This window comes from Streptomyces sp. NPDC059679 (assembly GCF_042734105.1).
Taxonomy (GTDB): domain Bacteria; phylum Actinomycetota; class Actinomycetes; order Streptomycetales; family Streptomycetaceae; genus Streptomyces.
Genome location: NZ_JBHWES010000018.1, coordinates 1 through 57,151, shown reverse-complemented (window position 1 = coordinate 57,151; position 57,151 = coordinate 1). Strand labels below are relative to the sequence as shown.

Here is a 57,151-nt window from a genome sequence, read left to right as displayed (position 1 = left end):
ACCGAGTACGACACGAGCGCGAGCCAGGTCGTCGTCAGGACCGGGACCGTGGACGCCGCCCGCAAGCTCGCCGCGGCCGCCGAGAAGAAGATCCAGAACTGCGCCTCCGACTGGGAGCGGGACCACCCGGAGGGCACCGCCTCCTGGCGGGACTATGGAGCGGTTCGGGCGGAGGACGGGGCCCACGTCTACGGCGTCCACACCTCGTACCCGGACTCAGAGCCGGGCATCCACCTCTTCGGGGTGGGCCGCGACGGACGGACCGTGACCATCGTCCAGTGGGGCGAGATGGGCGGCTACGACCAGGCCCCGGTGGCCGACTTCGAGCGCACTACGACGACCGCGGTCGTCAAGCTCTACCAGGAGTAGCGCTCAGAGGGAGCAGCCACCGGAAGCGTTGTTCGCCCGGAGGCACCGCGTATCAAGGGGACCATGTCCGGCCGTGTCGGCTACGCGCGCGCAAGGGGGGTGCGCGTCGTCGTCACGCCGGCGAGTGTGGTGACAGCAGTCACCACATCGGTTCTCGGGAGGCGGGCGTCTCCGGGCGAGCGGCGTGCGTGGGGCCGTCGTGAAGTGACACCTCGGGGGTACTGAGGAGATCGTGGTCAATGAGGCAGGTCGCAGATTTCAGGAGGCCCCCGTGCCCAACGGTTCCCTCTCACTCGCCGCCAAGCTCTATCTGCTGGCCTGGGATCCCCGTACCGGACGGCCCGCCGATGCCGATCATCTGCCGTATCTGGTGCGGGCCGGGGCCCTCACCGAACTCGCGCAGCGCGGGATGCTGGCCGACGAGGACGGCGTCGCGCGGCCGGTCGCCGACGCCAGGACCGGGGATTCGGCACTCGACTCGCTGCTCGAACTTATCTTCGAATCCCGGCCGCACACCTGGCATGCCTGGGTGAGGCACCACGTACGGCTGACCGAGCGCGCGGTGCGCGACCAGCTCGTGGCGGCCGGCTATGTGCGGGCCAAGGGCAGGCGGGCGCTGGGGCTGCTGCCTGTCAAGGAGTACGAGCTGGAGCGGCCGGATGTGGTGGCGGGGATGCGGGAGGACGTGGTGCGGCTGCTGCGCGGCGGGCAGAGCGTGTCGGAGGTGTCCGCCGGGGATGCGGCGCTCGTCGCCCTCGCCGCGGCGGGCGAGCTGCGGACCGTCGTGACGGCCGCGGACGCCAGGGCGCACAAGGCCCGGATCGCCGAGCTGGCGCGGCGCAGCGGCCAGGTGGGGCCCGCATTGGAGAAGGCGCTCGGTCAGGTGCGGTCGGCGGTGGCGGTCGCGGTCACCGGAGTGACGCTCTCGGGCGCGTTGGCGGCGGCCGGCTGAGGAGCGGTCGCGAGCGACGCCGGCGGAGCCGGGTGAGCAGGGGAGCAAAGGGGGGGAGCGGGGGATTACGGGGGATCAGGGGGCGCAGGCGAGACGGGGGAGTGGGCGGCAGGGGAGCAGGGTGCCCGGGAGAGGGGGCGGCCCGGCATCGGCGCCGGGCGCGGCGGGCACCGCCGGTCGCCCTGCCCCCTCAGGCCTCCCGCAGCAGCACGGCCAGGTCGTGGTCGAGGTCCAGCCGCTCGCTCTCGCTGCCCTCGGGCACCAGGGTGTACGACCGGTCGAGGAAGAGCTGGAGATCATCGGTGTCGAACTGGACCATGGCCATGCCCTCCGGGGCGTGGAACTCCAGAACGGTGCGGTGCGGGCCGCACGGCCACACCAGCACGTCGCCGCTGCCCGCCGGGCCCCGCAATCCGGCCGTCAGCAGCTCACGCCCGAAGGTCCACTCCACCGCCTCCCCGTCCAGGGACGCGGTGGGCGGGAAGGAGACGCGCACGGCGAACGGGTCCTCGCGTTCGTAGCGCAGGCATGCGGGGATGGCGCGTGCCTCGGGCGTCGACGCGATGAGGCGGGCCTGGACGGCTTGATCGATGATGGTGGTGGTCACAACGCCTGCTCCTTGCGGCTCGGTGCGGGTCCTTGCCTCTCTACGTCTGTAAGACGTACGGGCTATGACCCCAGTGCACCCGCGGCGGACGTGACGTGTGTCACGACCATATTTTCGGGTGGAGATGCGACATTTAGGCTTGCGGAATCCACGCAAAGTCTCAGGTGCCGTGCTGAGCTGTTACAAAACCGCGGCTCGGCGAGGCATCACTCCAGGGGTTGTTCCACCATGACCGAAGGTCCCGCATCGCTGGACGCGGATACCTACATCCGGCTCCACCAAGACCACCATCCACACCTCATCGCCTACGCCCGCACCCTCATCGGCACCCCATGGCCGGCCGAGGACGCGGTGGCCGAGGCGTACTTTCTCGTGTGGCGGCGGTTGCGGTCGGGCGAGGCCGTCGGTGATGTTCCGGCCGTTCTGAAGGCCACCGTGCGTGACCTTGCCATGTCCGCCGCAAGGCGCGACCGGGCGCAGCGCGTCTCTTACGTCGACCTGCTCGCGCGCGTCATCGAGGATCTGCCGCAGCGGTGGGTGAAGGCGCTGTGGCAGGCGGAAGCGGAGCGGCAGCCGCCGGTGGCGGAGGTGGGCCGCCGGGCGGCGGCGGGTACGAGCCCCGCCGCCGCGCTGGAGCGGGCCCGGGACGGGATGCGCCAGCACTTCCTGCGGGCCCAGCCGGGCGGCCCGGCCGACCCGGCCTGCGGGTGGTGCTGGGAGCGGCTGCCCGAGCATGTACGGGGCGCGGACTCGCCGACCCAGGCGGAGCAGGTCGCGATCCATGTGGCCGGCTGTGCGGACTGCCGGACGCGGGTGGAGCAGCTGATGGCGGCCGACGTGCGGCTGTCCGCGCTGGTGGGTCCTGCCCTGATGGTTCTCCTGTCCCGGGGGACGGCCGACTACCTGGTGCCGCTGGCCCGCGCGGGCGGCGCGGTGGCGGCCCTGTCTTCCCTGCCGTCGGGTGGCGCCCACGCGGGCCCGGCGGCCGACACGGTGAAGCTCCCGGCCCGGACGTCCGAGGACCGCCCCCCGCGCCACCGGGCGCGGCGACGGGCGGGCCGGGCCGGCCGGCCGGTCGCGGTCATGGCCGGGGCGGGCGCGCTGGCCCTCGCGGGGGCGGCGGTCGCGGCCGGGCTGGTGCTCACGGGCGGCGACTCGTCCGGACCTGAGCAGCGCACGGCGGGCTCTCAACCCTCGTCCGCATCGTCCCCGGGAGCGACCTCGTCGCCGTGGGGGCAGGAGTCGGCGCGGTCGGACACGGCGGGACACGGGGCCTCGGGCGATGCCGCCTCCGGGCGCTCCACCAAGGGCGCTCCCTCCGGCGACGCCGCCGATCAGTCGCCGGGGCGCTCGCCGTCCTCGTCCACGGCGCCCTCGTCGGCGTCGTCCGCCCCCGGCACGTCCGGCACGTCGAAGAGCACATCGGCGTCCGGGACGCCGTCCACGGCGAAGACCCCCACCCGGCCCCCGGCCACCCGGCAGCCGACCCCGACGCGGACGCAGAGCGCCACGCCCAAGCCGACCCAGAGCCAGGACCAGACCGCGACCGCGACTCCCGAGCCGACCACGACAACGACCGAGCCGCCCGCCGCGGAGCCGAGCAAGTCGACAAAGCCGGCCGAACCGGCCAAGCCGGCCAAGGCGACCGACGAGTCCCCGGCGCCCGGCCGTAGCGGGGGAGACGGCTGGGACAACGGCTAGGGCCGGCTGCCGCAGGGGCCGGATCCGTCGCAGTACGGGGCGTTCGCGCTCGTCCCGCAGCCGCACAACGCCGCGCGGGTCTCCTGGCGGGGCCCCGTCGCGGTCTCGACCCGGAGGTCGCCGCGGACGAGGATCTGGCCCGAGTCCGTACGGGTGACCGCCGTGGGGCGGACCGGGGTCTCGGTTTGGCCGTTGGCCATCCGGTAGCGGAGGGCGCCGGAGGTGCACCGCCGGACGATCTCGGCGACGACATCCGCGGGGGCGCCGTTCGGCTGGATCCACGGCTGCCGCTCGGGGTCGAAGACCTGAGGCAGCGCCCGGACGCATTCGCCCGCGTGGAGACATCGCGCCGCTTCGTAGTGGATGGTGACCATGGTTCCCACATACGGCTTCGAGCGTTCGACGTCCATGGCCGCCTCAGCCCCCGGCTCGGCTCTGGGGATTCGACAACTCGTCTGACGAACGGTGGAACACGGGGTTTGACATGCGGTACGCCTCCTCGCTCCCCCCGCCCCACCATAGGAAGGCCCAACCGGTCCCGCGATTCGGCGTCCGGCGTCACTCGTCCGTGGACGGCGTCCCTCCAATGGGCTAGCTTCCGGCGCCATGACGGAGAAGAAGACCACCAAGGGGCTCACAGGACTCAAGAGGCTTACGGGGACGCTGAGACGCGCGGCAGCGGCCGGGCTGTGCGGCGCGGCGCTCCTATCGGCCGTTGCCGCCGCGCCGGCGCAGGCCCGACAAGGGCGCGCGGAGGGCCTGTCGGGCGCGATGTGGCGGCTGAAGGACAGCGGCAGCGACGCCCGGTTCCGCGGGCTCGCCGCCGTCAGCCGTACGACGGCGTGGGTGGCGGGCTCGAAGGGGACCGTGCTGCGTACGCACGACGGTGGGCGCAGTTGGCGCAACGTGTCGCCCCCGGGTGCGGAGGGGCTGGAGTTCCGGGACATCGAGGCGTTCGACGCGCGGCGCGCGGTGGTGCTGGCGATCGGTGAGGGCGAGGCGTCCCGGGTGTTCCGTACGGACGATGCCGGCGCGACCTGGACGGAGAGCTTCCGCAACACCGATCCGCGCGCCTTCTACGACTGCCTGACCTTCTTCGACGCGCGCAACGGCATCGCGCTCAGCGACCCGGTCGACGGCAAGTACCGCGTCCTGGCGACGGGCGACGGCGGCCGCAGCTGGCGCGTGCTGCCCTCGGACGGGATGCCCGCCGCACAGCCGGGCGAGGCGGCGTTCGCGGCCGGCGGGCAGTGCCTGGTCAGCGCCGGGCGCCGGGACGCGTGGTTCGCCACCGGGGGCGCGGCCACCGCGCGCGTGTTCCACTCCACCGACCGCGGCCGCACCTGGACGGTGGTCGACGCACCGCTCCCGGCGGGCGACCCGGCGCGCGGCGTCTTCGCGCTCGCCTTCCGCGACGCCCGCACCGGCCTGGCCGTCGGCGGCGACTACCGCGCCGGGCAGCCGTCCCCGAAGGCGGCGGCCGTCACGGCGGACGGCGGGGCGGTCTGGACGGTGGCCGACGCGCCGCCGCCCGCGTACCGCTCGGGCGTCACCTGGCTGCCGCACAGCCGTCGCACCGCTCTCGCAGTCGGCCCGACGGGTACGGATGTGACGACCGACGGCGGCCGCACCTGGCGCACGGTGGACCAGGGTTCGTACGACACTGTCGACTGCGCCCCGGACCTGGGCTGCTGGGCGGCGGGCGAGCAGGGCCGCGTGGCCCGTCTGGAGCCGACTGGGAGGTAAGTCCGGTCAGAAGACAAGTCTGGTCGGGAGGTAGGTCCGGCCGGAGGCGGATCAGGACGGCGGCGGCTGTTGGCGGTGGGCCGCGAGCTCGGGAGAGGTCTTCGTGGCCAGGAATTCGGTGATCCGGTATTCGCACAGGCCCGCGACCGAGAACGGGTCGGTCGCCACCAGCCGTTCGATCCTGGTGCGGTCGTCGCCGACCGCCAGGATGATCCCGCCGTCCCGCGGGACCTTGCGGCCGGAGGCGATGAAGTCGCCGGACGCGTAGCGCCCCTGCAACCAGGTCACGTGGTCGGGGAGCGCGGCGTCGATGCGCTCGAGGGGCGCGGTGTAGGTCAGTTCCAATACGAACATGATCGCGAGGCTAGTAGCGTGGGGTGCATCATGACCAGCGCATTCGACCCCGGGCCCGCCGCCGAGCCCAGCTACGAGCTCCCGCCGGGCTGGCCGACGACCGAGGCCGAGGCGGCCGCTGTCCAGGAGCGGCTGCGCGGCTCCGTACTGGTGGGCGGCGACCTGCCCGCGCCGGGCAGCGGCGCGGGCGCCGTCGTGGGCGTGGACGTCGCCTACGACGACGAGCGGGGCGTGGTCGCGGCGGCCGCCGTCGCGCTCGACCCGCGCGGCCTCGCGGTCGTGGGGGAGGCCACGGCGGTCGGCCCGGTCACCTTCCCTTATGTGCCGGGCCTGTTGGCGTTCCGCGAGATCCCGGCCGTCCTCGACGCGCTGGGCACCCTGGACCGCCTCGGGCACCGCCCCGACGTCGTGGTCTGCGACGGCTACGGCCTCGCCCACCCGCGCCGCTTCGGGCTGGCCAGCCATCTGGGGGTGCTGACCGGGCTGCCCACCATCGGCGTGGCCAAGAACCCCTTCACCTTCACCCACGACGCCCCCGGTCGGCGCCGCGGGCAGTGGTCACCGCTCCTGGACGGGGCGGAGGAGGTGGGGCGCGCGCTGCGCACGCAGGACGGCGTGAAGCCGGCCTTCGTCTCCGTCGGCCACCGGGTGACCCTCGCGGACGCCTGCGCGTACGCGCTGCACCTGGCCCGCGACTACCGGCTGCCGGAGACCACGCGGCGGGCCGACGCGCTGTGCCGCCGGGCGCTGGCGGGGGCGTGAGGCGTACGCACCAGGCGCGTAAGCGTAAGCCGCGCCCACCAGGCACGTAAAACGCACTAGGCGCGTAAGACGCACCCAACAGGCGCGTGAACCGCGCCCGCCAAGCGCCCCGGGCGCAAGCGCCATCTGCGTGCGACCCCCGTACGCGCGCAGCGCCGCTCAGCCGGCCGTCCGCCGCGTCTCCGCGTGGAAGCAGCCGTACTCCACGGCGCGTACGTGCACCGCGGCCGCCTCCGGATTCCGCTGGTAGACCTCCGCCAGCCCCTCCTCGATTGTCAGGTCCCCGCCGTCCAGCAGCAGCCCGCCGATGATGGCGCCCTCGGCGGAGTACGCCCGCAGCACCCTGCGCTCGCCCCGCATGGCGTCCGGGTAGCCGCCGCCCGGCCAGCCGCCGCAGTCCTCGGTGTGGATGAAGACCGGGCCCACCTCGCTGTACGGGCCGGGCGTGGCGCCCGTCTCGAGTGCCCAGCGGCGCAGCGGGGCGTATGAGACGAGCGCGATCGTCTCGCCCGGCCGGCTGCGGCCCAGGCAGCAGCGCAGCGGGTTGCCGCCCTCCTCGTCGACCACCATGCGCGGCGGGTTGCCCGCGTCGTCACTGATCCGCAGCTGCTTCAGTACCTCGGGCGCGATGGCCCGGATCTCGTAGTTCTCGCTCATGCCGTCCATGCTGGTCGTCGGGGCCGCCCGGCGCTGGCGGGATTCGGACGGCGCGCTGGAGGGACGACGACGCGTCCGGGGGCTTGACACCGTGTTGGCGCTCCGTCAGATTCAGCGCGAACATGGGACGTCCGACGTCCTGAATGACTGAAATATTCGTACGATCGTCAGAAGGCCAGGTTCTCGATGAGTCTGCCGACCCCGCTCACCGGTGTCGTCCCACCCCTGTGCACCCCGCTCACCCCCTCCGGCGAGGTCGACACCCGCTCCCTCACCGCGCTCGCCGAGCGGCTGATCGGCGCCGGAGTCAGCGGTCTGTTCGTCCTCGGGTCCAGCGGCGAGGCCGCCTATCTGAGCGACCGCCGGCGGCGCGCCGTCCTGAAGACCGTGACCGAGGCCGCGGCCGGGCGGGTGCCGGTGCTCGCCGGGGTGATCGACATGACCACCGAGCGGGTGCTCGACCACGCCCGTACGGCGGTGGAGTCGGGCGTGGACGGGCTCGTCGCCACCGCCCCCTTCTACACCCGCACCCACCCCGTGGAGATCGCCGACCACTTCCGGCGCATCCGCGGCGGCGCCGGTCTGCCGCTCTTCGCGTACGACATCCCGGCCTCCGTCCACACCAAGCTCACGCCCGCCACCGTCCTCCCGCTCGCCGCCGAGGGCACGCTGGCCGGGCTCAAGGACAGCAGCGGGGACGACGGCGCGCTGCGCCGCCTCCTGGTCGAGGTGCGCCGGCGCGGGCTGCACACCTCCTTCTCGGTGCTCACCGGCTCCGAGCTGGCCGTCGACGGCGCGCTGCTGGCGGGGGTGCACGGGGTCGTCCCTGGCCTGGGGAACGTCGACCCGGAGGGCTATGTACGGCTGTACGAGCATGCGCGGGCGGGCCGCTGGGAGCGGGCGGCGGCCGAGCAGGACCGGCTGGCCGCGCTCTTCGCCATCACCGACGTCGGCGACCCGGCCGCCATGGGAGGCAGCTCCTCCGCGCTCGGTGCCTTCAAGGCCGCCCTGCATCTGCTGGGCCTGATCGACTGCCCGGCCACCGCCCCTCCCCAGGTGCCGCTGGGCGACGCCGCTGTGAAGTCAGTCCGTCAACTTCTGGAATATGGAGGGCTCTTGCCGTGACCGCACCCCTGCCCTGGTACCGGGAAGTCTCCCTCCGGCAGTGGAAAGCGATGTTCGCCGCCTGGATCGGCTATCTGCTCGACGGTTTCGACTTCGTCCTGATCACGCTGGTCCTGACGGAGATAGCCGACGAGTTCGACCTCAGCGACGCCTCGGCGGCCTCCCTGGTCTCCGGGGCGTTCATCACCCGCTGGCTCGGCGGTGCGCTGCTCGGTGCGCTGGGCGACCGCTACGGGCGCAAACCCGCCATGGTCGTCAGCATTCTGCTCTACTCGCTGGGCACCTTCGCCTGCGGCTTCGCATGGGACTACTTCAGCCTGTTCACCGCCCGGCTGCTGATCGGCATGGGGATGGCGGGGGAGTACAGCGCGAGCGCGACGTACGCCCTGGAGAGCTGGCCGGCCCGGCTGCGCAACCGCGCCTCCGGCTTTCTGATCTCCGGGTTCGCGGGCGGCTCGATCATCGCCGCCGAGCTCTACAAGTGGGTCGTGCCCCACTGGGGCTGGCGCTGGATGTTCTGGATCGGGGTGCTGCCCGTGTTCGTGGCCCTGTGGGTGCGGCGCGCGCTCCCGGAGAGCGGGGACTGGAGCGAGGCGACCGGCGGCGGGCCGCGCCCGAACCCGTTCCGGCCGCTGTTCGCCGGGCGTCGCCGGGCCTCGCTGAACACGGGGCTGGCGGTGGCCGCGAGCGTCGCGCTGTTCTGCGTCTTCACCCCGGTGGGCGAAGGGATGGTGTGGCCGCTGGCGCTGGTGGCGGCGGGGTGTCTGTTCGCCTTCGCCGCGCAGCTCGGCGGGCGGCGGCGCTGGGTGCTGTACATGGCGCTGATGTGCACCGTGTTCTGCGCGTTCCTCTACAGCTGGCCCATCCAGGCGCTGCTGCCCACCTATCTGAAGAAGGAGCTGGGCTACGACCCGGGCGAGGTCGCGGACATGATGTTCTACGCCGGGTTCGGGACCATGGCCGGCTGCTGGCTCGCCGGGTTCATGGGCGACTGGCTGGGCACCCGCCGCGCGTACGCCTTGACCCTCCTGGCCTCGCTGGCCTTCGTCTTCCCGGTGTTCGCGGTGCAGAACAGCCTGGCCGGGCTCGGGGTGCTGCTGTTCTTCCTGCTCGCCCTCAGCCAGGGGATCTCCGGGATCCTGCCCAAGTACATCGCGGGCCACTTCCCGACCGAGACCCGTGCCGCGTCGCTCGGCTTCGTGTACAACACCGGGGCGCTCGGCGGCGCGGTCGCGCCGGTGCTGGGCGCCCACCTGGCGGAGGGCATGTCCCTCGGACGGGCGCTGGCGGTGCTCACCTTCGGGCTCACCCTGGTGGTGATCGTGCTGGTCGGCGGCAATGTTCCCCAGCGTCTCGCCCGGCTCACCGACCCGGGCGCACCCGATGACCACCTCGTGCCCGAGCGGCCGTTGCCGGCGTCTGCCGCTAGCGTGGAGAGGGCCGGCTGAGGGACCGGCGGCCCGCGCTCCGTCCGGCTCGGGCGGTCAAATGCCTGGTGAGCGAGGTGTTTTGAGCGCCCGCCCGGTTATCCACAGGCTCGCCGTGGGGGCTTGTGGAATGCCGGGCGCGTTCTTAGCATCAGCGGTGTTACAGCAGTGGTGTCATACGGTTTGGGGACGGCATGGCGGCGACAGAGCACGGCCCGCTGGCGGGGGTGCGCGTGGTGGAGCTCGCGGGGATCGGGCCGGGGCCGTTCGCCGCCATGGTCCTCGCCGACCTCGGCGCCGATGTGGTCCGCGTCGACCGGCCCGGCGGCACGGGCGGGCTGAAGGTCGACCCGGCGTACGACCTGGCCAACCGCAACAAGCGCTCGGTGCTGCTCGACCTCAAGACCGAGCCGGGCCAGGCGGCCGTGCTCGATCTCGTGGAGCGTGCCGACATCCTCATCGAGGGATACCGCCCGGGCGTCGCCGAGCGCCTGGGCGTGGGCCCCGACGCCTGCCGGGCACGCAACCCCCGGTTGGTCTACGGCCGGATGACCGGCTGGGGCCAGCAGGGCCCGCTCGCCGAGACCGCAGGCCATGACATCGGCTATATCGCGGTCACCGGCGCGCTCGGCATGATCGGCGCGCCGGACGGCCCGCCCGCCGTCCCCGCCAATCTCCTCGGGGACTACGCGGGCGGCTCGCTCTATCTGGTGATCGGCGTCCTCGCCGCCCTCCAGCACGCCCGCACCTCGGGCGAGGGCCAGGTCGTGGACGCCGCGATCGTGGACGGCACGGCCCATCTGACCGCCGTCATCCACGGCATGATGGCGGCGGGCGGCTGGCAGGACCGGCGCGGCGCCAACCTCCTCGACGGCGGCTCCCCCTTCTACGGCACCTATGAGACCGCGGACGGCGGCTATATGGCCGTCGGAGCCCTCGAGCCCAAGTTCTACGCCGAGTTCATCGAGCTCCTCGGAATCGCGGACCAGGCGCCGGGCCGCCGCGACTTCGACCGCTGGGGTGAGCTGCGCGCCCTGATCGCCGACCGCTTCAAGCAGCGCACCCGCGAGGAGTGGACGGCCGTCTTCGCCTCGTCCGATGCCTGCGTCGCCCCTGTCCTCTCCCTCCGCGAGGCCCCCGGCCATCCGCATCTGGCCGCCCGCGCCACCTTCGTCGACCACGGCGGCATCACCCAGCCCGCCCCCGCCCCGCGGTTCTCCGCCACCCCGGGCGCGGTGCGCCGCCCGCCCGCCCGGCCCGGGGCGGACGCCGCCGAGGTGGCCCGCGACTGGGGCGTGCCGCCCTTTCCGCAGGAGAGCCCCATATGAAGCGCGCTCTCTCTGCCTGTCCGACACCCCCCGAAAGGCTGCTGACGTGAGCACCGAAGCGTACGTATACGAGGCCATCCGCACCCCGCGGGGGCGCGGCAAGGCCGACGGGGCCCTGCACGGCACCAAGCCGGTGGACCTCGTCGTGGGCCTCATCCATGAGATCCAGCGGCGGCTGCCAGGTCTTGACCCGGCGGCCATCGACGATGTCGTGCTCGGTGTGGTCAGCCCCCTCGGGGACCAGGGCTCCGACATCGCGAAGATCGCGGCCATCGCGGCCGGCCTGCCCGATACGGTCGCGGGCGTCCAGGAGAACCGCTTCTGTGCCTCGGGCCTCGAAGCCGTCAATCTGGCGGCGGCCAAGGTCCGCTCCGGCTGGGAGGACCTGGTGCTGGCGGGCGGCGTCGAGTCGATGTCACGGGTCAAGATGGGCTCCGACGGCGGGGCCTGGTTCGCCGACCCGATGACCAACTACGAGACCGGCTTCGTCCCCCAGGGCGTCGGCGCCGACCTCATCGCCACCGTCGAGGGCTTCTCCCGCCATGACGTCGACTCGTTCGCCTCGCTCTCGCAGGAGCGCGCCGCGCTCGCGTGGAAGGAGGGCCGCTTCGACCGCTCCGTCGTCCCGGTCCGCGACCGCTCGGGCATGACCGTCCTCGACCGCGATGAGCACATCCGCCCGGGGACGACGCCCGAATCCCTGGCGCGGCTGAAGCCGTCCTTCGCCACGATCGGCGCGGCGGGCGGGTTCGATGCCGTGGCGCTGCAGAAGTACCACTGGATCGAGGCCATCGACCATGTCCACCACGCCGGAAACTCCTCCGGCATCGTGGACGGCGCGGCCCTCGTCGCCATCGGCGGCGCCGAGGTCGGCGAGCGCTACGGCCTCACCCCCCGCGCCCGTATCGTCTCCGCCGCCGTCTGCGGCGCCGACCCGACCATCATGCTGACCGGACCCGCGCCCGCCACCCGCAAGGCGCTCGCCAAGGCCGGGCTGACGATCGACGATATCGACCTGGTCGAGATCAACGAGGCCTTCGCGGCCGTCGTGCTGCGCTTCGCCAAGGACATGGGGCTCGGCCTGGACAAGATCAACGTCAATGGCGGAGCGATCGCCATGGGGCATCCGCTCGGCGCCACCGGGGCGATGATTCTGGGCACGCTCGTCGATGAGCTGGAGCGGCGCGGGCAGCGCTATGGGCTGGCCACGCTGTGCGTCGGCGGCGGCATGGGCATCGCGACGGTTGTCGAGCGCGTCTGAGCGACCGGCCCGCACCCCACGACTTCCCAGGGAGACCGAAGAACCATGAGCAGCCCCACCGCCGCGTCCGCCATCCGCTGGGAGCGCAGTGACGACGGCATCGTGACCCTCGTCCTGGACGACCCCCACCAGTCGGCCAACACCATGAACGCCGCCTTCGTCTCCTCCCTCACCGCGGTCGCCGACCGTCTGGAGGCCGAGCGGGACTCGATCCGCGGCATCGTCGTCACCTCCACCAAGAAGACCTTCTTCGCGGGCGGCGACCTCAAGGACATGATCAAGCTCGGGCCGGACGACGCCCAGCGGGCGTACGACACGAGCATGGAGGTCAAGCGCGGACTGCGCCGCATCGAGACCCTTGGCAAGCCGGTCGTCGCCGCGATGAACGGTGCCGCGCTCGGCGGAGGCTTCGAGATCGCCCTCGCCTGCCACCACCGCATCGCCCTCGACGCCCCCGGCTCCAAGATCGGCTGCCCCGAGGTCACCTTGGGCCTCCTCCCGGCCGGTGGCGGCGTCGCCCGCACGGTCCGGCTGCTCGGCGTCGCCGACGCGCTGCTGACGGTCCTGCTCGAGGGCCGGCAGTACGCCCCGCGGCGGGCGCTCAAGGCGGGCCTGGTGCACGAGGTCGTGGACTCCCCGGAAGAGATGCTGGCCAAGGCCCGCGCCTTCATCGACGCAAACCCCGAATCGCAGCAGCCCTGGGACGTCAAGGGCTACAAGATCCCCGGCGGTACCCCCGCGCATCCGAAGTTCGCCGCCAACCTGCCCGCCTACCCCGCCAATCTGCGCAAGCAGCTCAACGGCGCCCCCTACCCGGCGCCCCGTAACATCCTGGCCGCCGCCGTCGAGGGGTCGCAGGTCGACTTCGAGACCGCGCAGATCATCGAGGCCCGGTACTTCGTGGAGCTGGTCACCGGCCAGACCGCCAAGAACATGATCCAGGCGTTCTTCTTCGATCTTCAGGCGGTCAACTCCGGCGCCAGCCGGCCCGACGGTGTCGCGCCGCGCCGGGTGAGCAGGGTGGGCGTGCTGGGCGCCGGAATGATGGGTGCGGGCATCGCCTACTCCTGCGCCAAGGCGGGCATCGACGTCGTCCTGAAGGACGTGTCGCAGGAGGCCGCCGCCAAGGGCAAGGCCTATTCCGAGGGGCTGCTCGACAAAGCCCTCGCCAAGGGCCGTACGACCGAGGCCGAGCGGGACGCGCTGCTCGCCCGTATCACCCCCACTGCCGACCCCGGCGATCTGGCCGACTGTGACGCGGTCATCGAGGCGGTCTTCGAGGACCCGGCGCTCAAGCACAAGGTCTTCCAGGAGATCGAGGGCATCGTCGCCCCCGACGCGTTGTTGTGCTCCAACACCTCCACCCTCCCCATCACCATGCTTGCGGAGGGCGTCCAGCGCCCCGGCGACTTCATCGGGCTGCACTTCTTCTCGCCCGTCGACAAGATGCCGCTGGTGGAGATCATCAAGGGCGAGCGGACCGGCGAGGAGGCCCTGGCCCGCGCCTTCGATCTGGTGCGGCAGATCCGCAAGACCCCGATCGTGGTCAATGACTCGCGCGGCTTCTTCACCTCGCGCGTCATCAGCCACTTCATGAACGAGGGCGTGGCGATGGTGGCGGAGGGCGTCGACCCGGCGTCCATCGAGCAGGCCGCCGCCCAGGCCGGCTACCCCGCCAAGGTGCTGGCGCTGCTGGACGAGCTGACCCTGACCCTGCCGCGCAAGATCCGCGAGGAGACGCGGCGGGCCGTGGAGGAAGCGGGCGGCACCTGGCGGCCGCACCCCGCCGACGCGGTCATCGACCGGATGGTCGAGGAGTTCGGGCGTCCGGGCCGCGCCGGGGGCGCCGGGTTCTACGCATACGACGAGGCGACCGGTGAGCGGACCGGTCTGTGGCCCGGTCTGCGCGAGCACTTCACCAAGCCGGATGCCGCGGTGCCGTTCGAGGACATGAAGGAGCGGATGCTCTTCTCCGAGGCGCTCGACACGGTCCGGCTCCTGGAGGAAGGCGTGCTGACCTCGGTCGCCGACGCGAACATCGGCTCGATCCTCGGTATCGGCTTCCCCGGCTGGACAGGCGGCGTGCTGCAGTACATCAACGGCTACGAGGGCGGGCTGCCCGGCTTCGTCGCGCGCGCCCGCGAGCTGCGGGACCGGTACGGGGACCGCTTCGCGCCCCCGCAGCTGCTGCTGGACAAGGCCGCCAAGGGAGAGACGTTCATGGACTGACGTCGGGGACCGACGGGGCCTGCGGCTCGTCCTGCCCGTACCAACCGCGCAGCTCGCTCTTCATCGACCGCTGGAAGGCGATCACCAGCGCCTGCACCACCAGCGGCTGCATATGGGCGGACAGCGACTTCTTGGCCTTCACCCGCTCGGCGCCGGACGGGCCGGACCCGCCCTCGTGGTCCGGCCCCCACACCTCGTCGCGGAAGAGCCGGCTCAGCTCACGGGCCGCGGACCGGGTGTGTTCGAGGACGACCGTATGGGCCGCCAGAATGGTCTCGAGCGCGATTGGCACCTCCAGCAGCCGCATGCCCAGGTGCAGCACACCGGGGTCGATCCGGAAGACGTCCGGGTCATCGGTGCGCTCGAGCACATTCAGCGCGGCCAGCCGGTCGATGTCCTCCTCCGACAGCGCGCGCCCGGCCCGCCGGGCCAGCTGCTCCCGGGACGCCTCCTGCGAAGCGTCGGGAGCCCAGGAGGCCACCAGGGCGCGGTGGATGGCCAGATCGTCCGCGCTGAGGTCGGGCGGCAGCTGCCGCAGATAGCGCTCGATGGCGGACAGGGTCAGGCCGTGGTGCTGGAGTTCTTCGATCAGCGCGAGGCGGGAGAGGTGTTCGGGCCCGTAGTGGCCGACGCGGCGCGGGCCGAGTACGGGCGGCGGCAGCAGCCCGCGGGTGCCGTAGAAGCGCACCGTACGGACCGTCACCCCGGCGCGGGCCGCCAACTCGTCGACGGTGAGCGTCGGTTCCTCGGTGTCGGTGGTGGCCGTGTCGGGGATCGCCATGCGCCGCGCCTCACTCTCCGCCCTGCTGCACGATCGGGTCTGTCGGTCGGGTCCGGTGGCCCGGTCCGTCGGTCGGGTTCTCCAGTATTGCTGTCTCACCATCGGTGTGAAGCCCCTCCCTGTCCACCCCCTGTACGACGCCCCTGTTGACGCCTCACACGTCACTTAATAGCGTGCGGTGCTGTTCAACTGTGTTGGTTTTCTTCCGAATCTGTGAGGTGGGGTCGGAGTGAGTACTGAGCACAGCAAACACAACAGCGACAGACACACCAGGCACACCAGACGGGGCCTCGGCAGGCTGCTCGGCGCGGTGCTGGCGATGGCCACGGCCGCCGGGCTGAGTCTGACCACGGCGGATACGGCCCTGGGCAGCGGACCGGACGAGGGCAAGTTCCCGGCCGATGTGCACACGTACCTCGAAGACCCGGAGATGACCGGCGAGGGGCAGGAACCCCCGCACACCCTGCTGCGGCCGGACGGTCCGGACCGGAAGAAGTGGCAGCGCAGCCTGGACGGCACCTGGCGGTTCGCCATCGCCGACCGGCCCGAGGACGTGCCCCAGGGCTTCTGGAAGCAGAGCTACCGCCCATCGGCCACGCACGCCGACTCCGTCTGGAAGAGCGTGCGGGTCCCGCACACCTGGCAGACCGACGACGTCGACCACCCCCTCTTCCGGAACGTCCAGAGCGAGATGGTTCCCGACGCCCCGCCCAAGGTTCCGCGCGACATCAACCCCACCGGCGCGTACCTCCGCGACATCCAGGTGCCCAAGAGCTGGGACGGCCGGCGGCAGGTGATCCGCTTCGACGGGGTGACCTCGGGCTGGTTCCTGTGGATCAACGGCCGGTACGTCGGCTATGACCAGGGCGGCTATGTGCCCGCCGAGTTCGATGTGACCGACTATCTGCACCCGGGCACCAACCGCGTCGCCGTCCAGGTGCACCGCTGGAGCGCCGGTTCGTATCTCGAGGACTACGACCAGTGGCGCTACGCGGGCATCTTCCGCTCCGTGACGCTGTACTCCACGCCCAGGACCCGCATGGAGGACGCGTACATCACCACCGACCTCGACGACGACCACCGGGACGCGACCCTGCAGACCAAGGTCGAAATCGCCCGCGCGGACGACGACAAGAGCGGCCTGCGGCAGGTCACCGGAGTGCTCTATGACCCCAAGGGCCGCGAGGTGCGGCGGCTGACCGCCGAGGAGACCGACGGCAGGGCCGAGCTGACCGCCCGCATAGCCGACCCCGCCAAGTGGTCGGACGAGGCGCCGAACCTCTACCGGCTGGAGCTGACCCTGCGCGACCCCGCCGGAAAGGCGGCGCAGACCGTCAGCCAGAACGTCGGATTCCGCGAGATCGAGGTCAAGGACAAGCAGCTCAGGCTGAACGGCAAGCGCATCCTGATCCGCGGCGTCAACCGGGCCGAGACCGACCCGGCCACCGGCCGGCACGCCACCCGCGCCCGTATGGAGCAGGACATCCGGCTGATGAAGCGGCTGAACGTCAACGCGATCCGCACCTCCCACTACCCATCGGACCCCTACCTCTACGAGCTCGCCGACCGCGAGGGCATCCTCATCGACGACGAGATGGAGGTGGAGACCCACAGCCACGAGAACTGCCCCGACAATTGCCTGGCCGAGCGGCCCGAGTGGCAGAAGGCGTTCCTCGACCGCCACCAGGGCATGGTCGAGCGCGACAAGAACCACCCCAGCATCATCATGTGGGACACCGGCAACGAGGCCGGGCTCGGCAAGGCCCACTACGCCATGGCCGAGTGGACCCGGCGGCATGAGCCCACCCGGCCGCTTTACCACCAGTCCAACCGCCCCGACGGCGACGCGCCCTTCGCCGATATCGCCGGGCCCCGCTATCCGACCCCGGCCTCCCTGGAGACCAAGGCCAAGACGTTCACCAAGCCCATCGTGATGGGCGAGTACGCCCACGCCATGGGCAACAGCCTGGGCAACTTCCGGGAGTTCTGGGAGGTCATACGCGCCTACCCGAACGTCCAGGGCGGCTTCATCTGGGACTGGGCCGAGCAGAACATCCGCCGCCCGCTGATCACCACCCCCGATTCCTCCGGCAACCGCATCGCCGCCAGCCTGTCCGGGAAGCCCCAGGTCGTCGCGGGCAAGAGCGGCAAGGCGCTGTACCTGTCCGGCCTCGACGACTTCGTCGAGGTCTACCGCGACCCCAAGCTCGACCTCACCGGCGCATCCGTCACCCTCGACGCCCAGGTCAAACCGGCCGACACCTGGACCGGTGACTTCACCATCGTGAGCAAGGGGGACCAGTACGTCCTGCGGATGAAGGATCAGGACACCCTCGAGTTCACCCTCACCAGCGAGGGCAAGCCACGTACCGTCACCGCGCCCGTCCCCGACGGCTGGACCGGCGCCTGGCACCGCGTCACCGGTACGTACGACGGCAGCCGGCTGACCCTGTACGTGGACGGCAAGCCGCTCGCCGACACCCCCTGGACCGGCCGCATCGACTACACCGGCTTCGACCTCGGCGTCGGCCGCAACACCGACACCATGGAGGACGGCTACGCCGGACGCACCGCCCAGGGCACCGTCGACCAGGTCCGCGTCTACGGCACGGCGCTCACCCCCGGGCAGCTCGCCGCGGACGAGGACCCCGAGCGCGAGGCGCTGATCGCCCTGGACTTCGACGACTTCACCCGCAAGGGAAGCTATCTCTCCTACGGCCTGTACGAGTCCGGCGTGGACGGGCTGATCACCGCCGACCGCGCCCCCGAGCCGGAGACGGCCCAGCTCGCCTGGGTGCAGGCGCCCATCCGGATCACCGCCCCCACCGGCACCGATCCGCGCTCCGGCCAGGTGAAGGTCACCAACGAGCGCGCCTTCACCGGCACCTGCGACCTCAGACTGCGCTGGCGGGTCACCCAGGGCGCGAACACCGTCGCGAGCGGAGACCGCGCGCTGGACGTCGGCCCCGGCGACAGCGCCGATGTCCAGCTGCCCGCCCTGCCCGCCAACCCCGGCGGATACGAGCGGTACCTCACCGTCCAGGCCGTCACCGCGCGGGACACCGACTGGGCGAAGGCCGGACACGTCGTATCGTTCGGCCAGTTCGCGGTGGGCGGCGACAAGGTGCCGGAACCGGTGGCGGCCGCCGATGCCGAAACCGACGCCAACGCCGACCGCCCTGCCTCGGCCGACGACAGCGCCGAGAGCGTGGAGGTGACCGGCGAGGGCTTCCGCTACACCTTCGGGAAGAAGGACGGCACGCTCACGTCCATGCGCGTCGGCGGACGCGAGCTGCTGCGCTCCGGCCCCGAGCTTGACGCCTGGCGCGCCCCGATCAGCAACGAACGCTCCGACTGGGGCACCGCCGAGGGCAAGCGGTGGCGCGCCCTCGGGCTCGACCGGCTGCGCACCACCGTGGACGGGGTGGACGTGACCCCCGCGGACGACGGCACGGTCACCGTCACCGTCCGCTCCACCGCCGCCGCGCCCGATGTGACCGGGGCGTCCTTCGAGCAGACCGTCGACTACCAGGTCGACGGCTCCGGCCGGATCGACGTACGGCACCGGGTCGAGGCGCGCGGCGCGTTCCGCACGCTGTCGTATCTGCCGCGCATCGGCCTGAAACTGCGGGTACCCGAACGGTACGACACCTTCCGGTGGTACGGCCGCGGCCCCGTGGAGAACTTCGACGACCGCAAGGACGGCACCCCCATGGGCGTGTGGTCCAGCTCCGTCCAGGACCAGTACGTCGAATATCTCAAGCCCCAGGACCACGGCAACCACGACGACGTCCGCTGGGCCTCGCTCACCGACACCGCCGGCCGCGGGCTGCTGGTCTCGGGCGACCTGGAGGCCGGCGCCACCGCGTACGACGAACTCGACCGCGCCGCCTATCCGCACTTCCTCAAGCGCAACGCGGGCTGGTACACCCTGCACGCCGACCACGCGGTCACCGGCGCCGGCGACACCCCCAACCCGGTCCGCGAGCAGTACCGGGTCAGGGCCGACCAACCGTACGACTACACCCTGACGCTGCGTCCGCTCACCGGGAAGGAGGATGCGTCGAACGGGTGAACGTCTTGTGTCCCCGTCGCATCGGCGTGTAGGAAGACGCACGAGGGAACTTGGCACCGGGGGGACGGGGGAGTGCCATGCGCCGCGAGTGGGCGGGGGAGTCCGAGCGGGACCGGGCCGTGGAGGCCTATGTCGAAGCACGGCTGAGACGTGAGGGTGACGGCGGGCGCGGGCCCGGCCTCGGCCGGGCCCGCGCATCCGGCGCCCAACTGGACGCCACCTTGCTGCTCGGCCCGCGCGGCAGCGGCAAGACCACCCTGCTGCGCCATCTGGAGCGATGGGCCGAGCGCGCGCCTGTCGCCCGGCTCGACCTGGCCGACCTCGGCCAGAAGGGCGGCAAGCCGATCGACGCGCTCACCGGTCTGGTCTTCCGGCTCAACGCGCGCAAGGCCGACTTCCCCAAGCTGGACTTCCCCTCGTTCGGCCTGCTGGTCATGGCCGTGGCCGCCGAGGTGGACGGGATCGACCGGGACACCGCCGTACGGGACATGGCGGACGCGCTGGCCGGCCCGGAGAGCCGCCGCCTGGAGGTGCTGGGGCGGCTCGCGGAGGCCGTGTCCAGCGCCGTCGGCGCGCCCGGGCTGGTCGGCGCCGCCCTGCCGCTGCTGCCCGACTGGCAGCGCGGCTGGGGTCGGCTGCGCACCCGCCGACGACTCCGCCGGATCCGCCGCACCGCGCCGCAGCAGTCCCACGACACATTCCTCCTCGAACTCAACCAGCGCTACGGCGCCGGCGAGGACGAGGAGCGCAAGCGGGCCGAGGCGGTGCTCTTCGCGGCCTTCCTGGACGATCTGCGCCGGGCCTACCGCACCCGCGGTGGCGACCGGCGGCGCACCTCGCGCTGTCTGGTGCTGCTCGACAACGTCGACTCCACCCTCGGCAGCGACTTCCTCGAACACCTGCTGGAGGCGCGCCGGGAGGCCGACGACCCGGACCCGCTGGTGGTCGTGGCCGCCGCGGGCAGCTACCCGAGGGTGTTCGAGGACCATGCGTGGGGCGGCGCGCCGCAGCCCGGCGCGTACCCGGGGCGCTGGGACAGCGGCGAGGAGTTCCGGCCGGCCCAGGTCGTCAGGGGGCTGCGCGTCGGCCAGCTGCGCGATCTGCGCCGGCTCGAAGTCGAGCGGCAGGCGAAGGAGGTGCTGCGGGCGGCCGGGCGCGACGTACGGGCGCCGCGGGTCGACAGCGGCGTCAAATGGCTCGGCTGGGCGGCGTACGAGCTGACCCGGGGGCAGCCCGCCGCCACCGCCGCGGTGCTGGAGGCGCTGCTCGGCGCCGGCCCCACCACGGACTGGGACGAGCGGCTGCGGCGGGTCCTCGATCCGTTCGGGGAGTTGGTGGACGGCCTTCTGGACCGACTGCTGCCCATCGACGCGAGCAGAGAGCTGGTCCGGGCGCTCACCCGCGCGGCCGCGTCGGTCGACCTGGCCCACGCGGGCGCCGCCGGACAGCTGTGGGGCGAGGCCAACGCGGCGGTGCAGAAGGAGTTCGACGACTTCTGCGCGGATGTGCTCTGCACGATGCACATCGACACCGGCGACCGGGCCGCCGACGGGCGGGCCGAGACCCTGCACCCGGTGCTGCGCCTGTTGCTGCTGCGCAAACTGGCCGCGCTGGACCCCACCCGGGGCGCGTCCGGCCCGGACGGCTGGGACGCCACCCACGCCGCGCTGCGCGCCCAGGCCCAGGAGGCGGGGAAGCCCGGTCTGGCCGCCTACCACGCGCTCGCCCTGGGCGATCTGCCCGCCGCGGCGGGCTACCTGAACGAGCGCTTCGGCCTGATCGCCGCCGAGGACTGGTGCGCCGAGCTGTGCCGGCTGCGCCGGGCACCGCTGCGCCCGCTCGGCCCCGACGCCCCCCACCGGCCGCCCTGGGAGCGCTACGAGGCGCTGGTCGACTTCCTCAACGAGGGCGAGATAGAGAGCCGGCTGCGTACCGTCACCCGGCTGCTGGCGGCGAGCTGGATCAGCCCCGAGCCCCGGCCGGCCCCGGCCACCGACCGGGTCGGGGACCCGTACCGCGATCCGCTCGGTGATCTGTACGCCGAGCTGTACGGGGAGATCGCCGCCCGCTTCAGGACGCTGGCGGCGCACACGGAGAGCGTGAGCTGGGACCGCACGCTGCTGGCGAAGGCGGCGCAGTACGAAGGGAAACCGTGGTGAGCGGCAGGATGTACGTGCCACCGAGACCCCCGTCCCGGCGGGGTCTGCGGGCCGTGGTGGCCCTGGCCGTCGTCATCTGCCTCGTGCTGGCGGGCGTGTGGTGGCTCCGCGACTCCGGGCCCGCGCGCTGTGCCGAGGGGGCCTGGCAGCGGGGGCCCGGCGGGGAGTGCGTCGGGGTGAGCGACGGCTCGTACGTCTTCAGCCCCGAGCTCAAGGAGGTCAGCGAGAAGATCCGCGCCGAGAACCGCAGGGTGGAGGAGTCGGGCGACCCCTGGGTCACGATCGCCTACACCGAGTCCATGACGAGCAGAAAGGGCGGTCCGCGCGCGAACGACCGCGGGCCCGAGGTGGTCCGGGAGGCCATCGAGGGCGCGTATCTGGCGCAGCGCGAGCTCAACGACCCCGAAAGCGGCCACGGCCGCACCCCGCAGCTCAAGCTGCTGCTCGCCAACAGCGGACAGGGCGGCGAACAGTGGCGGCCGCTCGTGGACCAGCTGATCGGAATGTCGAAGGACGAGAAACTGGTGGGGGTCGCGGGCTTCGGGCAGAGCCTGGAGACCACGAAGTCCGCCGTGGACGCGCTGCGCAAGGCGGAGATCCCCATGGTCGGCGCGACGGTCGCGGCCGACGGGCTGTCCACCGAGAAGCCGGTGTTCTTCCGGGTGTCCTCGCCCAACCGGGACCAGACCGCCATCGCCGCCAAATACCTGAAGGGCCGGCAGGACGACGACCCTCGCTTCCGGGTCGAGGTCGTCAAGGACATCAAGCATGACGACTCGTACAACGAGACCCTTGACCAGGACTTCAACCGGGCGCGGCGCGCCGAGGAGGTGAAGCTGGTGACCGGTGAGGGGCACTCCTTCGTCTCCGGCAGCACCTCGACCGAAACCGCCCTCGCCTCGATCGCCGAGACCATCTGCCTCCCGGAACGGTCGATCAAGGCCGTCTACTTCGCCGGTCGCGGACGGGAGTTGAAGTACTTCCTCCAGGCCCTGACGGCGCCCGGCAGGCGGTGCGATCTCACGGTGCTCTCCGGCTCCAGCGCGATAGGAGTCTTCTTCGACCCCACGGCGAAAGACGGGCTCGCGGTCGCCGGTGACGTGCTCACCCGCTGGAAGCACAGCCGCATCAAGGTCCTCTATACCGCCTACGCCCACCCTGACGCCGTGGCGAAGATCTATCCGCGCCGCGGCGAGAACCCCTACCCCGCCTTCCGGAAGGCGTACCACGACGCCGGATTCGGCGGCGACCGGGAGTTGCAGAACGGCCAGGCCATGATGGGGCACGACGCGGTGCTCTGCCTGGGCAAGGCCGCCCGCCTGGCGGAGGCCCCGCAGGGGAGGGAGGCGGTGGACGCGGCGGGCGTGCGGAACATGCTGCTGCAGATCGGGAAGCGGTCCGAGCTGCCCGGCCTCAGCGGGCTGATCGCCTTCGACGAGCGGGGGAACCCGAAGGGCAAACCCATGGCCCTGGTGGAGCTCAGCCCCGCCGAGGGAGCCCACTACGTGTACCGAGGCACCGTGTCCCCGTAGCCACAGCGCTGAGCGAAGGGGCGAGGCCCCGGCAGGGGCCTCGCCCGGCGGACGTCAGTGGCTTCCGTGGACGGTGTCCGTCGCGTGGATCGCCCGCCACGACTTCGGCCGCGCCGCCCCCGCGCCCGTCGCCGCATCCGCGCCCCCACCCGCCCCGATCCCGTTCGCCCGCGCGGCCGGCGCGCTCGGCTTGGACGCGGTGAACAGCCAGGTGTCGAAGAGGGTCCCGAGCGGCCGGCCCGAGACCTTCTCGGCGTATGTCTCGAAGTCGCGTACCGACCCGTTCCCGTAGCGCCGCTCCGTGGGCCACCCCTTGAGGATCGCGAAGAAGTCCTCGTCACCGACCTCGTTGCGCAGCGCCTGCAGCGCGATCGCCCCGCGGTCGTACACCGCCGCGTGGAACTGGTTGTCCGGCCCCGGGTCACCCGGCTTGACCGTCCAGAACGCGTCCTCGGCCGGATGCTGCGCGTACACATGGTCCGCGAGCTCCTGCGCCGTGCCCTCGCCCTCCTTCTCCGACCACAGCCACTGCGCGTAGCGCGCGAAGCCCTCGTTGACCCAGATGTCGCGCCAGTCCTTCACCGAGACGCTGTCGCCGTACCACTGGTGGGCCAGCTCATGGACCACCACCGAGACGTTCGAGCCGCTTGCGAACTGCCGGGGGCTGTAGAACGGGCGGGTCTGGGTCTCCAGCGCGTAGCTCGTCCCCACATTGGGCACATAGCCGCCCAGCGCGTTGAAGGGGTAGGGGCCGAAGACCCCGCTGAGCCAGTCCGCGACCTCGGCCGTCCGCTCGACGCTCGCGCGCGCCGCGCCCGCGTTGTCGCCCAGGTCCTTGCTGTACGCGTTGATGACCGGCAGGCCGTTCGCGGTGGTGTCGGTGGTGATGTCGAACTTGCCGACGGCGAGGGTGGCGAGATAGGTGGCCTGGGGCCGGTTGGAGCGCCAGCTGTAGCGCGTCCAGCCCAGCCGTGAAGTGGTCGACTGGAGCGTGCCGTTGCTGATCGCCTGGGTGCCGTCGGGCACCGCGACCGATACGTCGTAGGTGGCCTTGTCGAGCGGGTGGTCATTGCTCGGGAACCACCACCACGCCGCCTCCGGCTCGTTCGCCGCGACTCCGCCGTCCGGGGTGCGCAGCCAGGCCGTATACCCCTTGACCTGCACCTTGGAGGGTGTGCCGCGGTAGCGCACGACGACGGTGAAGGGGCGGCCGGAGTCGAGCGGGGCGGCCGGGGTGATCTCCAGTTCATGGTCGCCGCTCGTCGCGAACGCCGCCTTCTTGCCGCCCACCAGCACCTCGCGCACCTCGAGCGCGAAGTCGAGGTTGAAGCGGGACAGGTCCTGGGCGGCGGTGGCCACGACCGTCGCCGTGCCCTCCAGTCGGTCGGTGGCCGGCTGGTAGGCCAGCCGCAGGTCGTAGTGGGAGACGTCGTACCCGCCGTTGCCGTAGTCGGGGTAGTACGAGTCCCCGATGCCGGGCGCGCCCGGGGTGGCTTCGGCAGCCGAGGCCGGAACCGCCAGCAGCAGGCACGCGGCGGCCGCGCTCGGGACGGTGAGTCTGTGACGCACGGGTCCTCCAACTGGTCGACGCACGGGTCCTCCAACTCGTCGGGGAGAACGATCACTGCAGACCCTAGGTACTCGCCGAGGACCCCTCCTGTCCATCACCCCGGGCGACACACGATCGACATCCGGTCGACATCAGCGGCCACCTCGGCCCCACAGAGATCGGAGTGCCCTCTTCTGTACGGGAGTTGACTCGCGCTACGGTCCGCCCGTGCTGCTCTGTATGCGGAAGCCCCGCCACGCAAGGACACGGATCGTGCTCCGACCACTAGCGGCCGCCGCCCTGGCGGCCCTCGCAGCGACATTCATATCTCCCCTCGGCACACCGGCGGCCCAGGCCGCCGAGCGGGAAAGCAGACCGATCTACTCATACGACAAAGCGATCCGCGAATCCGTATGGGTGGACACCGGACTTGACGGCGACTCGGACGGCAGGACCGACCGGGTCGCCGTCGATATCGTGCGCCCCGGCGAACCCGCCCAGCAGGGCCGCCGGATCCCGGTGATCATGGATGCGAGTCCGTACTACTCCTGCTGCGGGCGCGGCAATGAGAGCCAGAAGAAAACCTATGACGCGGCCGGCAAGCCGGTCCTCTTCCCGCTCTTCTACGACAACTACTTCGTGCCGCGCGGCTACGCCACCGTCCTGGTCGACCTCGCCGGGACCAACCGCTCCGACGGCTGTGTGGACGTCGGCGGCCGCTCCGACATCCAGTCCGCCAAGGCCGTCGTCGACTGGCTGAACGGCCGCGCCACCGGCTACACCACCCGCACCGGCACCGCGACCGTCACGGCCGACTGGTCCAACGGCGCCACCGGCATGATCGGAAAGAGCTACGACGGGACCGTCGCCAACGGCGTCGCGGCCACCGGCGTCAAGGGCCTGAAGACCATCGTGCCGATCAGCGCCATCTCCTCCTGGTACGACTACTACTTCGCCAAGGGCGCCCCGCTCTTCGACAGTGGCCCCGACGGCCTCTCGGACGGCGTCGAGAGCGACGACGCGCACGCGCGCTGCGCCGCCGTACAGCGGGAGCTCGTCGACGGCGCCCCGCGCAACGGCGACTGGACCGATCTGTGGACCGGGCGCGACTACGTCCCCGGCGCCGACAAGGTGCGCGCCAGCGTCTTCGCCGTCCACGGGATGCAGGACCTCAACGTCCGTACCAAACACCTCGGTCAGTGGTGGAACGGGCTCGCCGACGCCGGCGTGGAGCGGAAGATCTGGCTCTCGCAGACCGGGCACGTCGACCCCTTCGACTTCCGCCGCGCGGAGTGGGTGAGCACCTTGCACCGCTGGTTCGACCACTATCTGCTCGGCATCGACAACGGCATCGAGCGCGAGCCCATGGCCGATGTCGAACGCGCCCCCGACCGCTGGGCCACCGACCGCTCCTGGCCACCCGTCGGCACCCGCCCGACCACGCTGCGGCCGCGCTCCGGACAGACCCCAGGCGTCGGCGTCCTGGGCACCGAACCGGCCGAACCCGGCGCCACCGAGACGTTCACCGACGACCCGAGGCTGAGCGAGGCCGACTGGGCCGCCCGGATCGACCAGCCGACGGCCGCCAAGGCCGGATTCGCCACCGCGCCGCTGACGAAGGACCTGCGGCTCGCGGGCTCCGGGACGGTCACGGTCACCGCGACCCCCTCCACCTCCTCCGCGCATCTGTCCGCGGTCGTGGTGGACCTCGGCCCGGACACCATCCGCAACTACACAGGCGACGCCGAAGGCATCCGCACCCTCGCCGACCGGACCTGTTGGGGCAGCGGCACGGCGGGCGACAGCGGCTGCTTCAAGCGGACCGAGGCGGATACGGCGAGCGTCGGCTACACCGTCCTCAGCCGCGGCTGGGCCGACCTCGGCCACTGGGGGGACGACGGGAAGGGCCGCCCGCTGACCCCCGGCAAGCCCTACACCATCACCCTCGACCTCGCCGCCACGGACCACATCGTCCGCGCGGGCCACCGACTGGCCCTCATCGTCGCCGGTACGGACGCGGGCCTGATCGAACCGGCGGACACCAAGCCCACGGTCACGGTCGACCTGGCCCGGACCCAGGCCCGGCTGCCCCTGACCGGCGGCGCCCCGGCGCTCGCCCGGGCCACCGCGGGCACCCCGGCCGACGCCGCCACTGCCCCGGCCGACGCCGCCACCGCCTCGCCCGAGGCCGCCCCGCTGAAGGGCGTCCCCGAGCCGCGCCACCAGTCCCGGCTGCCCCAGTAACAGACTCCGGCCCCCTCACCCAAGGAGACCCCACTCCGTGACATCCGCGATCTCCCGCATCCCCCTGCTCCGCGCCGCGGCGGCCGGCGCCGTCGCGCTGCTGACCACATCGTTGCTCGCCGCGCCCGCCCACGCCGGAACCTCGAAGCCCCGCACCGGCTTCGAGACCAGCGACGGCGCGCGCTGGACCACCGAGCCGGAGGAGGAGCGCTTCCTCGCCGCGGTCGACGCCGCGAGCGCGCGCGTCGCCGTCGACCGCATCGGCACCACCGCGCAGGGCCGCCCGCTGCGCCTGGTGCGGATCGGCGCGCCCGCCGCCCCGGCCCGTACCGCGAACGCCAATACGCTGCTGCTCATCTGCTCACAGCACGGCGACGAGCCGTCCGGCCGCGAGGCCTGCCTGTCCACCGTCCGCGACCTCGCCTACGCCAAGGACGCCCGGACCAAGCGCTTCCTGGAGCGCACCAACGTCCTCGTCATCCCGACCGCCAACCCCGACGGCCGCGCCGCCGACACCCGCGAGAACTCCGAGGGCGTCGACATCAACCGCGACCACATCGCCCTCAAGACCGCGGAGTCCCGCGCGACGGCCGCCGTCCTCCGCGACTGGCGGCCCGACACCGTCTACGACCTCCACGAGTACGGGGCCACCGTTCCGTACTACATGAAGGACCTGCTGGCGCTGTGGCCGCGCAACCTCAACACCGCGGACCCCGTGCACCAGGAGGCGCGTACGCTCTCCGACTCCTACGTTCGGCCGCACGCCGAGCAGGCGGGCTTCGGCACCGGCGTCTACGGCATCTGGACCGACCCGGAAACCGGTGATCCCATCAAACAGGTCGCGGGCGACGGCCAGGAGCGGATCCTGCGCAACACCGCCGGGGTCAAGCACTCCGTCGGCCTGCTCGTCGAGACGCGCGTCGACCCGCTCACCGACGCCGAGAAGGCCGACCCCGCGGTCAACAACCGCCGCCGGGTGGGCTCCCAACTCGCCGCGCTCGACGGCGCCTTCGCCTTCACCGGCGAGCGGCGCGGGCGTATCGAGGCCGCCACCACCCGCGCCCGGCTGACCGGCTACGCCGACCGCGGCCCGGTCTACCTCGGCGGCGGCGACAACGACCCGGCGGGCCCGGAGGAAACCCTCGCCGACCCGCCGTGCGGCTATCTGCTCGACGCCGGACAGTACGCGCAGGTGAAGGACGAACTCGCGCTGCACGGCGTCACGGTGCGCCCCCGGCGCGGCGGCGCGGACGGCGCCTTCGTACCGCTGCGCCAGTCGCTGCGCGCGCTGGTGCCGCTGCTCCTCGACGGCCGCGCCACCTACCACCTGACCGAGGGGCAGCCGGTCAACGGCTGCTGACCAGTTCGGCCGCTTCCTCCGCACAGCCCCAGGCGACGGTGACGCCCGCCCCGCCGTGTCCGTAGTTGTGCAGGAGCCGGGAGAGTCGGACACCGTCCGCCGCGGTGTCCGCCTCAAGACGCACCCGCGACCGGGCCGGGCGCAGCCCCACCCGGTGCCCGATGACGCGCGCGTCCGCCAGCCGGGGATGGACGCGGGCGCAGCGGGCCACGATGGCCTCGGCCGTCGCCGGGTCGGGCATCGGATCCCAGACGTCCTCCCGGGCGGTGCCGCCGAGGATCACCCCGTACGGCTGGGGCAGCACGTACAGGGTGGCCGCCGAGCCCGGGTCGGCGGCCACGAACCACTCGTCGACGCCCGGGTTCTCCACCAGCACCAACTGGCCCTGCACCGGGCGCACCTCGGCGTCCGGCACCAGATCGCGGGCGCCGAGACCGGTGCAGTTGACGACGAGCGGCGCCTCCCGCGCGGCCTCGGCCAACGTGGCCACGGCGCGCCGCTCGACGGTGCCGCCCGCCGCCTCAAGACGTCGCCGCAGATACCCGAGATATGTCGGCATGTCGACCACCGGGACCCGGGCCCGCAGACCGTGGCTCCAGCCCTCCGGCAGCTCCTCGCGGCGCGCCGGGCGCAGCCCCGGCACCTCGGCGGCCCAGGGGCCGAGGTCCCCGAGGCCGGTGCCCGCCAGCGTCCCGTCGACCATCCGGACGCCGGTCTCCTCGGGCCTGGCGGCCAGTTCGGCGAGTACGCCGAGGGTACGCAGGGACCAGGCGCCCACCTTCTCCTCCGGCTCGACGCGGTACGGCCACCACAGCCCGCCCGCCACCGCCGAGGTGGTGTCCCCGATCGGGTCCCGGCTCCACACCGCTACCCGCCGGCCGCTCTCGGCCAGCACGATGGCACTTGTCAGGCCGATGACCCCGGCGCCGACGACTATCGCATCGCTCGTCATGCCCGGAGGTTACGCCCCTGAGGTGCGGTATCGCCGGAGCGTGCTGCGCGGTGACGGTGCCCGATATGGGAATACTTGGGCCATGACCTCCGAGTACGCGACTTTCGGCCTCGCGCCGGCGATGCGCGCCGGCGGCGTGCTGTCCAAGGGCGCGTACCAGATACACCGCGACTTCCTGGACTTCATCGTCGACGGCAGACCGCTGCTGTCGCGCCTGGCCGACCTCGACGCGGTCTCACCGCTCGCCGCCGACCTCGGCCCCACCATCTTCACCGCCCAGGTGCGCGGTCTGCTGCTGGAGACCGAGGCGCCGCTGCCCGCAGGCCGCCGCGTCCTCTATGGCTGCCCCGAATGCGTCGGCCTTGAGTGCGGTGTGGTCACGGCGGTCATCGAGCGCGACGGACCGGACGTCGTCTGGCGCGACTTCGCCTGGCAGACCGACGACACCCCGGACATCTACCCCGACCTCGGCCCGTACCGCTTCCACGGCGGGCAGTACCGCGCCGAGTTGGAGCGGCTGCTCGCCCTCGAGGCCCCGGCGGGGCGCCGGGTGCTGCTCGTGGGGCAGCGCGCCGCCTTCCTCGCCAAGCTCGCCGCGGCGCTGCGCACCATCGGCATCGGCGCCGAGATCTCCCGGGACGCGGCGGCCGCCCACGCCGACGAGCTGCGCGGATACGGCGTCGTGGCCTTCGGCCGGACGGTCGGCCCCGAGGAGCGCGCCGCCGTGCGCGACGCGTTCGCGGCGGCGGGCGCAGGCGCGGTCTTCGTGGCCGAATCAGCCCCGATCGTCCCCCTCCTCGTCGCCCGGATCGAACAGGCCCTGGACCGCTCCCCCCAGGAGCAGCGGCGGCTGGCCGGGCTCAGGGCCGCGGGCGGCGAGGCGGTGCTGGAGGTCGTCGCCCGGTGCCGGGTGCGCCTCGTCGCCCACCGCCTCGACCGGCTCGGCCGCCCCCGCACCCACGATCTGTTCGACGGCCGGCTTGAGCCGGGCGTCCATCGCATCCTCCTGGACGCGCGGGTCGTACGGGGGGACGCCTTCGTGGTCGCCCGCACCTCCAGCACCGTTCTGGTGGCCCCGGTGGGCCGCTGACGGAAACGGCGCGGCGGCGAGCGCACCGCTCCGGTTAGGATCGGCGCTCTGATGACTGCCACTCTCGTCGCCAAGGACCTCGCCGCGGGCCACGGCGACCGCACCCTGTTCTCCGGCCTCGACCTGGTCGTGGCGCCCGGCGAGGTGATCGGTCTCGTCGGCGCCAACGGCGCCGGGAAGTCGACCCTGCTGCGGCTGCTGGCCGGGCTGGCCGACCCCGAGCACGGGGCCGTGCGGCTCAGCCCGCCGCATGCCACCGTGGGCCATCTGCCGCAGGAGCCCGAGCGGCGCCCGGCCGAGACCGTACGGGACTTCCTGGCCCGGCGTACGGGCGTGGCCGCCGCCCAGGCCGCGCTGGACGACGCCACCCAGGCGCTGGTCGAGGGGGCGCCCGGCGCCGACGACACCTACGCCACTGCCCTGGAGCGCTGGCTCGGGCTCGGCGCAGCCGACCTGGACGAGCGCGCCGACGAGGTCGCGGCCTCGCTGGGGCTCGACATCTCCCTGGACCGGCCGATGACCGCCCTGTCGGGCGGCCAGGCGGCGCGCGCCGGGCTCGCCTCGCTGCTGCTCAGCCGCTATGACGTGTTCCTGCTGGACGAGCCGACCAACGACTTGGACCTGGACGGGCTGCGCCGCCTGGAGAGCTTCGTCCAGGGGTTGCGCGCCGGCACGGTGCTGGTCAGCCACGACCGCGAGTTCCTTGCCCGTACGGTCGACAAGGTCCTCGAACTCGACCTCGCCCAGCAGCAGGTGAACCTCTACGGCGGTGGCTACGCCGCCTATCTGGAGGAGCGCGAGACCGCCCGCCGCCACGCCCGCGAGCGCTACGAGGAGTACGCGGACACCCGCGCCGGACTGGAGGCCCGGGCCCGCACCCAGCGCGCCTGGATGGAGAAGGGCGTCAAGAACGCACGCCGAAAGGCCACCGACGGTGACAAGCTCGGGCGGAACGCCCGGGTCGAGTCCACCGAGAAGCAGGCCGCCAAGGCGCGCCAGACCGACCGGATGATCGAACGGCTCGAGGTGGTCGAGGAGCCGCGCAAGGAGTGGGAGCTGCGGATGGAGATCGCCGCCGCGCCGCGCTCGGGCGCGGTGGTGGCGACCCTGCGCGGCGCCCAGGTGCGGCGGGGCGAGTTCCACTTCGGCCCCGTCGACCTCCAGATCGACTGGGCGGACCGGGTCGCGGTCACCGGAGCGAACGGCTCGGGCAAGTCCACGCTGTTGGCCGCGCTCCTCGGGCGCCTTCCGCTGGACGCGGGCGCGGCGGCGCTCGGTCCTGGCGTGGTGGTCGGCGAGATCGACCAGGCGCGCGCCCTGTTCTTCGGCGGCGAATCGCTGCTGGACGCCTTCGGCGCGGCCGTGCCGGAGCTGCCGGCGGCGGAGGTGCGCACGCTGCTGGCCAAGTTCGGCCTCAAGGCCGAGCATGTGCTGCGGTCCGCGGCCACTCTGTCCCCGGGTGAACGAACCCGCGCGGCGCTCGCCCTGCTCCAGGCCCGCGGCGTCAACCTGCTCGTCCTGGACGAGCCCACCAACCACCTGGACCTGCCCGCCATCGAGCAACTGGAGTCCGCGCTGGCCTCCTACACCGGCACGCTCCTGCTGGTCACCCACGACCGCCGGATGCTCGACGCGGTGCACACCACCCGCCGCCTCCAGGTCGAAGGCGGCCGCGTCACCGAACTCTGACGGAGTCACCGAACTCTGACGGACCGGCCCTGTGCCGCCGCGCCCCCGGGCGCCGCCGCACACGGCCCGCAACGCCCCCCAACACCGGGGGGCGCGACCCCCGCTTGGGGTCCAGCAGCCCCGCACGCCGCAGCGCGTCCGCCATCGCCCCGTTGGCCGGGGCCGCGTCGCGGCCGCCGGATCCTCCGCCACGCTGTCCTCGGCCGCCGCCGCCCTGGCGCTGCTGAGGGGCGCCGCGGCGGCCGCGGGTGTCCTGGGCGGAGCGGTCCCGGTTGCGGTCCCGGCCGCCGCCCGACCCCGCGCCCGCCTCGTCGTCCAGCCGCAGCGTCAGCGAGATCCGCTTGCGCGGGATGTCCACGTCCAGGACCTTCACCCGCACGATGTCCCCGGGCTTGACCACATCGCGCGGATCCTTGACGAACGTCTTGGACATCGCGGAGACGTGCACCAGACCGTCCTGGTGCACACCGATGTCGACGAACGCGCCGAACGCGGCCACATTGGTGACGACGCCCTCCAGGATCATCCCGGCGGCCAGGTCGCCGATCTTCTCCACGCCCTCCTTGAAGGTCGCGGTCTTGAACGCGGGCCGCGGGTCGCGGCCGGGCTTCTCCAGCTCCTTGAGGATGTCGGTGACCGTGGGCAGACCGAAGGTGTCGTCCACGAACTGCTCGGGCCTGAGCTTGCGCAGCACGGCCGTGTTGCCGATCAGCGAGGTCACGTCGTCACCCGCCGAGGAGGCCATGGAGCGCACCACCGGATACGCCTCCGGGTGCACGCTGGAGGCGTCCAGCGGGTCGTCGCCGCCGCGGATGCGCAGGAAGCCCGCGCACTGCTCATACGCCTTGGGGCCGAGCCGGGCCACGTCCTTGAGCGCCTTGCGGCTGCGGAAGGGGCCATTCGCGTCGCGGTGGGCCACGATGTTCTCCGCGAGCCCGCCGCCGATGCCCGAGACCCGGCTGAGCAGCGGGGCGGAGGCGGTGTTGACATCGACCCCGACGCCGTTCACACAGTCCTCGACGACCGCGTCCAGCGAGCGGGAGAGCTTCACCTCGGACAGATCGTGCTGGTACTGGCCGACACCGATCGACTTGGGGTCGATCTTGACCAGCTCGGCGAGCGGGTCCTGCAGCCGCCGCGCGATGGACACCGCGCCGCGCAGCGAGACATCCAGCTCCGGCAGCTCCTGGGAGGCGAAGGCCGAGGCGGAGTACACCGAGGCGCCGGCCTCGGAGACCATCACCTTGGTGAGCTTCAGCTCGGGGTGCTTGCCGCACAGCTCGCCCGCGAGCTTGTCGGTCTCGCGGGACGCCGTGCCGTTGCCGATCGCGATCAGCTCGACGTCGTGCTCGCGCGCCAGCCGCGCCAGCTTGGCAAGCGACTCGTCCCACTTGTTCTGCGGGACGTGCGGGTAGATCGTGTCGGTCGCGGCCACCTTGCCGGTCGCGTCGACCACGGCCACCTTCACCCCCGTACGGAAGCCGGGGTCCAGGCCCATCGTGGCGCGGGTGCCGGCCGGGGCGGCCAGGAGGAGGTCGCGAAGATTGGCGGCGAAGACGCGCACCGCCTCGTCCTCGGCGGCCTGCCGCAGCCGCAGCCGCAGATCGATGCCGAGGTGCACCAGGACCCGGGTGCGCCAGGCCCAGCGCACCGTGTCGGCCAGCCACTTGTCGGCCGGGCGGCCCCGGTCGGCGATGCCGAAGCGGTGCGCGATGCTGCGCTCGTACGAGGTGGGGCCCGCCTCCTCGGAGGGCTCCTCCGGCTCCAGGGCGAGCTCGAGGATCTCCTCCTTCTCGCCGCGGAACATCGCCAGCACCCGGTGGGAGGGCAGCTCCGTGAACGGCTCCGCGAAGTCGAAGTAGTCGGCGAACTTCGCGCCCGCCTCCTCCTTGCCCTCCCGCACCTTGGTGGCCACCCGCCCGCGCGTCCACATCCGCTCGCGCAGCTCGCCGATGAGGTCCGCGTCCTCGCTGAACCGCTCGGTGAGGATGGCCCGCGCGCCCTCCAGCGCGGCGGCGGGGTCCGCGACCCCCTTCTCCGCGTCGACGAAGGCGGCCGCGGCGGCCAGCGGCTCCACGGACGGGTCGTCGAGCAGCCCCTCGGCCAGCGGCTCGAGCCCGGCCTCCCGCGCGATCTGCGCCTTCGTACGGCGCTTGGGCTTGAAGGGGAGGTAGATGTCCTCCAGCCGGGCCTTGGAGTCCGCGGCCAGGATCTGGGCCTCCAGGGCCTCATCCAGCTTGCCCTGGGACTTGACCGATTCCAGGATCGCGGCCCGCCGCTCCTCCAGCTCCCGCAGATAGCGCAGCCGCTCCTCGAGGGTGCGCAGCTGCGCATCGTCGAGCATTTCGGTCGCTTCCTTGCGGTAGCGCGCGATGAAGGGCACGGTCGAGCCGCCGTCGAGCAGCTCGACGGCGGCCCTCACCTGCCGCTCCCGTACGCCGAGCTCCTCGGCGATCCTGCCTTCGATGGACGTCGTCACGATCACGCTCCGCTTTCCTGTCTGCGCTGCGATCTGCATTGTGGCAGGTGGCACTGACAGAGGCAGGCGCGACCGGCGCGTTGCGGCGCCGGGGCGGGTGATTTCAGACGTGCCTGTGGCGGCTGGAGCCCGCCCGCGAGGCCCCGCCGAAGAGGCGGGCGAGGGCGCGGAAGGGAAGTGTCACCACGGCGGCGAGTGTCGATCCGATGGCGCGAAGCACATCAGCGATCGCACGGAACACGAGGACCTCCTATCGGTCGGTCTTCGGACCGGCATGACCGGCGGCCGTCACCGGGCGCCGTACGCAACGCGGGACACGGGCACTCGCCGGCGTGCGCGGCGCGCGGTTGGGCGCCCTGGAGAGGCGGCCGATCGCGCACGGCGCCCGGGTACCCACCGCGCCCCTGGCAAACCCCTCCGCTCAGCGCTTGCCTATGAGGTCCGCGGGGAACCCGCCCGCCGCGATCACGGCGCCGGTGAAGGACTCCGCCAGCTCCGTCAGCCGCGCCACGCCCGCCGCCCCCAGGTGCTCGTACGGGGCCCGGTCCAGCCGGTCCGTCTCGTCCTCCAGGGCCTTGCGCAGCTCCGTGCCCGCCGGCGTCAACTCCCCGTCGGCGGCCAGCAGTCCGCGCTCCCGAAGCCGTTCCTGCGCGGCCGCCCACTCCTCGGCCGACCAGCCCCGCGACCGCAGGATCCACTTCGGGGACATGCCCCTGCCGCTCGCCGTATGGCTGGCCAGCGCCTCCACCGGGTCGAGCCCGGCGCCCAGGATCGTCATCAGATGGCCGTCGCCGCGGTGCTCGCGCAGCAGCGTGGCGGCGTGCCAGTAGGCCAGATGCGGGGCGTCGGGGACGGGGAGGTCGGCGTGCGCGGCGTACAGGGGGCGGGCGGCGCGGGAACACGCCTCCGTCGCGCGCAGCGCCAGCTCCGCGGCCTCGGCCATCTCCTTCGAGGCCACCGCGTCGTCGCCGAGCAGCCGCCGCAGCACGCTGTCGGCGGCGCGCAGCCGGGCCGCCAGCGCGTCCTCGGGGGAGATCATGTCCCAGGCGGCGGGCAGATGACGGGCGACCAGGTCGTGCTTGAAGTTGAAGAAGGTCGCGGTGACGGTTCCGGCGCCGACGCGGCCGAACGCCGCCGCCCGGCTGACGAAGTAGTCGGCGCCCCGGTCCTCGACCCCCAGCCGCTCGAGCTCCCGCCCGTAGTCGGGCTGGAAGTAGACGGTCGAGTGGAAGGGGTTGACGACGGTGTGGCAGCGCCGCCCGGCACGCTCGGGAAGTGAGGTCATGCCCGCATGTTACTTATGGGTATAAGGGGTGTCCGGCCCTCGGGACGCCGCGCTCGCACAAGACCAGGGATCACACCGGGGCGTCGGCCGGTGCCGGGGGCGTCCAGCCGAAGCGCGGTGCGCGCCGTTCGAGGAAGGCGGTGACGCCCTCGCCGAGCTCGCCGCTGACGCTCAGCTGGTCCCGCCAGTACTCCAGGCGCGCAGGATCGACCGGCCCGGCGGTGAACTCCTTGACCGCCGCCTGGCTGAGCGCGGACCGGGACAGCAGCACCCGGGTGAACTCCGCCACCCGTTCGTCCAGCCCGCCCGGCGGCAGCACCTCGTCCACCAGTCCCGTCCGCAGCGCCCGCTCGGTGCCGATCAGCTCGCCGGAGAGCAGCAGATACTTGGCGGTCGCCGGGCCGACCAGGTCCACCAGCCGCCGGGTGGACGAGGGCGCGTAGACCACCCCCAGCCGGGCCGCGGTGATCCCGAAGCGGGAGCCCTGCTCCGCGAACCGCAGATCGCAGGCGACGGCCAGTTGGCAGCCGCCGCCCACACAGGAGCCGCGCACCGCGGCGAGCGTCGGCTTGGGGAAGCCGGCCAGGGCCTCCTCGGCGGGCAGCGCCAGCGCCGTCGTCTCCTCGTACGTCGTGCCGAGCGAGCCGATGTCCGCGCCCGCGCTGAAGGTGTCGCCCGCTCCGGTGAGCACCAGCGCCCGTACCGCCGGGTCCGCGGCCAGCCGCTCCAGCAGCGGGGGCAGCGCGCGCCACATGCCAGGGGTAAGTGCGTTGCGCTTGGCGGGGTGGTGGATCACGACGGTCGCTATGCCGTCGGCGACGGCGTGCTGCAGGCAGGGCTCCATGTCGCGGATGCTATCCGGCACCCTCAAGCGACTGTCGGCATCGCCGTAAGCAAGCCGGGCAGGAACAGTCGAGCGAGTGACGCTGGCATACGCACGCGGTCAAAAGCCGTCGATAGAGAGCGACTTGCGCTCAGTCAGCCGGTCCGTACCAACACGTTCCCAACACTCGATGACGACTGTTCGGGCTGTGGCGATGGGTGGGGATCGGACATGGAGATCGTCGGGAGCGTCCCTCCTGAACCGGGGGCGGCCACGCCCCGCGGGCCGTTCGCCTACGAGGGCGTCTGGCGCTTCACCGCCCCCGCGCTCGACACCTCCGTCCCGCAGGCCCGGCACGCGGTGCGCGATCTGCTGGCCCATCAGCGGGTGCCCGCCCCTGCCGACCTCGTACAGAACCTGCTGCTGATCGTCTCCGAGCTGGTCACCAACGCCGTACGGCATGCGGCGCTGCTCTCCCCGGAGATCGCCGTCGAGGTGTCCATCGGCCCGGACTGGGTGCGGGTCGCGGTCGAGGACAACCACCCCTACCGGCCCAAGGCGCTGATGGCCGACCAGGGCCGGACCGGCGGGCGCGGGCTGTTACTGGTGCAGACGATCGCCGAGGAGGAGGGCGGGATCTACGACGTCCAGCACACGGCCGGCGGCGGCAAGGTGGTCTGGGCCGCACTGCCGCTCGCGGCCGCCCACGCCCGGCTGACCGCTACCAGCCTGCCGCCGCTCCGGTGACCTCCCGGATCACCGGCCGGGCCGCGTCAAGCACGGTCATGAACCAGGCCGAGAAGGGATTGTGCGCGAGCAGCCGGGTCAGCTCCTCGGGGGTGACGAAGGCGGTCTCGTCGATCTCCTGCGGATCCGGGTGCGGCTCGGTTCGCACCAGCCCCGCGAACAGGTGGTTGTACTCCTGCTCCACCAGGCCCGACACCGGATCCGGGTGGTTGTAGCGCACCGTGCCCGCCTCGCGCAGCAGCGCGGGCGCCACCCCCAGCTCCTCACCCGTACGCCGGGCCGCGGCCACGAAGGGCGGTTCGCCGGGGTAGGGGTGGCCGCAGCAGGTGTTCGACCAGACGCCGGGGGAGTGGTACTTGCCCAGGGCCCGGCGCTGGAGCAGCAGCCGCCCCTCGTCGTCGAAGAGAAAGACGGAAAAGGCCCGATGCAGTCGGCCGGGGGCGAGATGGGCGGAGAGTTTCTCCGCGGTGCCGATGGTCCTGCCGTCCTCGTCGACCAGCTCCAGCATGATCGGCTCCGTCGAACCCGTCGGCGCGCCCGGTGCGGAGGGCCTGGCGGAGTCGGTGGTGCGGCCGTTGGCAGGTGTAATTGGCATTGACCATCCTCATCGTCCGTCGGAACCCTCAAGTCTGCCGCACCAGTGCCATGAGTCAGTGGCAAAGTTTGGCTTCGTGCTCAGCATGTCCGCCTGGCTCCAGCTGGAACGTGCAGTGGGCCACGTCGAAGTGCTCCCCCAGACAGCCCTGCAGGTCGTGCAGCATCCGCTCATGGCCGACCGCGTCCAGCGCCCGCCTGCTGACCACCACGTGTGCGGAGAGTACCGGCATGCCCGAGGTGATGGTCCATACATGCAGATCATGCAGCCCCTCGACGCCGGGAAGGGCGAGAATGTGGGCCCGTACCTGATCCATGTCCACATCCCGCGGCGCCGCCTCCAGCAGGACGTTCAGCGTGTCCCGCAGCAGCCGGAACGTCCGCGGCACGATCATGAGGCCGATCAGCAGGGAAGCGATCGGATCCGCCGTCTGCCAGCCCGTGGTCACGATGATCCCGGCCGATACGAGGACCGCGACCGAGCCCAGCGCGTCCGCCAGCACCTCCAGGAACGCCCCGCGGACGTTCAGGCTCTCCCGCTGCCCGCCCCTGAGCAGCGCCAGTGACACCGCGTTCGCGGCCAGGCCGATGGCGCCGAACAGGATCGTCAGCCCGCCGTGGCTGGTGGGCGGGGTGATGAACCGGGCCACCGCCTCGTACAGGATGTAGCCGCCGACGCCGAGCAGCAGCAGACAGTTGGCCAGCGCGGCCAGGATCTCGGCCCGTGCGTAGCCGTAGGTGCGGCGCGGGCTCGGCGGGCGGTTCGCGAAGTGGATCGCCAGCAGCGCCATGGCGAGCCCGAGGGCGTCCGTCATCATGTGGCCGGCGTCCGCGAGCAGCGCGAGCGAACCGGCGAGCACCCCGCCGACCACCTCCACGGCCGTCACCGTGAGCGTGATGCCGAGGGCGGCGCGCAGCCGCCACTGGTGTGCGGCGCCCGCCGTGCCGAGTCCGCCGCCGTGGTCGTGGCCCGCGCCCATGTACGGCCTCCTCCCGCGCGCCGCCACTGCCCGGGCGCGCCAGCTGCCTTACGGCCCAGTGAACTACGGCGGTGCCCCGAGCCGCGGTCAGCCGCGCCGGGTCTGAGGCCGTCCTAGGGCCTGTCGTCAAAGGGGGCGCCCTGCTCCCGACGCCTGGCACGGCGCCTCGCTGCGTTGTCGCACCGTCCGAGTACGCCCAGTACGAGGACGATGCTCCGCCTTGCGATCCTCCCCCAGCTACCGCTGGGAGGTGCCCCCTGCGCCAGACGCCGCTCGCGGCCGGACGCCGCCTTTGACGACAGGCCCTAGCGGGCCCCGCGGCGTCGCGCTCCCTACCGCCGCAGGGCCTCGGCGCGGCGCTACCGCCGGACGGCCTCGGGGTGGTGCAGACACCAGCCCTCCCAGGCCGAGCGCACCATCGCCGCCACCCCGTGCCGGGCGCTCCAGCCCAGCTCCTTGGCGATCAGCTCGGTCGCCCCGACGACCCGGGCCGGATCGCCCGCGCGGCGCGCCTCGACCACCGGGGTGAGCTCCGGGCGGCCGGTGACCTCGCCGATCAGCTGTGCCATCTCGCGTACCGAGACGCCCTGACCGGTGCCGATGTTCACGGTCAGATCGCCCCCGCCCGGCCGCTCCGCCAGTCGGCGGGCCGCGGCGAGATGGGCGGAGGCCAGGTCCTCGACGTGAATGTAGTCACGGATGCAGGAGCCGTCGGGCGTCGGATAGTCGTCGCCGAAGATCCGGGGAGCCTCACCCCGGGTGATCCGCTCGAACATCATCGGGATGATGTTGAACACTCCGGTGTCGGCCAGCTCAGGGCGTGCGGCGCCCGCCACATTGAAGTAGCGCAGACAGGCCGTGGAGATCGAATGAGCCGCGCCCGTGGCTCTGACCAGCCACTCTCCGGCCAGCTTGGTCTCTCCGTACGGGTTCATCGGCCGGCAGGGCGTGTCCTCGGTGACGAGTTCCACATCCGGCATCCCGTAGACGGCGGCGGAGGAGGAGAAGAGGAAGCTGCCGATCCCGGCCGCGACCACCGCCTCCAGCAGCACCGTCAGACCGTGCACATTCTCCCGGTAGTAGCGCAGTGGCTGCTCGACGGACTCCCCGACCTGCTTCTTCGCCGCCAGATGCACCACCCCGGTCACGTCCAGGTCGGCGAAGGTGCGGTCCAGCAGATCACGGTCGAGCGTGGAGCCCTGTACCAAAGGGACGCCCTGCGGCAGCCGATCGGCGACACCGCTGGACAGATCGTCGAGCACGGCGACCCGCTCCCCGGCCTCCGCCATGACCCGTACGACATGCGCCCCGATATATCCGGCACCACCTGTGATCAGCCACGTCATGACCGCACCCTATCCACAGCCGGCGCGGGCGCGGTTTGTCCCGGAGCGCTGCCATCCACCATGATGATCGCGGCAGCGGAAGCCGTCGTTCCCCCGAGCGGGTGATGAATGTGCGGTGAACGGACGCTTCCTTCTATCCGATAGCCTCTGCCGACGTGCCGCCCGCCCCATGCGGGGCCCGGGGCGTGCGACGCCCGCTGTCCGGACGGCGGCCCTGGGCCGGTATCCCTGTCCGGCGCGGCCACCGTGCCAGCTGCCAAGGAGTGAGTTCGTCTGTCGACCGCCATTCTCACCGGTCCCGCGGTCGCGGGCTCGTCCCTTGAGGACGACCTGCGGTCGCTGGGGTTCGACGTGCGCACGGCAGCCGACGCCGCCGGGGTCGCGAGGGAGCTCGCGGCCACCCCGGCGCGTGAGCGGGTGGCGCTGGTCGACCCGCGCTTCGTCGGCCACGTCCACGCACTGCGCCTGGCCCTGACCGATCCGCGCTTCCCGGCCGCCGCGGTCCACGGCGCCCTCACCGCCCAGCCGGACGCCCGCGCGGCGCTCACCCGCGCGCTGACGGCGCACGCGCCGGGGGCGGCGGCGCCCGAGCGCGGCGCCCTCGCCGTGGCCGGCGCCACCGCGACTCCCGGGCCGGAGGTCCACCTGTCGGCCCCGGACGGCTCCGCCGTGCTGCCCGACGCCCTCGCCGACGCCCTGGGCGCCGAGGACATCGCCGTGCACCGGCCCGAGCTGGGGGTGCTCGTCGCCGATGTGCCCGAGGACGCGGCGGGGCGTGCGGAGGCGCAGGCCCGTACCCGGGCGGTGGACGACGAGCAGGTGCGGCTGCGCAGCGCCGTCAAGGCGCGCGACGGCTTCTTCACCACCTTCTGCATCAGCCCGTACTCGCGCTACATCGCCCGGTGGTGCGCCCGCCGCGGGCTCACCCCCAACCAGGTCACCACCGCCTCCCTGCTGACCGCCCTGATCGCGGCGGGCTGCGCGGCCACCGGCACCCGCCCCGGGTTCATCGCGGCCGGGCTGCTGCTGATCGGCTCCTTCGTCCTGGACTGCACCGACGGCCAGCTCGCCCGCTACTCCCTCCAGTACTCCACGCTGGGCGCCTGGCTGGACGCGACGTTCGACCGGGCCAAGGAGTACGCGTACTACGCGGGGCTCGCGCTGGGCGCGGCGCGCGGCGGGGGCGGCGGAGACGATGTGTGGGCGCTCGCGCTCGGCGCGATGGTGCTGCAGACCTGCCGCCACGTCGTCGACTTCTCCTTCAACGAGGCGAATCACGACGCCACCGGCAACAGCAGCCCCACCGCCGCCCTCTCCAACCGCCTCGACGGCGTCGGCTGGACGGTCTGGCTGCGCCGGATGATCGTGCTGCCGATCGGCGAGCGCTGGGCGCTGATCGCGGTGCTGACCGCGTGCACCACGCCCCGTATCACCTTCTATGTGCTGCTCATCGGCTGCGCGCTGGCCGCCTGCTACACCACCGCCGGCCGGGTGCTGCGGTCGCTGACCCGCAAGGCGCGGCGTACGGACCGCGCGGCGCTCGCTCTCGCGGACCTCGCCGACTCCGGCCCGCTCGCCCAGGGCTTCGCCGCGGCCTTCCGCGGTGTGGCGCGCCGGCTCCCGGCCTTCGCCGCTCCCGCTCTCGCCCTGTTCGGGGCGGCCGCCCTGGTCGCCGTGGCGGCGCTCACGTCCCTCGGCAGCCCCTGGGCGGTCGTCGCGGCCGCGGGCTACGCGCTCACCTCGGGACTGGCTGTGGCCCGTCCGCTCAAGGGTCCGCTCGACTGGCTTGTGCCGCCGGTCTTCCGCGCCGCGGAATACGGCACCATCCTGGTCCTGGCAGCCGACTCGGGGGTGAACGGAGCATTGCCCGCCGCTTTCGGGCTGGTGTCGGCGGTCGCCTACCATCACTACGACACGGTGTACCGCATCAGGGGCGGTACCGGCGCGCCCCCGCACTGGCTGGTGCGGGCGATCGGCGGGCACGAGGGGCGGACCCTGGCGGTCACTGTCGCCGCCGCCCTGCTGTACGAGCAGAACCAAGGCTTCACCATCGCGCTGACCGCCCTCGCGGCGGCCCTCGCGCTGGCCGTGCTCAGCGAGAGCATCCGCTTCTGGGTGTCCTCCGGAGCACCCGCTGTACACGACGAAACAGGAGAACCCGCATGATCGGCCTCGTGCTGGCGGCCGGCGCCGGACGGCGTCTGCGCCCTTACACCGACACCCTTCCCAAGGCCCTGGTGCCTGTCGACGGCGATACGACCGTCCTCGACCTGACCCTCGGCAACTTCGCGGAGGTGGGCCTGACCGAGGTCGCGATCGTGGTCGGTTACCGCAAGGAGGCCGTGTACGAGCGCAAGGAGGCGCTGGAGGCGAAGTACGGCCTCAAGCTCACCCTCATCGACAACGACAAGGCCGAGGAGTGGAACAACGCCTACTCCCTGTGGTGCGCCCGTGACGCGATCCAGCACACCGTGATCCTGGCCAACGGCGACACCGTGCACCCGGTCTCCGTCGAGAAGACCCTGCTCGCCGCCCGGGGCAACGGCCAGAAGATCATCCTCGCCCTCGACACGGTCAAGAAGCTCGCCGACGAGGAGATGAAGGTCATCGTGGACCCCGAGAAGGGCGTCCAGAAGATCACCAAGCTCATGGACCCGGCCGAGGCGACCGGCGAGTACATCGGCGTCACCCTCATCGAGGGCGAGGCCGCCGCGGAGCTGGCGGACGCGCTCAAGACCACCTTCGAGCGCGACCCCGACCTCTACTACGAGGACGGCTACCAGGAGCTGGTCAACCGCGGCTTCAAGGTCGACGTGGCCCCGATCGGCGACATCAAGTGGGTCGAGATCGACAACCACGACGACCTCGCGAAGGGCCGTGAGATCGCATGCCAGTACTGACCCGCCTCATCCCGTCTCCCGTCTCCGTCGACATCAACGCCGGAGCCCTGGACGACTTGGCGGGCCTGCTGGCCGACCAGCGCATCTCGGCCTCCGGCAAGCTGGCGGTCGCGATCAGCGGCGGCTCCGGCGCCGCCCTGCGTGACCGGCTGGCCCCGGTGCTGCCGGGCGCCGACTGGTTCGAGCTGACCGACGGCACCATCGACGGCGCCATCCAGCTGGCCGACGCCATGAAGTCCGGGCATTACGACGCGGTCGTCGGCCTGGGCGGCGGGAAGATCATCGACGCCGCCAAGTACGCCGCCGCGCGTATCGGCCTGCCGATGGTCGCCGTCGCGACCAACCTGTCGCACGACGGCATCTGCTCGCCGGTGTCGATCCTGGACAACGACGCGGGCCGCGGCTCATACGGTGTGCCGACCCCGATCGCGCTGGTCATCGACCTCGATGTGATCCGCGACGCCCCGGTGCGCTTCGTCCGCTCCGGCGTCGGCGACGCCGTCTCCAACATCTCCGCGATCGCGGACTGGGAGCTGTCGCACCGCGAGACCGGCGAGCCGATCGACGGCCTCGCGGCGGCCATGGCCCGTACGGCGGGGGAGTCGGTGCTCCGCCACCCGGGCGGCTGCGGCGACGACGACTTCCTGACCGTGCTGTCCGAGGGCCTGGTGCTGTCCGGTATCGCCATGTCGATCGCCGGTCACACCCGGCCGTCCTCCGGCGCCTGCCATGAGATCAGCCACGCCTTCGACCTGCTCTACCCCAAGCGCTCCGCGCTCCACGGTGAGCAGGTCGGCCTCGGCGCCGCCTTCGCGATGCATCTGCGGGGCGCGCCCGAGGAGTCCGCGCTGATGGTCGACGTACTGCGGCGGCACGGTCTGCCCGTCCTGCCGAACGAAATCGGATTCAGCGAGGACGAGTTCGTCAAGGCGGTGGAGTACGCGCCGCAGACCCGCCCCGGGCGCTACACGATCCTCGAGCACCTTGACCTCTCCTCCGACGCGATCAGGGACGCATACGCCGACTATGCCAAAGCAGTCAGTCAAACCATCGGTGGCTGAACTCCGCCCGGTCGTCCACCCCGCGGGGGTGAAGGACCGGCGGAGCGGTGAGCACTGGATGGGACGCCTCTACATGCGCGAGGTCTCCCTGCGGGTCGACCGCCATCTGGTCAACACCAGGGTCACGCCCAACCAGCTCACATACCTGATGACCGTCTGCGGCGTGCTCGCGGCCCCGGCACTCCTGGTGCCGGGGATCCCGGGCGCCGTGCTCGGTGTGGTCGCGGTCCAGCTCTACCTGCTGCTGGACTGCGTCGACGGCGAGATCGCGCGCTGGAGGCAGCAGTTCTCCCTCGGCGGGGTCTACCTGGACCGGGTCGGCGCCTATCTGACCGACGCCGCGGTGCTGGTCGGCTTCGGTCTGCGCGCCGCCGATCTGTGGGGCAGCGGGCGGATCGACTGGCTCTGGGCCTTCCTCGGCACCCTGGCCGCCCTCGGTGCGATCCTGATCAAGGCCGAGACCGACCTCGTCGGCGTCGCCCGCCATCAGGGCGGGCTGCCGCCGGTCAAGGAGGCGGCGTCCGAGCCGCGCTCCTCCGGTATGGCGTTGGCCCGCAAGGCCGCCGCGGCGCTCAAGTTCCACCGGCTGGTGCTCGGGATCGAGGCGTCCCTGCTGATCCTGTTCCTGGCGGTGCTGGACTCGATCCGGGGCGACCTGTTCTTCTCCCGGCTCGGCGTCGCCGTACTCGCGGGCATCGCCCTGCTGCAAACTCTGCTTCACCTGGTGTCCATCCTCGCGTCGAGCAGGCTGAAGTGATGACGGACACACCACTCACGGTCGGCGCGGTCGTCCTGACGATGGGCAACCGCCCCGACGAGCTGCGTGCGCTGCTCGATTCGGTCGCCAAGCAGGACGGCGACCGGATCGAGGTGGTCGTCGTGGGCAACGGCTCACCGCTGCCCGAGCTCCCGGACGGGGTGCGCACCGTCGAGCTCCCGGAGAACGTGGGCATCCCGGCGGGCCGCAATGTCGGCATCGAGGCGTTCGGCCCCGGCGGCACCGAGGTCGACGTGCTGCTCTTCCTCGACGACGACGGTCTGCTGCCCCATACGGACACCGCCGAGCTGTGCCGTCAGGCCTTCGCCGCCGACCCCGAGCTCGGCATCATCTCCTTCCGTATCGCCGACCCGGAGACCGGCACCACACAGCGCCGTCATGTGCCCCGGCTGCGCGCGGCCGACCCCATGCGGTCCTCGCGGGTGACCACCTTCCTCGGCGGTGCCAACGCGGTCCGTACGAAGGTCTTCGCGCAGGTCGGCGGGTTGCCGGACGACTTCTTCTACGCCCATGAGGAGACCGATCTCGCCTGGCGCGCCCTGAACGCGGGCTGGATGATCGATTACCGGTCGGACATGGTGCTGCACCACCCGGCCACCGCGCCGAGCAGGCACGCCGTCTACCACCGCATGGTTGCCCGCAACCGGGTCTGGCTGGCGCGGCGCAATCTCCCCATCCCGCTCATCCCCGTCTATCTCGGCGTCTGGCTGCTGCTCACCTTGGCCCGGCGACCCTCGAAGACCGCCCTCCGTGCCTGGTTGGGCGGGTTCCGGGAAGGCTGGAAGACTCCGTGTGGTGCACGCCGCCCCATGAAGTGGCGTACGGTATGGCGCCTGACCCGACTGGGCCGACCGCCTGTCATCTGACAAGCTCGTATCTGAGAGCATCGGGCGCGACCCGGGGCGCGGCCCCCGTCAGCGCACCCCTGATGAGGACGAAAGTGTCAACTGTGAGCGAGACTACGCACAATAGTGCGGTCGCCAGCGCCCCGCCGTCGCCTGATGACGGCCTGGCCCCGGCAGAGCTGGCGGCGAAGTACGGGCTGTCGGTGAGCGGCGCCCGGGTGAGCCTGCCCGACTACGTCCGGCAGATGTGGGGCAGGCGCCACTTCATTCTGGCTTTTTCGCAGGCCAAGCTCACCGCCCAGTACAGCCAGGCCAAGCTGGGCCAGCTGTGGCAGGTGGCGACACCGCTGTTGAACGCGGCGGTGTACTTCTTCATCTTCGGCCTGCTCCTGAAGAGCAACAGGGGCATGGACCACGACATGTACATCCCGTTCCTGGTGACGGGTGTCTTCGTCTTCACGTTCACGCAGAACTCCGCGATGGCGGGTGTGCGCGCGATCTCCGGGAATCTGGGTCTGGTGCGGGCCCTGCACTTCCCCCGTGCCTCGCTTCCCATCTCCTTCTCGCTCCAGCAGCTCCAGCAGTTGCTGTTCTCGATGATCGTGCTGGTCGTCGTGCTGGTGGGCTTCGGGCACTACCCGGCCCTGGCCTGGCTGCTGATCCTCCCGGTGCTCGCACTGCAGTTCGTCTTCAACACCGGTCTCTCGCTGATCATGGCCCGGCTCGGGGCCAAGACCCCGGACCTGGCGCAGCTGCTGCCGTTCCTGCTGCGGACGTGGATGTACGCGTCCGGTGTGATGTACCCGCTGGCGCCCACGCTCGAGCGGGCGGGGGCGAGCGGCTGGATCGCCGACGTCATGCTGGGGAACCCGGCCGCCGTCTACATGGACCTGATGCGGTACGCGCTGATCGACGACTACGGTCAGAAGTACCTGCCTCCGCATGTGTGGGCACTGGGCCTGGGCTGGGCGGTGGTCTTCGGCATCGGCGGCTTTGTGTACTTCTGGAAGGCAGAGGAGCAGTACGGCCGTGGCTGAGCAGACCCTTGACGAGACCTCCCAGGCGTCCCAGACCTCCCAGGCGCCGCAGGCCGCTCAGGCGGCCCCGGCCGCGGGGCGGATCCCGACCGTCATCGCCGACGATGTGCACATCGTCTACCGCGTCAACGGCGGTCCCCGTGGCCGCGGCAGCGCCACCGCGGCCCTCAGCCGCATCCTCCGCCGCAAGAACGCCCCGGGCATGCGCGAGGTGCACGCCGTGCGCGGGGTCACCTTCGTGGCCTACCGCGGCGAGTCGATCGGTCTGATCGGCTCCAACGGCTCCGGTAAGTCGACGCTGCTCAAGGCCGTCGCGGGGCTGCTGCCCACCGAGCGCGGCAAGGTCTACACCGACGGCCAGCCGTCGCTGCTCGGCGTCAACGCGGCGCTGATGAACGACCTGACGGGCGAGCGGAACGTCATCCTCGGCGGGTTGGCCATGGGGATGTCGCGGGAGCAGATCCGCGAGCGCTACCAGGGAATCGTCGACTTCTCGGGCATCAACGAGAAGGGCGACTTCATCACGCTGCCGATGCGCACCTACTCCTCCGGTATGGCGGCCCGACTGCGGTTCTCGATCGCCGCCGCCAAGGACCACGATGTGCTGATGATCGACGAGGCGCTGGCCACCGGCGACCGGAAGTTCCAGAAGCGCTCGGAAGCCCGCATCCGCGAGCTGCGCAAGGACGCCGGCACGGTCTTCCTGGTCAGCCACAACAACAAGTCGATCCGGGACACCTGTGACCGGGTGCTGTGGCTGGAGAAGGGCGAGCTGCTGATGGACGGCCCGACCGACGAGGTCATCAAGGCGTACGAGAAGGAGACCGGCAAGTAGCCGACTTCCGCGTATCCGCAGGCCCTGCCGGACATCTGTCCGGCAGGGCCTGCGTCATATGGTCGCGTCGAAGAGCGCGACCGTGCCGCGCACCCGGATGTGATGGCGCTCGAATCGGGACCCGAGTGCTTCGTCCAGCAGCTCCAGCGAGTCCTCGGAGTTGTTGAGCACCCCGCGTCTCACGCATTCGCGCAGGTGGAGCCGGGAGACCGCCGTATGGCGCACGCCGTGCGCCAGCACGGTGCTGCCGAACACCTGGGCCCCGGGCTCGAGATGGGGCAGCAGGTGATCGAAGACGGCGAACTTCGCCGGCGCCCCTGAAGGCAGGCAGTGCAGTACGAAGTTCAGCGCGGCTGAGGTGAACCGCCGCCCCTCCAGCTCCATCGGGCGCAGCACATCGCGGCACAGCGCCGTGGGGCCGTAGCGCGCGATCCGGCGCTGTGCGGTCGCCAGCACCGTCGGGTTGAGGTCGACCAGGGTGATCTGCGGCAGGCGGGTGGGGAAGCGGCACCGGTCGAGGAAGTAGCCGGTGCCCGGACCGATGTCGAGATGGCGGTCGGAGACATGCCGGTCGTACAGGGCCAGCATCTCCTCGGGCGGGCAGCGCCACACCGCACGGCACACCGCGCCCAGGATGAGTGTGTCGTACAGGGCGAGCAGGGGCCGGGAGTAGACGGCCGCCGCGGCGGCGGCTTCGCTTCCCTCGTCCCGCTCGCGGTCGTGCGGGTTTCCCATGCGATCGGCTCCCTTTCTGTCCTGGGCACAGCCTTCCTCTTCTTACAGATCCCGGCCGGCGGCCCGTGGATACACCCGCGAAGGATGTATCCGCGCGGCGCGGCGCCGGATCTGTTGGGCAGTGCGGATACCGAGCGGAGGAAGGGTGAGATGAGCCAGCCCGTCACCAGGAAAAGCGCGGAGTGGGACGCCATCGTCGTCGGAAGCGGGCTCGGAGGCGTCTCGGCCGCGGCCGTCCTGGCGCGTTCGGGGCTGAAGGTTCTCGTCTGTGAGCAGGGCGAAGGTCTGGGCGGGCTCGCGCATGCCTTCACCCGGGACGGGCGGACCTTCGACTCGGCGATCCGGGTGCTGGCCGAGGGCGAGATGGTGCTCGGGCTGCTGGAGTGGCTGGGCGTTCAGGACCGGTGCGAGCTGACGGTCATCGACCATCTCTACCAGGCGGAGTTCCCGGGGATGAGCGTCTTCGCGCCCACGGGCCTGGAGGAGTTCATGGAGGCCCATATCCGGCTCTTCCCGGATGAGGCGGAGGGCATCCGTGCCTTCTTCCAGCTGCGGCGCCAGATGTTCTGGGAGACGGCGCAGGCGCCCATGCGGGTGACCGACCCGTCGGCTCTCGGGCAGTTGGAGGAGCTGCTGCCGACGCTGATGAAATACCGGACGGCGACGCTCGCGCAGGTCATGGACGAATATCTGCGCGACCCGCGGCTGAAGGCCATGTGCTCCGCCCTGTGGCCGTATATGGGGGCGCCGCCCTCTCAGCTGTCGTTCTTCGCCTACGCCCAGTTCATCGGGGTGCTCATCGACGGCCCGTACTACTGCAAGGGCAGCTTCCAGAATCTGGTGGACGCCTTTCTCACCGCGGTCGAGCGAAACGGGGGCCAGGTCGTCACCGGCACCCCCGTCGAGCGGATCCTGCTGCAGGACGGCCGGGTCGTGGGGGTGCGCACGGCGGAGGGGGACGTGTGCACCGCCCCGGTGGTCATTTCGAACGCGGACGCCCGCCAGACCTTCGAGGACCTGGTCGGCGCCGAGCACCTGCCCGGGCCCTACGCCCGGCGGCTGCGGCGGCTCCGGCCGTCGATGTCCGCCTGCGTCGTCTACGCGGCGACCACGCAGGATGTGCCCGCCCTCGGCGTTGCGCACGAGACCTTCAAGTACAACCACTGGGACCACGAGGGGACCTGGCGGGACCTGATGGGTGGCCGACCGGGCGGGATGTCGCTGTCCGTGATGACGATGCTCGATCCCGGGCTCGCTCCGCCGGGCGAGCATCTGCTGATCGGCACCGCGGTGGCGCCGTACCGGCTGCCCGGCGACAAGCCGTGGCAGCAGCACAAGGACCGGTTCGCGGACTCCCTGCTCGCCGAGTTCGAGTCCGTGATCCCGGGCCTGCGCGACCATCTGACGTTCCTGCAGGCGGGCACGCCCGTGACCATCGAGCGGTATACGCGCAATCACGAGGGCGCCACCTATGGCTGGGCGCTGAGCCCCCACCAGATCGGAGGGAAGCGGCTCGCCCACCAGACGCCGGTGCCCGGTCTGTTCCTCTCCGGTCACTGGACCGAGGAGGGCCCGGCGTCCTTCCGGGTGATCCTCTCCGGCATGAACACGGCCCGTGAAGTGCTTGACCACCTCGGCACCGGTCTGGACGTGCCCACCTTCAAACCCGACGACGTGCCGCAGTTGGCTCTGGACAGGTGAAAGGCAGCCCCCCCATGACCACCGTATTCGTGCCGCCCGGCCCCCGGGGCCACCCCGTGCTCGGCAGCATCCGTGAGATCCAGCGGGACAACGTGTCGGCGTTCATGCACGCGTTCCGGCACCACGGCGACATCGTCAACTTCCGCGGCCCGCTGAGGATCAATCTGCTGGCCCACCCGGACCATGTCCAGCATGTGCTGCGCGACCAGCACAAGCACTATCCGCGGCCGCGCAAGGTGCAGGGCTGTCTGAGTACGATCGTCGGGGACGGACTGGTGGCTGCCGAGGGCGGCTCCTGGCTCCGGTCCCGGCGGCTCACCCAGCCCGCCTTTCACCGCGACATTCTCCGCCGCTTCGGGGAGACCTTCACCCGCACCACCTCCGAGATGCTGGACGACTGGGAGCGGCGCCGCGGCCAGGGTCGGCCGCTGGACATCAAGTCGGAGATGATGCATCTGAGCCTGGCCAATCTGGCCAGAGCGCTGTTCAAGGCGGATCTCACCGACGCCATCGCCCGGATCGAGCCGGCCGTCCAGGGAACGCTGAGCTTCACCCACCGCCGGATGACCTCTCCCGTGGACCCGCTGCGGATCCCTTCCAAGGCCCGGGGGCGCTTCCGGGACGCGCTCGGGACGATCAATTCGGTGCTCTACCCGATGATCGTCGCCCGTCGCCGGGAGGGCGGCGAGGACGACCTGGTCAGCATGCTCATCGGCGCCAAGGACCCCGGCTCCGGCGAGGTGTTCACCGACGAGCAGATCAGGGACGAGGTGAGCGGCTTCTTCGTGGCCGGCCATGAGACGGTCTCCACCGCGCTCACCTGGACCTGGTATCTGCTCTCGCTCAACCCCGAGAGCAGGCGCCGGGTCCAGGACGAGGTGGACCGGACACTGTCCGGGCGCGTCCCGACCGTGGACGACCTGCCGAAGCTCGCCTACACGACCATGGTGCTCCAGGAGGCCATGCGGCTGTATCCGCCGATCTTCGTCTATATGCGCTGTGCCGCGCGGGACGACGAAATCGGCGGCTATCACGTGCCCGCCGGGCGCTGGGTGGTGGTCTGCCCCTATGTGACGCACCGCCACCCCGAGTTCTGGGACAACCCGGAGGGCTTCGAACCCGAGCGGTTCACCCCCGAGAACAGCGAGGGCCGCCACCGGATGGCGTATCTCCCGTTCGGCGCGGGACCGCGCAAATGCATCGGCGACTCGTTCGCGATGCTGCAGATGCCCCTGGTGGTCGCCATGGTCGCGCAGCGGTTCCGGCTGGACCTGGTGGAGGGCCAGCGGGTCTTCCCGGAGCCTGCGATCTCGCTGCGCCCCCGGGACCCCATGTGGATGTGGCTTCGCCCCGTTGAGGAGGGATCCCGATGACCCGTCAAGCACCAGGCCCCAAGGGCGAGCCGGTCCTCGGCAACGCACGGGCCTTTCAGGCCGACATCCTCCAGGCCCTGCAGCGGGGGCGCCGGGAGTACGGCGATGTCGTGCGGTTCGAGGGCATCGGCCCGCTCTTCCCGGTGTTCTTCGTCGGCCACCCCGACGGGATCAAGGAGATCCTGCAGGACAAGCACCGCAACTTCCCCAAGACGCCCTTTGTCAGCGACCGCTGGCGGGCCCTGGTGGGTGACGGCCTCATCTGCAGCGAGGGCGAGCTGTGGAGGCGCCAGCGCAGGCTCTGCCAGCCCGCCTTCCACCGCCGCCTGATCACCAGCTTTGCCACCGGGATGACCGAGGTCACCGCCGAGTTGCTGGACCGCTGGGAGGCCGCGGCGCGCGCGCACCGCGAGATGGATATCACCCTCGAGATGACCCGGCTGGCGCTGAGTGTTCTGGGCGGCGCCCTGTTCGGCGCGAACTGGCGGCAGGACTCCGAGGTCATGGCGCACGCCGTCGAAGTGGCCATCGGCGAGGCGTACAAGAAGTTCGGGAAGTTCGTCAGCCTGCCGGAGGGCGTGCCCACCCCCGCCAATCTGAGGTTCGCCAGGGCCAGGAAGCAGCTCGACCGGATCATCTACCGCGTTATCGAGGACCGGCGGGCCGACCGGGGGCCGCACCCCGACGATCTGCTCGAGGCTCTGATGACCGCCACCGAGGACGACGGCTCGGGCATGACCGTCGAGCAGGTCCGCAACGAGGTCATGACCTTCATGTTCGGCGGCCATGAGACCGTCGCCTCCGGGCTGACCTGGGCGCTGTATCTGCTCTCCCGCCACCCCGAGGTCGCCGCGCGGCTGGAGGCCGAGGTGGACGAGGTGCTGGGCGGCCGCCTCCCCGGCGTCGAGGATCTGCCCCGACTGCCCTATGTGGACCGGGTGGTGCGTGAGTCGCTGCGGCTCTACCCGCCGGTGTCGCTCATCTCGCGCACCCCGCTGGAGGACGACACCGTGCAGGGCTACGACATCCCCAAGGGCTCGATGGTGCTGCTCTCGTCCTTTGTGACCCATCGGCACCCGGACTTCTGGCCCAACCCCGAGGGCTTCGACCCCGATCGCTGGATTCCGCTGGGCGAGCAGGGTCCGCACCGCTATGCCTGGTGGCCGTTCTCCGGCGGTCCCCGCAAGTGCATCGGCGATGTCTTCGGCCTCCAGGAGATGAAGCTGGTGCTGGCCATGATGGCGCAGCGGGTACGGGTCCGGCTCGCACCCGGCCACCCCGTGATCCCACGCCCCGGGATCACCCTCGGACAGGAATACGGCGTGATCGCCACCGTCGCGCTGCGCGAGAAGGCGCCGCCCGCCGCGCCTCGCGTCCTCGCGGTCGCGGACGCGGAGTCCGTCGCTGCCGCCGCTGCCGCCGCTGCCGCCGCGGGCTGCCCGGTGCACGGAGGTGGAGCGCGATGACGCTCGCCACCGAACCCGCCCTGCGGGCGGGCCTGGAGACCGTATGGGCCTATCTCCATGAGTGTGGGGGCGCCCGGCAGCATGCGCTGGCCGACCGGCTGGTGACCCGGGAGGCCCGGCTGCACAATCCGCCCTGGCTCGGCCCGGACGGTCGCGGCGCGGGCGGCGTCCGGGACCAGCTCGTCTCGCTGCACCGCGCGTTCCCCGACCTGCGTACCGAGGTTGAGGACTTCTTCGGCGCCGGTGACCGGGTGGTGGCCCGGCTCACCCACCGGGGGACCCACCGAGGGCCCTGGCTGGGCGTCCCCGCCACCGGACGCGAGGTGGAGTTCTCGCAGACGCTGATCTTCCGTATCGAGGACGGCCCCGGCGGCCGGATCGCCGAGATCTGGCAGCAGACGGACGCGCTCGGCACCCTGATCACCCTGGGTGCCGCGCCGCCGCTGGGCACCACGAGCGCGCCGCGCGCGCTGGGCTGGGCCATCGCGGTGGCGCACCACCGGGCCCATCACCGTGTGCCGCAGGACCAGCCGTGGCCATGGCGGGGGACCGACCGGCAGTGCACCCCCGCCTTCCGCGGCGCCCTGTCGGGCACCGCCCCGGCCTCCGCCGATCTGCTGGAGGCCAATGCCCTGCCACTGCGCCGCTGGATCGCGGAGTGCGTCAACGAACAGGCCGTGCACATCTGCCAGGAGATCTTCCACGAGAACTATCGAGGCCACTCCCCGCCGCACGCCGAGCCCGAGCCGCTGCGTGGCCCGAAGGGCTACGAGCGCTTCATCCGCGGGATCCTGACCGGCTTCCCCGATGCCAAGGCGACCATCGAGGACCTGATCCCGATCGGCGACCGGGTCGCCTGCCGGGTCCGGATGACCGGCACCCATCTGGGCCCCTACCGCGGACTGCCGCCCACCGGTCGGCCGTTCTCCCTCGGGCAGATCGTGATCTGCCGCATCGAGGACGGCAAGATCGTGGAGAGCTGGCAGGAGATCGACGCACTGGGGCTGATGCTGGGCTTCGGGGTGGTGCCCCGGCCCGGGTCCGGCTCCGCCGGCTATCTGCTGTGGTTCGCCCGGCTCGCCGCCACGCTGGCCACCGCCCCGCGCCGGATCGCCGCCGTACGCAAGGGGGCGAAGGCATGACCGGGGCCCGTGAGACAGCCGACGCGGCGGTCCTCGACCGCACCCTCGCGGCGTACGGCGGCGCGGGCCGCTGGGCGTCCGCCGAGCGGATCGAGGCGGAGCTCTCCTGCGGCGGCCTGCTCTTCCGCTGGAAGCGCGGCAGCGCCGGGACCTTCGAGCGGATGCACATCACCGCGGAGGTGGCGAGGCAGCGGATCCGGTTCCATGGCTTCGACGGCCCCCTGGACGGGGTGCTGGAGGGCCACGAGGTGCGGCTGGAGCGGGACGGCGCGGTCGTCGCGCGGCGCATGGACGCCCGCGCACCGTTCCCCGGCGGCCGCCGCCTGCTGCGCTGGGACTCGTTGGACATGATGTATTTCCTGGGCTACGCCCTGTGGAACTACCTCGCCTTTCCCGCGTTGCTGCGCCGCGAGGACATGAGCTGGCGCGCCGACGGCCCCGACGCCCTCCTGGCGCGTTTCCCCGCGCATCTGGCCACCCACTGCCCGCAGCAGCGTTTCCGGCTCGACCCGGCCACCGGGCTGGTCACCGAGCACGAGTACACCGCCGAGGTTTTCGGGCGCAGTTGGGCCCACGCCTGCCATCTCACCAGCGAGTACCGGGATGCCGACGGCGTCCCGTACGCCTCCCGCCGCCGGGTGATGCCGAGGCGCCCGCGGGCCGGGGGAGCGATGCCGCGCCCGGTGCTCATCTGGGCCGACATCCATGACTACGCACTGACGAAGACTCGGTAAGGAGAAAGTCCATGCTCGATCGCTTGGCCCGGGCCATCGTCCGGCGCCCCAGGGCGTTCCTCATCGCGGTCCTCGGCTTCATGCTGATAGCCGGCCCGTTGGGCGGGCCTGTCGTCGGCAAGCTCGTCAACGGCGGGTTCGAGGACCCGAAGTCGGAGTCCAGCCTGGCGAAGCAGGCCCTGGACCAGCATTTCGGGGTGAAGGACTCCAATCTGGTGCTGCTGGTCCGGGCGCCCGGCTCGGTCGACTCGGGCACGGCAGCCGAGGACGGCGCCGCTCTGACCCGGCGGCTGGCGGCCGAGCCCGGGATCTCCCAGGTCGGCTCGTACTGGAGCCAGGGCAGAGACCAGCGGCTGCGCAGCGAGGACTCCCGGTACGCCATGGTCATCGGACACATCGGCGGCGGGGAGAACGCCGCCGCGGACCGTATCGAGGGGCTGCGCAAGGAGTTCGCCGGTCGGCAGGGGTCTTTGGAGGTGAAGCTCGGCGGCAGCACCGCCATGGGCTTCGACACCGACCACACCGTCCAAAAGGACCTCCAGCGGATGGAGGCCATAGCCTTTCCGGTGCTCTTCGTCATCCTGCTGCTGGTGTTCGGCAGCCTGGTCTCGGCGCTTCTGCCCCTGCTGATGGTCCTTCCGCTGCTGCTCGGCACGCTGCTGATGCTCCGGACCATCACGCTGTTCACCGATGTGTCGGTCTTCGCGCTGAATGTGACGACCATCATCGGCCTGGGCATCGCCATCGACTACAGCCTGTTCATCGTGACCCGGTACCGGGAGGAGATCAGGGACCGTGGCGGCGATCTGACGGACAAACAGGTGCGGTCCGAGGCGATCGTGGCCGCGGTGCGCACGGCTGGGCGCACCGTGGTGTTCTCCGCCGTCACGGTGATGCTCTCCATGGCCGCCCTCGCGCTCTTCCCGCTGCTGTTCCTGCGCTCGATCGCAGTGGCGGGCATCGGTGTGATGCTGTTCGCCGCGCTTGCGGCCACCATCGTGATGCCGATGCTGCTCGCGCTGTTCGGCTCGAAAATCGACAGCCTGGATCTGCGGAAGGGCGTGCGGCGTCTTTTCGGCCGCCCGCCCCGGCCGCGGGCCGAGCTGGAGCGCGGCGTGTGGCATCGGCTGGCCACCTTCGTGATGCGCTTCGCCGCGCCGGTCGCAGTGGTGGCGACCGCGGCTCTGCTGTTCCTCGGGGCCCCGTTCCTGGGCGCCAAATACAGCCTGCCGGACGACCGTCAGCTGCCCAAGACCGCGCAGAGCCGCCAGGTCGGGGACATCATCCGGGAGGACTTCGTCTCCCGGGAGGCCGATGTGATCGCGATCGTGGCCACCGGGATCGGGGACCCGAAGCAGCAGTCCGCGGCGATCGGCGCGTACGCGGAGCGGATTTCGAAGCTCGACGGCGTGGAGTCGGTGGCCTCGTCCACCGGTGTGTTCGCGGACGGCGCGAGGGTGGCGCCGGCCGGACCCGCCACCGCTTCGCTGGCCGCGAAGTCCGCCACCTATCTGCGGGTCTCCCCGGACGTCGAGCCGTTCTCCGCCGCCGGTGAGCGGCTGGTCCATGACATCCGCGGCGCCGACTCCCCCTGGCCGGTGAGGGTGGCGGGCAGTGGCCCCGCACTGGTCGACACCTTGGACGCGCTCGGCGACCGGATGCCCATGGTGCTGGGTTTCATGATGCTGTCCACATTTGTGCTGCTCTTCTTGTTCACCGGCAGTCTGCTGTTGCCGCTCAAGGCACTGGTTCTGAACGCGTTGAGTCTGAGTGCGACCTTCGGCGCCGTGGTGTGGATCTTCCAGGAGGGACATCTGGCGGGGGCGCTGGGCGCCACGGTGACCGGGTCCTTGATCGCTCTCACCCCCATCCTGATGTTCTGTCTGATGTTCGGCCTCTCGATGGACTACGAGGTGTTCATGCTCTCCCGGATCAAGGAGGAGTACGAGCGCACCGGGGACAACACCGCCGCGGTGGCCCGTGGCCTGGAGCTGACCGGCCGGCTGGTGACGGCGGCGGCGCTGCTGCTGGGCATGGTGATGGTCGTAAGCCTGTTCACCGCTCAGATCACCTTCCAGAAGATGCTCGGCCTCGGTCTGACGGTCGCCCTTGTGGTGGACACCCTGGTCGTCCGCGGCCTGCTGCTGCCCGCCTTCATGCGGCTCGCGGGCTCGGCCAACTGGTGGGCCCCGGGTCCGCTGCGCCGGGTGCACCGGAGGTTCGGGCTCAGCGAGGCGCCGAAGAGGACGGGTCAGGGCCACCTGGCGAAGGCTCCCTCGGCGGCAAAGGAGCCCGATGTGCCGGCGACCGCCGGTTCCTGACACACGGCCGGGGCCGGCCC

General features: G+C 71.8%; 46 protein-coding genes (1 of these 46 cut by a window edge). 31 read left to right on the top strand and 15 right to left on the bottom strand.

Annotated features, from left to right (window positions below):
* On the top strand, window positions 1-369 hold the 3' portion of the coding sequence (locus ACFV2X_RS20705; RefSeq protein ID WP_385618305.1) for a hypothetical protein. It extends 267 nt beyond the left edge of the window; 369 of the gene's 636 nt are visible here — the last part of the coding sequence; its start codon lies off the left edge, out of view; it ends in the stop codon at window positions 367-369.
* Between the two features lie 271 nt (window positions 370-640).
* A complete protein-coding gene (locus ACFV2X_RS20700; protein WP_385618303.1) occupies window positions 641-1,321 on the top strand; it encodes a GPP34 family phosphoprotein in 681 nt (226 codons plus the stop codon).
* A gap of 190 nt (window positions 1,322-1,511) precedes the next feature.
* Here the strand turns inward: ACFV2X_RS20700 and ACFV2X_RS20695 are convergent, their stop codons facing one another.
* Window positions 1,512-1,928 carry an SsgA family sporulation/cell division regulator gene (locus ACFV2X_RS20695; RefSeq protein WP_385618301.1) on the bottom strand — a complete coding sequence of 139 codons (417 nt, stop codon included), beginning with the start codon at window positions 1,926-1,928 and terminating at the stop codon, window positions 1,512-1,514.
* A gap of 228 nt (window positions 1,929-2,156) precedes the next feature.
* Here ACFV2X_RS20695 and ACFV2X_RS20690 point away from each other — a divergent pair, with 228 nt between their 5' ends.
* Window positions 2,157-3,629 (top strand): zf-HC2 domain-containing protein, encoded by a 1,473-nt coding sequence (locus ACFV2X_RS20690; RefSeq protein ID WP_385618299.1) that lies wholly within the window; start codon window positions 2,157-2,159, stop codon window positions 3,627-3,629.
* Here ACFV2X_RS20690 and ACFV2X_RS20685 read toward each other — a convergent pair.
* Window positions 3,626-4,039: a (4Fe-4S)-binding protein gene (locus ACFV2X_RS20685; protein WP_385618297.1), complete on the bottom strand. Its 414-nt coding sequence runs from the start codon at window positions 4,037-4,039 to the stop codon at window positions 3,626-3,628. The genes ACFV2X_RS20690 and ACFV2X_RS20685 overlap by 4 nt on opposite strands.
* A gap of 196 nt (window positions 4,040-4,235) precedes the next feature.
* On the opposite strand from ACFV2X_RS20685, the gene ACFV2X_RS20680 reads away from it, so the two are divergent.
* Window positions 4,236-5,375, top strand: a complete 1,140-nt coding sequence (locus ACFV2X_RS20680) for a WD40/YVTN/BNR-like repeat-containing protein (RefSeq protein WP_385618295.1) — start codon at window positions 4,236-4,238, stop codon at window positions 5,373-5,375.
* A gap of 51 nt (window positions 5,376-5,426) precedes the next feature.
* Here ACFV2X_RS20680 and ACFV2X_RS20675 read toward each other — a convergent pair whose 3' ends face one another.
* Window positions 5,427-5,729, bottom strand: a complete 303-nt coding sequence (locus ACFV2X_RS20675) for a YciI family protein (RefSeq protein WP_385618293.1) — start codon at window positions 5,727-5,729, stop codon at window positions 5,427-5,429.
* Window positions 5,730-5,759: 30 nt separating this feature from the next.
* On the opposite strand from ACFV2X_RS20675, the gene ACFV2X_RS20670 reads away from it, so the two are divergent.
* Complete coding sequence (locus ACFV2X_RS20670; RefSeq protein ID WP_385618291.1) at window positions 5,760-6,491, top strand: endonuclease V; 732 nt, start codon at window positions 5,760-5,762, stop codon at window positions 6,489-6,491.
* A gap of 159 nt (window positions 6,492-6,650) precedes the next feature.
* Here ACFV2X_RS20670 and ACFV2X_RS20665 read toward each other — a convergent pair whose 3' ends face one another.
* Window positions 6,651-7,148: a DUF1203 domain-containing protein gene (locus ACFV2X_RS20665; RefSeq protein ID WP_385618289.1), complete on the bottom strand. Its 498-nt coding sequence runs from the start codon at window positions 7,146-7,148 to the stop codon at window positions 6,651-6,653.
* A gap of 186 nt (window positions 7,149-7,334) precedes the next feature.
* Between ACFV2X_RS20665 and ACFV2X_RS20660 the strand changes: the two genes are divergently transcribed.
* The 5 genes from ACFV2X_RS20660 (at window position 7,335) to ACFV2X_RS20640 (ending at window position 14,518) form a co-directional block, all read left to right on the top strand.
* Window positions 7,335-8,273, top strand: a complete 939-nt coding sequence (locus ACFV2X_RS20660; RefSeq protein ID WP_385618287.1) for a dihydrodipicolinate synthase family protein — start codon at window positions 7,335-7,337, stop codon at window positions 8,271-8,273.
* A 50-nt stretch (window positions 8,274-8,323) separates the two neighbouring features.
* The gene (locus ACFV2X_RS20655) at window positions 8,324-9,721 is read left to right on the top strand and encodes a sialate:H+ symport family MFS transporter (protein ID WP_385618533.1); all 1,398 of its coding nucleotides are present in this window, start codon (window positions 8,324-8,326) and stop codon (window positions 9,719-9,721) included.
* A 173-nt stretch (window positions 9,722-9,894) separates the two neighbouring features.
* On the top strand, window positions 9,895-11,028 hold the full coding sequence (locus tag ACFV2X_RS20650; protein ID WP_385618286.1) for a CaiB/BaiF CoA transferase family protein: 1,134 nt from the start codon (window positions 9,895-9,897) through the stop codon (window positions 11,026-11,028).
* A 46-nt stretch (window positions 11,029-11,074) separates the two neighbouring features.
* Window positions 11,075-12,289 (top strand): acetyl-CoA C-acetyltransferase, encoded by a 1,215-nt coding sequence (locus ACFV2X_RS20645; protein WP_385618284.1) that lies wholly within the window; start codon window positions 11,075-11,077, stop codon window positions 12,287-12,289.
* Window positions 12,290-12,334: 45 nt separating this feature from the next.
* Complete coding sequence (locus ACFV2X_RS20640) at window positions 12,335-14,518, top strand: 3-hydroxyacyl-CoA dehydrogenase NAD-binding domain-containing protein (RefSeq protein WP_385618282.1); 2,184 nt, start codon at window positions 12,335-12,337, stop codon at window positions 14,516-14,518.
* On the opposite strand, the gene ACFV2X_RS20635 is transcribed toward ACFV2X_RS20640, so the two are convergent.
* Complete coding sequence (locus ACFV2X_RS20635) at window positions 14,508-15,299, bottom strand: MerR family transcriptional regulator (RefSeq protein ID WP_385618280.1); 792 nt, start codon at window positions 15,297-15,299, stop codon at window positions 14,508-14,510. The two genes, ACFV2X_RS20640 and ACFV2X_RS20635, sit on opposite strands and share 11 nt — an antisense overlap.
* Window positions 15,300-15,618: 319 nt before the next feature.
* Between ACFV2X_RS20635 and ACFV2X_RS20630 the strand changes: the two genes are divergently transcribed.
* From ACFV2X_RS20630 to ACFV2X_RS20620, 3 genes are all read left to right on the top strand, one after another.
* Window positions 15,619-19,374 (top strand): glycoside hydrolase family 2 TIM barrel-domain containing protein, encoded by a 3,756-nt coding sequence (locus ACFV2X_RS20630; protein ID WP_385618530.1) that lies wholly within the window; start codon window positions 15,619-15,621, stop codon window positions 19,372-19,374.
* Between the two features lie 77 nt (window positions 19,375-19,451).
* Window positions 19,452-21,533: an ATP-binding protein gene (locus ACFV2X_RS20625; protein WP_385618278.1), complete on the top strand. Its 2,082-nt coding sequence runs from the start codon at window positions 19,452-19,454 to the stop codon at window positions 21,531-21,533.
* A 14-nt stretch (window positions 21,534-21,547) separates the two neighbouring features.
* Window positions 21,548-23,065 (top strand): ABC transporter substrate-binding protein, encoded by a 1,518-nt coding sequence (locus tag ACFV2X_RS20620; RefSeq protein ID WP_385618276.1) that lies wholly within the window; start codon window positions 21,548-21,550, stop codon window positions 23,063-23,065.
* Between the two features lie 54 nt (window positions 23,066-23,119).
* On the opposite strand, the gene ACFV2X_RS20615 is transcribed toward ACFV2X_RS20620, so the two are convergent.
* Entirely contained in the window at window positions 23,120-24,634 is a 1,515-nt protein-coding gene (locus tag ACFV2X_RS20615) for a M1 family metallopeptidase (RefSeq protein WP_385618273.1), read from the bottom strand.
* 220 nt (window positions 24,635-24,854) lie between these two features.
* Between ACFV2X_RS20615 and ACFV2X_RS20610 the strand changes: the two genes are divergently transcribed.
* Together ACFV2X_RS20610 and ACFV2X_RS20605 are read left to right on the top strand one after the other, a co-directional pair.
* Window positions 24,855-26,858, top strand: coding sequence for a Xaa-Pro dipeptidyl-peptidase (locus tag ACFV2X_RS20610; protein WP_385618271.1), 2,004 nt, complete (start codon window positions 24,855-24,857; stop codon window positions 26,856-26,858).
* A 37-nt stretch (window positions 26,859-26,895) separates the two neighbouring features.
* Complete coding sequence (locus tag ACFV2X_RS20605) at window positions 26,896-28,218, top strand: M14 family metallopeptidase (protein ID WP_385618269.1); 1,323 nt, start codon at window positions 26,896-26,898, stop codon at window positions 28,216-28,218.
* Here the strand turns inward: ACFV2X_RS20605 and ACFV2X_RS20600 are convergent.
* On the bottom strand, window positions 28,205-29,170 hold the full coding sequence (locus tag ACFV2X_RS20600; protein ID WP_385618268.1) for an FAD-dependent oxidoreductase: 966 nt from the start codon (window positions 29,168-29,170) through the stop codon (window positions 28,205-28,207). The genes ACFV2X_RS20605 and ACFV2X_RS20600 overlap by 14 nt on opposite strands.
* Window positions 29,171-29,252: 82 nt before the next feature.
* Between ACFV2X_RS20600 and ACFV2X_RS20595 the strand changes: the two genes are divergently transcribed.
* On the top strand, window positions 29,253-30,260 hold the full coding sequence (locus tag ACFV2X_RS20595) for an oxidoreductase (protein WP_385618265.1): 1,008 nt from the start codon (window positions 29,253-29,255) through the stop codon (window positions 30,258-30,260).
* 51 nt (window positions 30,261-30,311) lie between these two features.
* Complete coding sequence (locus ACFV2X_RS20590; RefSeq protein ID WP_385618262.1) at window positions 30,312-31,949, top strand: ABC-F family ATP-binding cassette domain-containing protein; 1,638 nt, start codon at window positions 30,312-30,314, stop codon at window positions 31,947-31,949.
* Here ACFV2X_RS20590 and ACFV2X_RS20585 read toward each other — a convergent pair.
* The 4 genes from ACFV2X_RS20585 to ACFV2X_RS20570 form a co-directional block, all read right to left on the bottom strand.
* Complete coding sequence (locus ACFV2X_RS20585) at window positions 31,936-34,428, bottom strand: Tex family protein (RefSeq protein WP_385618260.1); 2,493 nt, start codon at window positions 34,426-34,428, stop codon at window positions 31,936-31,938. The genes ACFV2X_RS20590 and ACFV2X_RS20585 overlap by 14 nt on opposite strands.
* A gap of 103 nt (window positions 34,429-34,531) precedes the next feature.
* Window positions 34,532-34,669, bottom strand: a complete 138-nt coding sequence (locus ACFV2X_RS20580) for an LPFR motif small protein (RefSeq protein ID WP_179285251.1) — start codon at window positions 34,667-34,669, stop codon at window positions 34,532-34,534.
* 180 nt (window positions 34,670-34,849) lie between these two features.
* Window positions 34,850-35,713 (bottom strand): hypothetical protein, encoded by an 864-nt coding sequence (locus ACFV2X_RS20575; protein ID WP_385618258.1) that lies wholly within the window; start codon window positions 35,711-35,713, stop codon window positions 34,850-34,852.
* A gap of 70 nt (window positions 35,714-35,783) precedes the next feature.
* Window positions 35,784-36,557 carry an enoyl-CoA hydratase/isomerase family protein gene (locus ACFV2X_RS20570; RefSeq protein ID WP_385618256.1) on the bottom strand — a complete coding sequence of 258 codons (774 nt, stop codon included), beginning with the start codon at window positions 36,555-36,557 and terminating at the stop codon, window positions 35,784-35,786.
* Between the two features lie 210 nt (window positions 36,558-36,767).
* Here ACFV2X_RS20570 and ACFV2X_RS20565 point away from each other — a divergent pair, with 210 nt between their 5' ends.
* Window positions 36,768-37,283, top strand: coding sequence for an ATP-binding protein (locus tag ACFV2X_RS20565; RefSeq protein ID WP_385618254.1), 516 nt, complete (start codon window positions 36,768-36,770; stop codon window positions 37,281-37,283).
* Here the strand turns inward: ACFV2X_RS20565 and idi are convergent.
* The 3 genes from idi to galE all read right to left on the bottom strand — a co-directional run bounded on the left by idi (window position 37,258) and on the right by galE (window position 40,203).
* Window positions 37,258-37,878 carry an isopentenyl-diphosphate Delta-isomerase gene (gene idi, locus ACFV2X_RS20560; RefSeq protein WP_385618252.1) on the bottom strand — a complete coding sequence of 207 codons (621 nt, stop codon included), beginning with the start codon at window positions 37,876-37,878 and terminating at the stop codon, window positions 37,258-37,260. The genes ACFV2X_RS20565 and idi overlap by 26 nt on opposite strands.
* Window positions 37,879-37,933: 55 nt before the next feature.
* Window positions 37,934-38,857, bottom strand: coding sequence for a cation diffusion facilitator family transporter (locus ACFV2X_RS20555; RefSeq protein ID WP_385618249.1), 924 nt, complete (start codon window positions 38,855-38,857; stop codon window positions 37,934-37,936).
* A 359-nt stretch (window positions 38,858-39,216) separates the two neighbouring features.
* The gene (gene galE, locus ACFV2X_RS20550) at window positions 39,217-40,203 is read right to left on the bottom strand and encodes a UDP-glucose 4-epimerase GalE (RefSeq protein ID WP_385618246.1); all 987 of its coding nucleotides are present in this window, start codon (window positions 40,201-40,203) and stop codon (window positions 39,217-39,219) included.
* A 273-nt stretch (window positions 40,204-40,476) separates the two neighbouring features.
* Here galE and ACFV2X_RS20545 point away from each other — a divergent pair, with 273 nt between their 5' ends.
* The 7 genes from ACFV2X_RS20545 (at window position 40,477) to ACFV2X_RS20515 (ending at window position 47,659) form a co-directional block, all read left to right on the top strand.
* Complete coding sequence (locus ACFV2X_RS20545) at window positions 40,477-42,369, top strand: DUF5941 domain-containing protein (RefSeq protein ID WP_385618527.1); 1,893 nt, start codon at window positions 40,477-40,479, stop codon at window positions 42,367-42,369.
* Entirely contained in the window at window positions 42,366-43,103 is a 738-nt protein-coding gene (locus tag ACFV2X_RS20540) for a sugar phosphate nucleotidyltransferase (RefSeq protein ID WP_014175217.1), read from the top strand. Before ACFV2X_RS20545 ends, ACFV2X_RS20540 begins: the two co-directional genes overlap by 4 nt.
* Window positions 43,091-44,164 (top strand): iron-containing alcohol dehydrogenase family protein, encoded by a 1,074-nt coding sequence (locus tag ACFV2X_RS20535; RefSeq protein WP_385618243.1) that lies wholly within the window; start codon window positions 43,091-43,093, stop codon window positions 44,162-44,164. The genes ACFV2X_RS20540 and ACFV2X_RS20535 overlap by 13 nt, the downstream gene beginning before the upstream one ends.
* Window positions 44,130-44,921 (top strand): CDP-alcohol phosphatidyltransferase family protein, encoded by a 792-nt coding sequence (locus ACFV2X_RS20530; RefSeq protein WP_385618240.1) that lies wholly within the window; start codon window positions 44,130-44,132, stop codon window positions 44,919-44,921. Before ACFV2X_RS20535 ends, ACFV2X_RS20530 begins: the two co-directional genes overlap by 35 nt.
* On the top strand, window positions 44,921-45,808 hold the full coding sequence (locus tag ACFV2X_RS20525) for a glycosyltransferase family 2 protein (RefSeq protein ID WP_385618237.1): 888 nt from the start codon (window positions 44,921-44,923) through the stop codon (window positions 45,806-45,808). Before ACFV2X_RS20530 ends, ACFV2X_RS20525 begins: the two co-directional genes overlap by 1 nt.
* Before the next feature lie 83 nt (window positions 45,809-45,891).
* Window positions 45,892-46,824: an ABC transporter permease gene (locus ACFV2X_RS20520; protein WP_385618235.1), complete on the top strand. Its 933-nt coding sequence runs from the start codon at window positions 45,892-45,894 to the stop codon at window positions 46,822-46,824.
* Window positions 46,817-47,659 carry an ABC transporter ATP-binding protein gene (locus ACFV2X_RS20515; RefSeq protein ID WP_385618233.1) on the top strand — a complete coding sequence of 281 codons (843 nt, stop codon included), beginning with the start codon at window positions 46,817-46,819 and terminating at the stop codon, window positions 47,657-47,659. The genes ACFV2X_RS20520 and ACFV2X_RS20515 overlap by 8 nt, the downstream gene beginning before the upstream one ends.
* A 54-nt stretch (window positions 47,660-47,713) precedes the next feature.
* Here the strand turns inward: ACFV2X_RS20515 and ACFV2X_RS20510 are convergent, their stop codons facing one another.
* Window positions 47,714-48,394 carry a class I SAM-dependent methyltransferase gene (locus tag ACFV2X_RS20510; protein WP_385618231.1) on the bottom strand — a complete coding sequence of 227 codons (681 nt, stop codon included), beginning with the start codon at window positions 48,392-48,394 and terminating at the stop codon, window positions 47,714-47,716.
* A gap of 150 nt (window positions 48,395-48,544) precedes the next feature.
* Between ACFV2X_RS20510 and ACFV2X_RS20505 the strand changes: the two genes are divergently transcribed.
* From ACFV2X_RS20505 to ACFV2X_RS20480, 6 genes are read left to right on the top strand one after another with little or no spacing between them, the layout of a single operon-like run.
* Window positions 48,545-50,095 carry a phytoene desaturase family protein gene (locus ACFV2X_RS20505; RefSeq protein ID WP_385618229.1) on the top strand — a complete coding sequence of 517 codons (1,551 nt, stop codon included), beginning with the start codon at window positions 48,545-48,547 and terminating at the stop codon, window positions 50,093-50,095.
* A 14-nt stretch (window positions 50,096-50,109) separates the two neighbouring features.
* On the top strand, window positions 50,110-51,468 hold the full coding sequence (locus ACFV2X_RS20500; RefSeq protein WP_385618227.1) for a cytochrome P450: 1,359 nt from the start codon (window positions 50,110-50,112) through the stop codon (window positions 51,466-51,468).
* Window positions 51,465-52,934 (top strand): cytochrome P450, encoded by a 1,470-nt coding sequence (locus tag ACFV2X_RS20495; protein ID WP_385618225.1) that lies wholly within the window; start codon window positions 51,465-51,467, stop codon window positions 52,932-52,934. The genes ACFV2X_RS20500 and ACFV2X_RS20495 overlap by 4 nt, the downstream gene beginning before the upstream one ends.
* The gene (locus ACFV2X_RS20490) at window positions 52,931-54,076 is read left to right on the top strand and encodes an ester cyclase (protein WP_385618223.1); all 1,146 of its coding nucleotides are present in this window, start codon (window positions 52,931-52,933) and stop codon (window positions 54,074-54,076) included. Before ACFV2X_RS20495 ends, ACFV2X_RS20490 begins: the two co-directional genes overlap by 4 nt.
* A complete protein-coding gene (locus tag ACFV2X_RS20485; protein ID WP_385618221.1) occupies window positions 54,073-54,810 on the top strand; it encodes a hypothetical protein in 738 nt (245 codons plus the stop codon). The genes ACFV2X_RS20490 and ACFV2X_RS20485 overlap by 4 nt, the downstream gene beginning before the upstream one ends.
* Before the next feature lie 11 nt (window positions 54,811-54,821).
* Window positions 54,822-57,131: an MMPL family transporter gene (locus tag ACFV2X_RS20480; RefSeq protein WP_385618219.1), complete on the top strand. Its 2,310-nt coding sequence runs from the start codon at window positions 54,822-54,824 to the stop codon at window positions 57,129-57,131.
* Window positions 57,132-57,151: the final 20 nt, after the last annotated feature.

What these genes read in the sequence shown, in the direction of transcription:
- ACFV2X_RS20690 (WP_385618299.1), top strand. Translation starts at nt 2,157, where the DNA reads ATGACCGAAGGTCCCGCATCGCTGGACGCGGATACCTACATCCGGCTC.
- ACFV2X_RS20685 (WP_385618297.1), bottom strand. Translation starts at nt 4,039, where the DNA reads ATGGACGTCGAACGCTCGAAGCCGTATGTGGGAACCATGGTCACCATC.
- ACFV2X_RS20680 (WP_385618295.1), top strand. Translation starts at nt 4,236, where the DNA reads ATGACGGAGAAGAAGACCACCAAGGGGCTCACAGGACTCAAGAGGCTT.
- ACFV2X_RS20675 (WP_385618293.1), bottom strand. Translation starts at nt 5,729, where the DNA reads ATGTTCGTATTGGAACTGACCTACACCGCGCCCCTCGAGCGCATCGAC.
- ACFV2X_RS20670 (WP_385618291.1), top strand. Translation starts at nt 5,760, where the DNA reads ATGACCAGCGCATTCGACCCCGGGCCCGCCGCCGAGCCCAGCTACGAG.
- ACFV2X_RS20665 (WP_385618289.1), bottom strand. Translation starts at nt 7,148, where the DNA reads ATGAGCGAGAACTACGAGATCCGGGCCATCGCGCCCGAGGTACTGAAG.
- ACFV2X_RS20660 (WP_385618287.1), top strand. Translation starts at nt 7,335, where the DNA reads ATGAGTCTGCCGACCCCGCTCACCGGTGTCGTCCCACCCCTGTGCACC.
- ACFV2X_RS20655 (WP_385618533.1), top strand. Translation starts at nt 8,324, where the DNA reads ATGTTCGCCGCCTGGATCGGCTATCTGCTCGACGGTTTCGACTTCGTC.
- ACFV2X_RS20650 (WP_385618286.1), top strand. Translation starts at nt 9,895, where the DNA reads ATGGCGGCGACAGAGCACGGCCCGCTGGCGGGGGTGCGCGTGGTGGAG.
- ACFV2X_RS20640 (WP_385618282.1), top strand. Translation starts at nt 12,335, where the DNA reads ATGAGCAGCCCCACCGCCGCGTCCGCCATCCGCTGGGAGCGCAGTGAC.
- ACFV2X_RS20635 (WP_385618280.1), bottom strand. Translation starts at nt 15,299, where the DNA reads ATGGCGATCCCCGACACGGCCACCACCGACACCGAGGAACCGACGCTC.
- ACFV2X_RS20630 (WP_385618530.1), top strand. Translation starts at nt 15,619, where the DNA reads ATGGCCACGGCCGCCGGGCTGAGTCTGACCACGGCGGATACGGCCCTG.
- ACFV2X_RS20625 (WP_385618278.1), top strand. Translation starts at nt 19,452, where the DNA reads ATGCGCCGCGAGTGGGCGGGGGAGTCCGAGCGGGACCGGGCCGTGGAG.
- ACFV2X_RS20610 (WP_385618271.1), top strand. Translation starts at nt 24,855, where the DNA reads ATGCGGAAGCCCCGCCACGCAAGGACACGGATCGTGCTCCGACCACTA.
- ACFV2X_RS20600 (WP_385618268.1), bottom strand. Translation starts at nt 29,170, where the DNA reads ATGACGAGCGATGCGATAGTCGTCGGCGCCGGGGTCATCGGCCTGACA.
- ACFV2X_RS20595 (WP_385618265.1), top strand. Translation starts at nt 29,253, where the DNA reads ATGACCTCCGAGTACGCGACTTTCGGCCTCGCGCCGGCGATGCGCGCC.
- ACFV2X_RS20590 (WP_385618262.1), top strand. Translation starts at nt 30,312, where the DNA reads ATGACTGCCACTCTCGTCGCCAAGGACCTCGCCGCGGGCCACGGCGAC.
- ACFV2X_RS20575 (WP_385618258.1), bottom strand. Translation starts at nt 35,713, where the DNA reads ATGACCTCACTTCCCGAGCGTGCCGGGCGGCGCTGCCACACCGTCGTC.
- ACFV2X_RS20570 (WP_385618256.1), bottom strand. Translation starts at nt 36,557, where the DNA reads ATGGAGCCCTGCCTGCAGCACGCCGTCGCCGACGGCATAGCGACCGTC.
- ACFV2X_RS20565 (WP_385618254.1), top strand. Translation starts at nt 36,768, where the DNA reads ATGGAGATCGTCGGGAGCGTCCCTCCTGAACCGGGGGCGGCCACGCCC.
- idi (WP_385618252.1), bottom strand. Translation starts at nt 37,878, where the DNA reads ATGCCAATTACACCTGCCAACGGCCGCACCACCGACTCCGCCAGGCCC.
- ACFV2X_RS20555 (WP_385618249.1), bottom strand. Translation starts at nt 38,857, where the DNA reads ATGGGCGCGGGCCACGACCACGGCGGCGGACTCGGCACGGCGGGCGCC.
- galE (WP_385618246.1), bottom strand. Translation starts at nt 40,203, where the DNA reads ATGACGTGGCTGATCACAGGTGGTGCCGGATATATCGGGGCGCATGTC.
- ACFV2X_RS20540 (WP_014175217.1), top strand. Translation starts at nt 42,366, where the DNA reads ATGATCGGCCTCGTGCTGGCGGCCGGCGCCGGACGGCGTCTGCGCCCT.
- ACFV2X_RS20535 (WP_385618243.1), top strand. Translation starts at nt 43,091, where the DNA reads ATGCCAGTACTGACCCGCCTCATCCCGTCTCCCGTCTCCGTCGACATC.
- ACFV2X_RS20530 (WP_385618240.1), top strand. Translation starts at nt 44,130, where the DNA reads ATGCCAAAGCAGTCAGTCAAACCATCGGTGGCTGAACTCCGCCCGGTC.
- ACFV2X_RS20525 (WP_385618237.1), top strand. Translation starts at nt 44,921, where the DNA reads ATGACGGACACACCACTCACGGTCGGCGCGGTCGTCCTGACGATGGGC.
- ACFV2X_RS20510 (WP_385618231.1), bottom strand. Translation starts at nt 48,394, where the DNA reads ATGGGAAACCCGCACGACCGCGAGCGGGACGAGGGAAGCGAAGCCGCC.
- ACFV2X_RS20505 (WP_385618229.1), top strand. Translation starts at nt 48,545, where the DNA reads ATGAGCCAGCCCGTCACCAGGAAAAGCGCGGAGTGGGACGCCATCGTC.
- ACFV2X_RS20500 (WP_385618227.1), top strand. Translation starts at nt 50,110, where the DNA reads ATGACCACCGTATTCGTGCCGCCCGGCCCCCGGGGCCACCCCGTGCTC.
- ACFV2X_RS20495 (WP_385618225.1), top strand. Translation starts at nt 51,465, where the DNA reads ATGACCCGTCAAGCACCAGGCCCCAAGGGCGAGCCGGTCCTCGGCAAC.
- ACFV2X_RS20490 (WP_385618223.1), top strand. Translation starts at nt 52,931, where the DNA reads ATGACGCTCGCCACCGAACCCGCCCTGCGGGCGGGCCTGGAGACCGTA.
- ACFV2X_RS20485 (WP_385618221.1), top strand. Translation starts at nt 54,073, where the DNA reads ATGACCGGGGCCCGTGAGACAGCCGACGCGGCGGTCCTCGACCGCACC.
- ACFV2X_RS20480 (WP_385618219.1), top strand. Translation starts at nt 54,822, where the DNA reads ATGCTCGATCGCTTGGCCCGGGCCATCGTCCGGCGCCCCAGGGCGTTC.